Consider the following 57,671-nt stretch of genomic DNA (forward strand, 5'->3'; position numbering starts at 1 on the left):
ACCGAAGCTGGCCCCGACATTGAAGTTGTGCTGGGCACTCGACATGGTTGTCTGGTACATAGGGGTGAACTCGTCACTGGCATTGCCTATGATATTGTAGCGTCCGTAAGAATAGTTACCGTTCAGTCTGAAGTAGTTCCACCAACTCCTTTTTTCCAGGCGATATTGGTTCTTGACTTGCTCTACTTGGGACTGTGCTCTTTTTACTGACGCATTCTCTGTCACTGCATCAAGAAAGACCGATAGAGGAGGAAGCTCTAATTTTTCAATTTCTATAGATGCCTTCGGACTGATTAATCCTAATGTGTTGACTTCTATTTTTTTATCCTCCATCTTGAGTTGCTCCAATATCTTGATGCGCTCCTCCCGTGTCAACTCCTGCTGCGCAGCCACAGACAAAGGTACCCCCAACAATCCTAGGAGGATTACACTGTAAATGATGGACTTGATATATCTTTTTATCATCTCTAAAGCCATATAATTCCTGTTATCTTTATTTTTATACATTCTCTTTCTGCACAAACGCTGTCAGCGTCTTGCACAGTATCTTCATGTCCAGCCAGAATGAAAATTCTTTGGCGTACTTAATGTCCAGTTGCTTGCGCTCTTCGGCCGACATCTTCCCGGCACCGCCTCGTTTCTCCACTTGCCACAGTCCCGTCAGTCCGGCGGGGGCCATGAAGCGCTCGATATATGCGTCGCTGGTCAGCAGCTCGGCCTCGTAGAGGGGGAGCGGGCGATTGCCCACGATGCTCATGTCTCCTTTGAGGACGTTGAACAGCTGCGGCAGTTCGTCAATGCTGTACTTGCGGATGAAACGGCCTACGCGGGTGACGCGGGGATCGTTCTCTATCTTGACGAACGTATTCTGTTTTTCTTGGGCCTTCTTTTTGAGGAAATCTTCTTCGGAGATGACGAAATCGTCCGAAATCAGCAGGGTAGCCTCCTCTTCGGAAGTGCCGGTCAGGTCGTCGAAGCGAATATCAGGCTGCTCGTCCGTAAGCTCTTCTTCCATCTTGTATTGGTTGAGTGCATTCAGCTCCTTCAGGCGCTTGTCTGCATTGGTGTACATGGAGCGGAACTTCAGGAAGTTGAATATCTGGTAGTTGCTGCCTACGCGCTGGGACTTGTAAATCACTTTTCCCTTGCTTTCCATGCGGATGGCTATGGCTGTCACAATGAATATCGGAGACAGTGCAATCAGTACGGCAACGGCAAAAAGGATGTCGAAGATACGCTTCCACACAGGCAGGTGGAAGGTGTTGAATATCTTACGGTGTGACTGGCTGAATTCCTGCAACTTATGCTCCTTGCGCAGTTGGAGGAATTTTGTCATTTGTTGCAGATTCCCCTCATGGGTCGTAGGGGAGAGGGTGTTATTGACACCTGCCTGCAGATAGAGCTTGCGGTTTTCCTTCTGCAGCTCCTCGGTGACAAGGATGATGTAGACGCGTGGGAAACGCTTGTGCAGGAAAGTGATGTTTTCACAGTCTTTTTGAGGGTCGCTTTGTTCGTAAAGGATAGATGTGTTATATCGTTCGCGGATGCCGTCGATGACTTTCGTTGCCTTGTTGCAGGATGAAACAGCCATGAACATGCCTCCCGTAACTTTACTTAAGTGGTCGATAGTGGTGCGGTTGCTGCCTATGTAGATATAATATAACATATCCATTGATTTTGTTGTTTAGAGGAATTTCTTGATGCGGGCTTTCAGTTCCATAGGATTGAAAGGTTTCAGTATGAAATCCTCGGCTCCGGCTTCGAGCAGGTTGATGCGCTCGGTGGTACTTTCCTCACTGGAAAGCATCACAACCGGAATGTCCTTGAAAAGTGAATTGCCTTTCAGATATGCCAGGAATTCACTGCCGGTCATCTTGGGCATGCGTATGTCCGAAATGATGAGAGCGGGCTCGTTCCCTTCATTCAGCCATTCTATGGCCCTGACGGGATCTTCGAAATAAACCAGCTCATTCTCTTTCCCTAAATAGACCGAGAGTACCTTGCCTATGGCAGGTTTGTCATCTACAAATAATATTTGTTTCATTGTTTATGATAGTTGTTTGCTATATTTATCTATATACATTTTCTTCTACCGGGTGTTCGTACCATTCCGTATACTGGGTTCTGTCTTGGGCCCAATAGATGAATTCCGGATATGCGCTTGCCTCGGGGATATCAGTACGTGACACATTGATTGTTTCTTTGGGATAGCGGAAGCCATACGGCACGCAGATTGCCCACGTGTTGTTGCCTGCCAAGTCAAGATTCTCTTGCTGTATGGTTCCGGCGGCAGTGGCGCCATATCCCCAAAATTCGTAAAGATGGACTTCCATGCGTTGTTCCATGCTTTTATATTGATAACAGATGAAGAAGTCCAGATTGTCTTTTGAGAATGGGGGCTCTGTCCGGGTTTGGTCTGCCAGTTCAATAATGACTTCATAAGTGTACTTTTTGGCGGTTACTCCAATGCCGGTATTTACCATCTCACCCGGTTCAACTCCGAATACATTGTGCACCTCGCCTGCGATGGGGATTACGACACTCGGATCGGAATCTTCCATGTAAGTAACGTTGTTATACCTGAATTTGTTGTACGAGCTGTTGAATGACTCCTGGAAACGCGAATCGTCGCCTCCGGTCTTGATTTCTTTGATAGCTGATTTATTGATTCCGACAATCCGTAGCCCTACGCCCAATGCTTTGGTTGCTCCTGCCGCAGCAAGGGTCACGTCGAGCTGTATGCGCTTGATGTGGTTCGTCTTTTTCTCGCGGTGATAGTAGGTCTCCACGTCCAAGACCACGTCGTTGAAGTCATAGTCGCCTACCAACGGGAAGTTGTCTTCGAATACGTACGTATAGGAGACCGGGTCTGTAGGGGTTTCTGAGCCGGACTCGTCCGGAGTATTGCCTTCGCCCGTACAGTCTCCGGCAGGAATGGTGATGGGGGATTCTCCCCATTTGGATATGGTTCCTTCGGTGTTCTTGATGGCATCAAGGAATTTGGCTTCCCACCAGATATCCTCGGTGATATCATCGTCAATTTCTTTCACTTCATAATGAATGTTTCCCTGACTGGAGAAATTTCCTATATCTTCAATTTTATTGATTTTTACCAGTGCATATTCATTGTTTGGACCCATAAATTGTGCTTGTGACAATTCTGCTTCATCAAGTACGGTTATCATGGAGTTGTCACCCATCGTGATTTGGGTGTTGTAATTGTTGCTATGGTCCCCGAAATCCTCTATCTCTGCAGAAGAGGTGTCTCCCATGTTCAGTGTGCCGACAAATTCTTCTACATATAAGTAGCATCCGTTGTCTATAGTGATGCTGCTATTGGTTTTCTCGATATAGGCTTTGCCTTGGTTGATGAATTTGCATCCGCTGTCGAAATCCATTTCATCCACACGCACGGTACCGCAATTATAGAATGCCCCTTCCTGGTTGACATGGAAATCGTCTATTTCCATAGTGCCGGCATTGTAGTTGTAGCTGCCTCCGGATGCGTTGGTCAATTCGATGTCGTTCCCTTTGATGGTTCCACCCGCGTAGACGATAAACCGGCTGGATTGCACTAAAGTGAAGGTGTGCTCGTCCGGTATCACGATTTCCCCTCCGTCAATCACATAGAATTCGAAGCCTCGTTCAACGGTCATGTTGTTTCCATTGGGTTCCCAGCTGCCTTCAATGATGATGATGGCCGGATTGTCACTTCCCATGCCGTCCTTGCTGATTTTATTCCTATATATATTGTCTTTGGAGATTTTGTAGGCTTTTCCGTTTTGAAAATCGGTATTCGGCCTTATTTCTTCGGCACTTGATAGCATTGCGGTGATTTCCGCCTCGGACTTTTCCGGTGAATAGGTCTCGATGCTGACACTGCGTGTCCATGCGGCACGTGTAGTTGCAGGGGAACTGCCGAAAGCGGCGTGGAGCTGACCGTTTTGGATGGATACGTATTTTACTATGTTGCGGCTGTGTGCATCGGTGCGGCACACAAAAGCGCTCGTCAGCACAGAAGGGCAGTCCATGACGGTAGTAAATACAGTTGCATTATTGGTGGTGCCTTCTGCCAGCAGTTTGGCAGATGACCGGCTGATTAAGGGGTTCTTGTCGTAAATACGTATGGTGTAGTCGATGCCGGTATCTTCGGATACAGAAACATTGACCCGGACCTGCTGAGTCATTTTCCAATCCATAGCCGGGTCTATGTTCTTGACCGGAAACCTGTCCTGATAGGCTGCTTTCACTTTCTCGGGGTTAAAAACATCGTCTTTACAACCCTGCAGCAGTATGCCTACTGTAAGAATAACAAGCGGCAGAAAGCGTTTGTATAGGGTATTTTCTCCCATATTTTACATTTGTTTTGCTTGATTGTAAGCAAAAGTACGTTTATTTAAACTAATAAGCTTTATTAATGGGGGATAAAAGCGTGTTGGTTAACGCTTTTTAACGATTTTGTATGGATAGATAATGCAAGTTTGTCTTGAAAATTATCAATATTACTAAATGCCCTCTGTATTGTCGCTTTACTGAATCTTGGTGATTTCTCCTGCCAGGTCGGAATTCATGCGGTGGCGGATTTCGGCTTGGTCCAGTCCATGCCCCAGGAGGAACATGAGTTTGGTGACGGCACATTCGGGGGTACTGTCATAGCCGCTGATGACACCTGCCTGGAGAAGTTGCAGACCGGTTTCGTAACGTCCCATCTCGACGGCGCCACTTTGGCATTGGGTGATGTTGACGATGACAATGCCACGTTCGCTGGCTTCTTTCAGCTGGCGGATGAACCATTCTTTCTGGGGGGCATTGCCGGAACCGAAAGTCTTGAGGACAACGGCTTTCAGGCCGGGAACATGAAGCACGGAGTTGATAATGCTTTCCTGGATGCCGGGAAAGAGGGTGAGCACTACGACATTGGTGTCGAAAAGGTAGTGCGGCTTCATGGGGCGCGACGGGTCGGGGCGTCGGATGAGGTGCTCGTTATAGCGGATATGGATGCCTGCCTTTGCCAGTGGGGGATAGTTGAAGGAGCGGAAAGCGTTGAAATTCTCGGCATTGATTTTGGTGGTACGGTTGCCCCGCATCAGCTCGTTCTCGAAGAAGATGCACACTTCGGGGACGATAGGGGTACCGTCCGGATGCTTGGCGGCGGCTATTTCAATGGCGGTGATGAGGTTCTCTTTCCCGTCGGTGCGCAGGGTGCCGATGGGAAGCTGGGAACCGGTGAGGATGACCGGCTTGGAAAGGTTCTCGAGCATGAAACTGAGGGCGGAGGCTGTATAGGCCATCGTATCGGTACCGTGCAGGATGACGAAGCCGTCGAAATTGTCGTAGTTGTAGTTGATGATTTTTACAATCTTTGCCCAGAGGGAAGGCTCCATGTCGGAAGAGTCGATCGGTGGGTCGAACTGATAGGAAGAGATGTGGTAGTTGAAGCGCTTCAGCTCGGGGACATGCTGCAGCAGTTGGTCGAAGTTGAAGTTCTCAAGCGCACCGGTCTCGGGATTTTCTATCATTCCGATAGTTCCGCCAGTGTAAATCAATAGTACGGAAGGGCAATCGACTTTCATGATATTCGTATTAGAGCTTTTTTCGGGCACAAAGATAGTGAAATATGAGATGGGGAGAAAATAAAAGAGACAAGTCTTTGCAGATTTTGTCTCTTTTATTTTTTCATTGCGAAAAATATATTGTATGAAATTTGAATAAGCTCACTGTTTCAAATCTTCCTTCAACTGCCTGATAGCCTTTTCCGCATCTCCTTCCTTCTCGTTGAGCAGCGTGACGAAGCGGCTGCCGATGATGGCACCGGATGAGTGGGCGCAAGCGGCATCGAATGTCTGCTTGTTGCTGATGCCGAAGCCTACCATGCGTGGATTGCGCAGGTTCATATCCTCTATCTTCTTGAAGTAGGCTTGCTTCCGGGTGTCGAAGTCTTTCTGGGCACCGGTGGTAGCGGCACTGGACACCAGATAGATGAAGCCGTCGGTGTGGGCGTCTATTTCGCGGACGCGGGCTTCGCTGGTTTCGGGGGTGATGAGCATGATGACACGGATGTCATACTTCGAGGCGATGGCTTTGTAACTCTCTTCGTAATCGCGGAAAGGGAGGTCGGGAATGATGACGCCATCGATGCCGCATTCCACGCACTTCTGGCAGAAGGCTTCGAAGCCGAACTGCATGATGGGATTGAGGTATCCCATAAGGACAAGCGGGATGCGGACATCGCGACGGATGTCGCGCAATTGTTCGAAAAGCAGACGGAGGGACATGCCGTTGTGCAGGGAGCGGGTGGCGGCATTCTGGATGACAATGCCGTCGGCCATGGGGTCACTGAACGGAATTCCGATTTCAATCATGCTGACTCCGTTTCTTTCGAGGGCACGGATAACGTCGGCAGTACCGTCGAGGTTGGGACAGCCTGCACAAAAGTAAATGGACAGCAGATTCTTGGGGCTGTCCTGGAAAAGTTGGTTAATGCGGTTCAACATACTATTTTTATTTACTATTTTACAATTTACTATTTACTATTTGGCTGCGCAATAACGCTGCATGGTACTATTTACTATTTGACAATTTACTATTTACTATTTACCATGTACAATGTACAATTTGCCATGCGGCGTATATTGCGCAGCCAAATAGTAAATAGTAAATCGTCAAATCATACCTCCCTTCAGTTCTTTCAGGAAGTTTGAGATGCGTTCCACATCCTTTATTCCCGGTGCCGTTTCGAAACGGCTGTTGATGTCGATACCTGCGAAATAGGGATGGCGAAACTCCCGGAGGGCTTTTACGCTGTAGGGGTTGATGCCACCGCTAAGCAGGAACGGGGTGGGACCGTTGTAGCGGTGCAGGAGGTTCCAGTCGAACTGGTTGCCGGAACCGCCGTACTGCGGGGTCTTGGTGTCGAAGAGGTAGTAGTCGCACAGACCATTGTAGGCAGATACGGCAAGCAGGTCCTTGGGCAGCAAGATAGAGAAAGCCTTGATGAGGTGCAGGCCTGCATTGCGCAGGGAACGGCAGTATTCGGGAGCTTCATGGCCATGCAGCTGGATGTAGTCAAGGCCGAAACGGTCGGTATACATTAGGATGTTTTCCTTACTTTCGTTGACAAAGACGCCGACGCGCTTGGCGCAGGCTGGCAGATACCCGGGCATCTGGCACAGACAACGGGGAGATTTGGGGTAGAAGATGAAACCAATCATATCTACACCTTGCAGTTCTACATTGCGGATGTTTTCTGCTTCGGTCATTCCGCATACTTTGATGAGAGGAGACATTTTATTTACGATTTACAATTTGGCTGCGCGATATAACGCTGTATGAGAGACTTTTGTATTTACAATTATCAACTTTCAATTATCAACTTTCAACTTTTAATTATCAATTAAGAGACTGTCTTGGATGAACTCTTTCAGGGTTTCGCCCGGGTTGGCTGTTTTCATGAAGGTTTCGCCGATGAGGAAACCGCGGAAGCCGGCGGCACGCAGGCGGCAGATGGTTTCGGGGTCGGAGATGCCGCTTTCGGAGACAAGGAGCGGGGATGCCGGTCCGTGGGTGGCTTCGCGCAGTTGCCGGGCTATCCGGAAGGAGTTTTCTACATCGGTGACGAAGGAGCCGAGGTTGCGGTTGTTGACACCCACCATGTCGACCTCCTTATTTATATAGGAGAGTTCCGAAGGGCTGTGGATTTCGAGCAATACCTCCAGCCCGAGTTCGTGGGCTTGGGCGGTGAGGGTGCTACACTGCTCCGGACTGAGGCAGGCGGCAATGAGCAATACGGCGTCGGCACCTACAATGCAGGCTTGCAGAAGCTGGTACTCGTCGATGATGAAGTCTTTGCGCAGGATGGGGATGCGGACGAGCGGACGGGCCGTGCGGATGTCGCGCAGCGTACCGCCGAAGAACCTCTCATCCGTCAGGATGGAGAGGGCGGCGGCGCCGGCGGCTTCGTAGGAGGCGGGTATTTCCTCTGCCCGGGCAGCCTCGTTTATCCAGCCTTTGGAGGGTGAACGGCGTTTGAACTCGGAGATGATTCCTGTAGAAGAAGCGGCAAGGGCCTGCTTCATGCTGCGGCGGTGGGCTGCATTCTCCCGGATGATGATTCCGGCTTGCTCCTGCAACTGTTCCAGAGAGACGGTTTGCTTTTGCAGTTCAATCTCTGTTTGCTTATGGGCGATGATTTCGGACAGTATATCTTTCATTGCTTCATTTATTAATCTCGATAAATTTTTTCAGTGTCGCCAGCGCCCGTCCGCTATCCAGCGATTCGCGTGCGATGGCGATGCACTCTTCAATCTCTTTCTGCGGCTCCATCACCTGGATGGCAAAGGCGGCGTTGACAATGACGCATTGCGTTTGTGCAGGTGTGGCATGCCCCGTAAGGATATTGTCGAAGATGCGGGCGGCATCTTCCTTGCATGCGCCGCCGAAGAGTTCTTCGGGACGGGCATCCTTGAAGCCGAGAGCCTGCGGACGGTAGATGCGCTCGTAGTTGCGGGTCATCACCTTGAACTCGTCCGTCAGGGAGATTTCGTCGTAGCTGTCGAGGCTGTTGACCACGGCAAAGTCAATGCCGAGTTTATAGAATACGTTGGTGTATAGGCGCATCTGCGAGAGGTCTGCCACACCGAGCAGCTGGTATGCCGGACAGCATGGATTCACCAACGGGCCGAGCAGATTGAACAAGGTGCGTACTCCCAGCGTCTTGCGTACGGGACCGACAAACTTCATCGCCGGATTGAAAAGCTGGGCATGAAGGTAGGCGATGTTGCACTCCTCCATGCTGCGTTTCAGTGTGTCGGGGTTGTTGGTGAAGCGTACGCCGTGCTGCTCGATGACATTGCTGGCTCCGCTCACGGAAGTGGCTCCGTAGTTGCCGTGCTTGGCAACCTTGTAGCCGGCTCCCGCCACCACGAAGCAAGCGCAGGTGGAGATGTTGAAGGTGTTCTTTCCGTCGCCTCCCGTACCCACAATGTCGATGGGGCGATAGGGGGCGAAGTCGATGGGAAGGCGTGTCTCCATCAGTGCTTCGCGGAAACCGATAAGCTCGTCCACAGTGATGCTTCGCATCTGGAAGGCAGTGAGCAAGGCTGCTATCTGCGCCTCAGGATACATTTCCTTGGTGATGTTGAGGAGGATTTGTTTGGTCTCCTCCGACGTGAGCTCTTCGTGGTTGAAGAGACGGGTGAGTATTGCTTTCATCTTTTTATTTACGATTTGACGATTTACGATTTGACGATTGAATTTACTCTTTTTCTGAAGTGCCTCATTTGAAAAGCCAGTTTTTTACGATTGTTTTTCCGTCGGGTGTCAGTACCGATTCAGGATGGAACTGGATGCCGTGTATGTCATACTCCCGATGTTTCAGCGCCATGATTTGTCCTTCGGGGCTGATGGCGGTAATGGCCAGCGCTTCGGGAAAGTCCTCCGTATCGACCACCCAGGAGTGGTATCGTCCGACGGGAATCCTATCGGGTAAACCGCAGAAGATATAGTCTTCTTCGAGAGAAATACCTTCATAATCCTTCCCCCCTAATCCTTCATCCCTAATCCTTAATCCTTCCCCCTTCATCCTTATCTCCGTCTGTACCCCATGGAACACCTCTTCCAGATTGACCAGCTTTCCGCCGAACGCTTGTCCGATGGCTTGTTCGCCCAGACAGACACCGAGTATGGGTTTCCGTCCGGCATAGGTGCGGATGACATCCAGCAGCAGTCCGGCTTCCTCGGGGACACCGGGACCGGGTGAGAGGATGATTTTATCGTATGGCTCCAATTCTTCGAGCCGGAATTTATCGTTGCGCAGCACATCCACTTCTGCGCCAAGCTCTTTCACCAGATGGGCAAGGTTGTAGGTGAAGGAGTCGTAATTGTCTATGATAACTGTTTTCATCTTTTGTATTTACAATCTATTTTATTTACTATTTGACGATTTACGATGTACGATTGAAGTTACTTTATTTACGATGTACGATTTGGCTGCGCAATGTACGCCGCATGGCAAATCGTACATCGTAAATCGTCAAATCGTACATAAACTCACATTTTTTCTGCCATCTCAATCGCTTTTTTCAGTGCGCCGAGCTTGTTGTTCACCTCTTGCAGTTCGTATTCGTCGTTGCTCTTGGCTACGATGCCGCCGCCTGCCTGGAACCAGAGGACACCGTTGCGGCTGACAAAAGTACGAATCGTAATCGCCTGGTTCAGCGAGCCGTTCAGTCCGATGAAACCGATGCAGCCGCCGTAGGCTCCACGGTTGTGCGGTTCCAGCTGGCTGATGAGTTGCATGGCGCGTACCTTGGGGGCACCGCTCAGGGTACCGGCAGGGAAGGTGTCGATGAAGGCCTTGACGGGGTCGGCCTCTTCGCGGAGCGTTCCGCTGACACGGCTGACGAGGTGGATGACATGGCTGTAATACTGCATCTCCTTATAGAAGTCCACCTTTACATCGTGGCAGTTGCGGGAGAGGTCGTTGCGGGCAAGGTCCACAAGCATCACGTGTTCGGCGTTCTCTTTGGGGTCGTCGTGCAGGTACCGGGCATTGAGGGCGTCCTGCTCTGCATCGCCGGTGCGCTTCGTGGTTCCGGCAATGGGGTCGATATAGGCATGGCGGCCTTCGATGCGGCAATGGGTTTCGGGAGACGAGCCGAAAATGCGGAAGCCCCCGAAGTCGAAATAGAACAGATAGGGAGAAGGGTTGATGCTGCGCAGGGCACGGTAGAGCTTGAAGTCATCGCCCGTGAAACGCTGCTCGAACCGGCGGGAGAGGACTATCTGGAAAACGTCGCCGCGCAGACAGTGGGCGATGCCCCGGCGGATATTCGCCTTGTGCTCCTCGTCCGTAAGCGGGGAGGTGGTGGGGCCGATGGCGCGGAAATCGTAGGCGGTGTAGTTGCGGTTATGGATGGCCTTCTGTACCTGGTCCAGTCCGCTGGTCTCGCCGGGCGCCAGCATCTCGAGGAGCAGCATCTCATTCTTGAAGTCGTTGAAGACGATGAGGTACTTATATAATATGTACAGCATGTCCGGCGCATCGTTGGTAGCTTCGCGGCTGTCCTTCACGGGGATATTCTCGAAGTAGCGGACAGCATTGAAGGAGGTGTATCCGTAGAGTCCGCAGTAATTGCTGTATTCGCCCTCCACGCGGAAGCGGCAGAGGAAATCGTTCAGTGCGTTTTCCACCCGGTATTTTTCGGTTATGGGATGCTCTTCGCGGCTGTCGTCCGGCAGACGGAAGATAGCCGTGCCGTGGTCTATGCTGACACTTGCCAGCGGACACAGAGCGATGAACGAGCGGTTGTTCTCACTGCCATGATAGTCGGAACTCTCCATAAGTGCGCTCTGCGGAAAGATGTCGCGCACCTTCAGATACGTGCTCACCGGCGTATGCAAGTCACCGAGCATGGTGCGGCTGATTGTTTTATAATCATATTGTTTCATTGTATCTTGTATTTTATTTCATTGCATCTCGTATTTTCAAATAGCTCATCACTTATCACTTATAACTCATCACTCAAATACGTCTCTATATCCTTATCCCCCCGTCCCGACACCGTCAGCACCACCACGTCCGTCGGCTTGAACCTCATCTTCTCCAGCGCACCCAGTGCGTGGGCACTTTCCAATGCGGGGATGATGCCCTCGAGCCGGGTCAGTTCGTAGGCGGCGCGGATGGCTTCGTCGTCGTTGACGGCGAGGACGATGGCACGCTTCTGCTTGGCAAGGTTGGCGTGCATGGGGCCGATGCCCGGATAGTCCAGTCCGGCAGAGATGGAATAGGGCTCTTCTATCTGTCCGTCCTCGTTCTGGATGACGTAGGTGCGCGAGCCGTGGATGATGCCCATCTTGCCGAGGGCGATGGTGGCGGCTGTCATTCCCGTTTCAATGCCTTTTCCTCCGGCTTCGGCGAGGACGATTTGCACGTGCGGGTCGTTGACGTAGTGATAGATGGTGCCGGCTGCATTGCTTCCTCCGCCTACGCAGGCGATGAGGTAGTCGGGGCATTCGCGTCCCTCGTGTTCAAGGAGCTGCTTCCTTATTTCTTCGCTGATGACGGACTGCAGGCGTGCCACCATGTCGGGGTACGGATGCGGGCCGACGGTGGAACCTATCACGTAGTAGGTGTCCGAGGGATGACAGCACCAGTCGCGGATGGCTTCGTTGGTGGCGTCCTTCAACGTCATATTGCCACTGGTGACGGGAACGACGGTGGCGCCGAGCATCTTCATCTTCTCCACATTGACGCGCTGGCGCTCTACGTCGGTCTTACCCATGTAGACGATGCATTCCATGTTCATCAAGGCGCAGACGGTGGCTGTGGCCACCCCGTGCTGCCCGGCTCCGGTTTCGGCGATGATGCGGCGCTTGCCCATGCGGCGTGCCAGCAATACCTGCCCGATGCTGTTGTTGATTTTGTGGGCACCGGTGTGGTTCAGGTCTTCACGCTTGAGGTAAATCCGGCAACCGTACTTCTCGGACAAGCGGTGTGCCAAGTAGAGTGGGGAAGGGCGTCCCACGTAGTCGCGCAGCAACTGGTCGTATTCACGCTTGAAGTCCTCACTTTGCAGCACTTTGAGGTAGGTGTTCTGCAACTCTTCTACACATTTGTGGAGGATTTCGGGAACGTATGCCCCGCCGAACTCTCCGTAATAACCTTCTTTGTCAACTAAGAAATTCATCATGTTATTTACTATTTGACGATTTACTATTTACTATTTCAGAAATCAAAACGCATTATTGCTTAAACGAAAAGAGCCCCGTCGCTTGGTGCGACAGGGCTCTTTTTGTTTTTTACTATATATTACATATATACATACGAGCGCTGCTCCCTTACGACTGTCGGAGTTGTAACGGGTGCCACCACCAATATGTATTTACTAACATTGTTTTCATTGACTTTTTTTGTTTTATTAGGGGCAAAGACAGTGCAAACCGAATGTATAATAAAATGAACTTGTTCATTTTTTATGCTGAGGTGCAGCCTGTCTTCGTTTTCGCGACAAATATAAGCACTTTGTTTTAACTGCCAAAATAAATATGACTTTTTTTCTGGATAAGAACATTTTTCTTGAAATATTGTTCTTATAAGTGTAGTAAAAACGAATATTCATTCAAAAAAAGAAAGGAACAAACTATGAATAGAAAACATTTAGTTGCCATAGGCGTAGTTATTGCTGTACTATTGTTATTATACTGGCTCTTTGTGGCCGAAGATATGAATGCCTGGCTGAATGTAAACTGATTTTTCGGGATTTTCGTGTGGAGTTATTCGGATAAAGATGTATCTTCGCAAAAAAACATAGACTCATGAAAGGATTAAGTTACTCATTTTTGCGTGCGATATGTGCGCTGGTTATCGGTTTGGTGCTGGTGATGTTTCCCGACCAGGCCGGTGATTACTTTGTGATTACGATAGGTGTCATTTTCCTGGTGCCTTCGCTTGTCAGCATCATAGGCTACTTTGCACAGAGCACGGAGATGCGCAGCCGTTTCCCTGTCGAGGGGGTGGGCAGCCTGCTGTTTGGCTTGTGGCTGATTATCATGCCCGGTTTCTTTGCCGATTTGCTGACATTTGTATTGGGATTTATCCTGGTGATGGGAGGAGTGCAACAGATTGCCTCGCTTTCCGCTGCCCGTCGCTGGATGCCGGTACCGGGAGGTTTTTATGTGGTTCCGGTATTGATTCTGCTTGCCGGCTTGGTTGCGCTGTTCAATCCTACGGGAGTACGCTCCACGGCATTTATCATTATCGGTATCAGCAGTCTGGTCTATGCGGCTTCGGAACTGCTGAACTGGTTCAAGTTTACGCGTCGCCGCCCGAAGACACCGGATGCTTCAGTAAAGGCAGTGGACGATATTGAGGATGCACAAATTATAGAATAAAAAAACAGACCATCTGTTGAGGTTGAACAGATGGTCTGTCAGGAGTAAACGGATGGTCTGTTCATGCCACACGGACCATCCGTTTTTATTGTTTCAACCATTCATTTATCAGCTCCATCACTTGCTTCTTTTCCTCTTCGGGCAGTGTGCCGATGCGTGCCCGATGGCTTCCGCCGGGCTCTACGAATACATGGATGTTCTTCTTCCCTTTCAGCCAGGTCACTCCGGCAGCCGTCCACGGGTCGTTCTGTCCGTAGATGAATATCATTTTCGGGTCATTCTCTTTCAGGAACTTCGTGATTTTCTTGCTTAGGGTCTTGTCGAAGGGCATGTCTTTCAGCTCTTCGGGAAGCATCAGGCGATGCAGGTAACCCTTGCTCGATTGGATGGAAAGATACTTCTTGAAAGGCTTCGTATCGTAGCCGTAATAGCCCAGTTCGCGGGCGGCCTGCACGAAGAATGAGGCTGTGGGACTGTCGGCAATGAAGTAGTCGGGATTACTGATGTCGAGCAGATGGGCAAATATCTCATCGTCCGAGGCCGTGGTGGCAGGAATGCTGCTGACGGGAGTTCCCCACTGCCAAAGGGCAAAAGAATACTCCAGCACGCAATAGTCGTATATCTCTTCAACGGGCGCACGGAACTTGAGTCCTTTTTCATCGCAATATTTCTCAAAGCGGGGGAGCAGTGCGGCTTTCCGTTTCAACACTTCCAACTGGAAGTCCTCAATCCGTTTGCGGTCCTCCGGAGTAGACACTTTCCTGAGGAAAGGCTCGTGGCGTCCGTCTTCCACCCCGTAGCAGAGCGGAGCTACATAAGGCACGGAAATATCCACGTCGTCCGGATAGAACGTGCGGTAGAGCAGGGTAGTCTGTCCGCCCTTGCTGATGCCGGTCGCAATCCATTTGCCGGGATAGATGCTTTTAAAGGCGTTGCGGACGGCGTGCAGGTCGTCGGCAGAATTCTCGGCGGTGAGGTATTGCCAGTCTTTAGGCTCAGGGGTGGATTCCAGGAAATAACGGTATTCCACAAAAATCATGTTGGCATCGAGCAGCTCGGAAAGTTCCTCGCGATATTTGGGATTGAGGGCATAGGCGGCTCCATAGCCTTCGGTTACAATCACCGTGGGACGGTCGAAGCCGACGTGGGAGACAATCACACGCTGGCGGAAACTGCCCTTTTCGGGACGACGGTGGTCCAACGGCTGGGTAAAATAGGTTACATACTTCTCGGAGAACCGAGTGGACTCCAACGGACGGGTTTCCGTAATGGCGGAAATCCGACCCAGTTTTTGCTGCAAACCGGTTTGTGCCGGGGCAGCAGCCGAAACGAACAGCAAGGCAAACAGCAGGAACGCTGCATAGCAGTTACGTAAATTCTTCATGATGACAGGATTGTTTTATCTGACGGGCAAAGATAGGTTATTTCCCGCTTACCGCCAACAGTTGGCATGGACGAAAAAAAGAGAGAGAACTGCCTCGCGGCACCTCTCCCCCCTGCAAACTTAAAACAACCAACAAAAGAATGAGATAGGGATTAAGGATTCATCCTTCATCCTTCATTTTTCATCTTATAAACAGTAACTCGCGATATTTGGGCAACGTCCACATCTGATTGTCGACGATGAGTTCCAGCTTGTCGATGTGGTAACGGATTTCCTCCATCATCGGTACGATGTTGTCGTGGTAGGCGATGGCTTTTTCACGTTCACTCTCAATTTTGTTGGCCACTTTGCGCGCCTCGATCATGGCATCCACATGCTCCTTGATGAAGGCGGTACGGTCGGCAATCTCTTCGATGAGTTCCAGATTCTTGGCAGACAGTTTTGCAGCCTTCTCTGCGGGGAACAGGTCTTTCATCTTGTAGACGTTGTCAATCAAATCCGACTGATACTGTGTAGCTACGGGGATAATGTGGTTCATGGCCAAATCTCCGAGCACACGGGCTTCAATCTGTATTTTCTTGGTGTACATTTCCCATTTCACCTCGTTGCGGGCTTCCAGTTCCTTCTTCGTCATGACGCCGATGGACTCGAACATCCGGATGCTCTCCGGTTTCAGGTAGTTGTCGAAGATGACGGGAACACTTGTCTCGCAGTCCAGACCGCGGCGGGCTGCTTCGGCTTTCCATTCGTCGCTGTAACCGTTGCCGTCAAAGTGGATGGGTTTGCAGACTTTGATGTACCGGCGGATGACTTCGAGGATGGCGGAGATTTTCGGTTCACCCTTTTCAATCAGTTCGTCCACATCTTTCTTGAATTCCGTTAACTGCTCGGCAAGGGCGGAGTTCAGCGCAATCATGGCACTGGCGCAGTTGGCCTCGGAACCCACGGCGCGGAACTCGAAGCGGTTGCCGGTGAAGGCGAACGGGCTGGTGCGGTTGCGGTCGGTATTGTCTATCATCAGTTCCGGAATCTGCGGGATGTCCAGCTTCATGCCTTGCTTGCCGCTGAGGCTGACGAGATCGTCCTTGGTGCTCTCTTCGATGTGTTCCAGCACCTGGCTCAACTGCTTGCCCAGGAAGGAAGAGATGATGGCCGGAGGCGCTTCGTTGGCACCCAGCCGGTGGGCGTTCGTCGCACTGGAGATGGAGGCTTTCAGCAATCCGTTGTGACGGTATACGGCCATCAGCGTATTCACTACGAAGGTGATGAAACGCAGGTTCTCTTCGGGCAGTTTGCCGGGTGCGTGGAGCAGGATGCCGGTGTCCGTACCCAGCGACCAGTTATTATGCTTGCCGCTACCGTTGACACCCTTGAAGGGCTTTTCGTGCAACAGTACGCGGAAACCGTGGTTACGTGCCACTTTACGCATCAAGGCCATGATGAGCATGTTGTGGTCTACCGCCAGGTTGCATTCCTCGAAGACGGGAGCCAGCTCGAACTGGTTGGGAGCCACTTCGTTGTGACGGGTCTTGACGGGGATGCCGAGTTTCAGCGCTTCGATTTCCAGTTCCTTCATGAAAGCGGCCACACGGCTGGGGATGGCCCCGAAGTAGTGGTCTTCCAACTGCTGGTTTTTGGCGCTGTCATGGCCCATCAGCGTGCGTCCGGTCATCAGCAGGTCGGGGCGTGCGGCGTACAACCCTTCGTCAACCAGAAAATATTCCTGCTCCCAGCCCAGATAGGCAACCACTTTCTTTACTTCCGGATTGAAATAGTGGCATACGTCGACGGCAGCCTTGTCTACGGCACGCAGGGCTTTCAGCAACGGTGCCTTGTAGTCCAGAGACTCACCGGTATAGGCGATGAAAATAGTCGGGATGCAGAGCGTGTCGTCTACGATGAATGCCGGGGAGGAGGGGTCCCATGCCGAGTAGCCACGTGCCTCGAACGTATTGCGGATACCGCCGTTCGGGAAACTGGAAGCGTCCGGTTCCTGCTGCACGAGCAGTTTGCCGGTGAATTCCTCCATCACGCCGCCTTTGCCGTCGTGTTCCACAAAAGCGTCGTGCTTTTCGGCAGTACCTTCGGTCAGCGGATGAAACCAGTGCGTATAGTGGGTCGCCCCCATTTCAACCGCCCATTTCTTCATACCTGCGGCAACCTCGTCGGCTATGCTGCGGTCCAGCGGAGCTCCGTTGTCAATCACATCCGTCAGCTTGGCATACACCTTGCTCGGCAGATAGCGGAACATCTTCTCCTTGTTGAATACATACTTGGCAAAATACTCTGACGGACGTTCCGCCGGGACTGCCACTGCAACGGGTTTCTTCTTGAACGCCGTCTCTACTACTCTGAATCTCAATTTTGACATAATACCTTAGAGTTGTAATTGTTGGTTTAATAAAATATAAAATCATTATGCACCGTAGGCAGACTCGCCGTGTTCGTAAATGTCGAGTCCTTCTTCCTCCACACGTTTGGAAACGCGGAGGCCGTGGATTTTGTCGAGTCCTTTGAAGATGATGAATCCCATGCCTGCTGCCCATGCGCCTACTACGAGTGCACCGAATACCTGCGCTCCGAGAAAGCTCCAGCCTGCACCGTAAAACAGTCCCTCACTGGTGGAAAACAGTCCGGTGAGGATGGTTCCCGTGAAACCGCAGACGCCGTGTACGGAACTGGCCCCTACGGGGTCGTCAATTTTCAGTGTCCGGTCGATGAATTCCACCGAATAAATCATCAGGATGCCGCAGATGGTGCCGATGATTACCGCCCCGAAGGGAGAAACCATGTCACAACCGGCCGTGATGCCTACCAATCCGGCCAGAATGCCATTCAGTGTCAGAGACAAGGAGGGTTTGCCATATTTCATCCAGCTTACCGCCAATGCAAAGAAACCGCCTGCGCAGGCTGCCAGATTGGTGGTGAGGAATACATGCGAGATGGCCCTTGCATCGTCCGTAGTGGCTGCTGCCAACTGTGAACCGGGGTTGAAGCCGAACCATCCGAACCAAAGGATGAATACACCCAGTGCCGCAATCGTGAGGTTATGTCCCGGAATGGCTCTTGACTTGCCGTCTTTGCCGTATTTCCCGATGCGCGGGCCGAGGATGGCCGCACCTACCAGGGCAATCCAGCCGCCTACGGAGTGGACGATGGTGGAACCTGCGAAGTCATGGAAAGTTGTTCCGAATGTTTCCATCATGAAGGAACCTGCCTCACCGTTCATCAGCCAGCCGCCGCCCCAAGTCCAGTGACCGGAAACGGGATAAATCAGCACACTGATGAAGATGGTGTAAACCAGGTACATGGAGAATTTGGTACGTTCTGCCATAGCGCCGGACACGATGGTGGCAGCCGTTGCGCAGAATACAGTCTGGAATACCAGGAAACCTTCTGTGGGAAGCCCGCCTCCGTCGTAGAACGAGAGGTCGAAGAAATGGGGCATTCCTATGAATCCGCCTGCACCGAACATCAGTCCGAAACCGATGAACCAGTAGAGCAGACTGCCAAACATGAAGTCAACGAAGTTCTTCATCAGGATATTGGCCGTATTTTTTACTCTGGTGAAACCGGCTTCGACCAGTGCAAAGCCCGGCTGCATGAAGAATACCAGCATGGCTGCAAGCAGCATCCATACAGTGTTCAGTCCGTTGGTCAGTTCACTTAAAATAAGTTTATCCATAATTTCTTGTTGCTTTTAGTTGTATTGTATTTTCTTGGTTGTGGTTTGTAGCTGCCCGTTATCTTTCTTGTTCGGCATTGTAGAGTGCGATGTCGCCTCTCTCTGCAGTACGTATGCGTATGGCATCCTCAATGGGGATGACGAAGATACGTCCGTCGCCGATTTCACCGGTTTGTGCAGATTTGATGATGGCTTGTACGGTCTTTTCCGCATTCTTGTCGCGCACCACGATGGAGATAAGGATGCGCTCGATGGAACTGGTGTCGTACATGACACCACGGTAGATACGGGCTTGTCTGGATTTCCCGATGCCCCGTACATCATAATAGGAGAACCATTCGATGTCCGCTTCGAGCAGCGCGTCCTTCACGTCCTCGAACTTGGTCTTTCGGATAATAGCTTCAATCTTTTTCATACCTTAAATAATTTACGATTAGACAATTTACGATTTACCGTTCGGTGTGTGTAAATCATAGGTTTTTCATCTTAGAAACTTAGTCCGACTACGAAATAGGCACCTTCAGACCTTGGATTCCAGGTTGCTTTGGCAAACAACGGGAGGGAGAAGGAATCGGTGATTTTGATGTCTTTTGATACTCCCAGGCTGACGTCGCATACGGCAAATCCGTTGGCTCCATAGAAGTCCGTGGCCCAAGGGGTAGCGCCTATCTCGGCCGTCCAGTCCAGACCGCCCAGTGTGAAGGGGGCTGCCACGGAGATGTAGGATGAATAAGCACGGTCACCGTCTTTGTCAACACCGTCGTCGCCTGCAAAGTTGGTGTACCAGTTTATGGCTACGGGGCCGAAATCATAGCCGATTTGCGCTTCGAACAGATGTGAGTTGGCAGCATTGTGTGCACCGTACTGGAAGTATTTGGCTGTCACCCCATCTCCGGTCACATTGTACCAGTAGTCCGTCACCGATACGCTGAAGCCTCCGGTTGAATATCCCAGTATGAGGTCGAACTCTTTCGTGTCCGAACTCTCGATGCCTACGGAGCCCCAAGCTCCCAGAGAGAAACCTTTGTAGGCGATGGATGCGCTCGGCTGGAGGCTTACCCCTCCCAAATCCTGGCCACGCCACACGTAACCGCTTACGAGGTCGACGCCTGCCGACGCTTCCACTTTATCCTGAGCCTTTGCCGTGAAAGGCATTGCCATTGATAACAGCGCCATTGCCATTATTCCCCATTTTACACTTTTTGTTTTCATACCTTTTTACCTTTAAGTTTAGAAAAATTCCGGATGATCAGTCCGACTCGATTATAGCAAGTACCTCGCTAATTCAATTGTTTTTTTATTTCAGCCACTTCCGGATGCGCTTCATGGCTTCCACGCAGTCTTCGTGCTTGCCGAAGGCCGTCAGCCGGATATATCCTTCACCGCTGGGGCCGAAACCTACACCCGGTGTGCCCACTACATTGGCTTCGTACAGCATCTGTTCGAAGAACCGCCAGGAACTTGTTCCGTCGGGTGTTTTCAGCCAGATGTAAGGAGCGTTCACACCGCCGTAGACTTTCAGCCCGGCCGCTTCAAGGCCCTGCTTCATGGTCCGGGCATTGTCCATATAATAATCTATCGTTTCCTTTATCTGCCGCTGTCCCTCCGGTGTGTAGATGGCTTCCGCCGCCCGCTGGGTGATGTAGCTGGTGCCGTTGAACTTGGTAGATTGGCGGCGGTTCCAGAGCTTGTTCAGCGGGATGCGTTCGCCTTCCAGCGTGGCGGCAGTGAGTTCTTTCGGCACAACGGTGTAGCCGCAGCGTACTCCCGTGAATCCGGCAGTTTTCGAGAAGCTGCGGAACTCGATGGCGCATTTCTTTGCTCCCTTTATCTCATAGATGGAGTGGGGCACGTCGTTTTCGCGGATGAAGGCTTCGTAGGCAGCATCGAACAGAATCAGCGTGTCGTTGGCGAGCGCATAATCTACCCATTTCTTCAATTCGGACTTGGTCAGAGTGGTTCCCGTCGGGTTGTTGGGATAGCAGAGGTAGACAATGTCGATTCGTTTGTCCGGAATCTCCGGGATGAAGTCGTTCTCGGCGGTACAAGGCATGTAGGTAACGTTGCTCCACTGGCCGTTTCCTTCCAATACTCCGGCACGTCCGCACATCACGTTGCTGTCTATATAGACCGGATAAATAGGGTCGGTCACGCCTACACTGTTGTCGTGGCGGAGAATGTCACCGATGTTTCCCGTGTCGCTCTTTGCTCCGTCGTTCACGAAGATTTCCGTAGGACCGAAGTGGATGCCGCGTGGAAGGTAATCGTGCTTGATGATGGCTTCTATCAAGAAGTCGTATCCTTGCTCGGGACCATATCCACGGAATGTCCGTGCGTCAGCCATCTCCTCCACTGCCTTGTGCATCGCTTCGATGCAGACTGGTGGCAGTGGCCGGGTAACGTCTCCGATACCCAGACGGATGACCTCTTGCTTGGGATGTGTTATCCTGAAAGTATTTACCTTCTTGGCTATGTCTGAAAACAGATAACTGCCCGGTAGCTTTAAAAAATGTTCGTTTACTAATGCCATAATCTTTTCTTGGTTGATAGTTGGTGGTTAGTCAATTAATTCAATTTTGCCGTCGAATACTTTGGTGGCTTCTCCCGTCATCAGTACATGCTTGGTGGCGATGTCCCATCGGATGTTGAGTGAGCCTCCGTCCATGATGATGATGGATTCCCTTCCTGCGCGTCCGGTGAGGAAGGCTGCCACGGCAGTGGCACAAGCTCCGGTTCCGCAGGCTTGGGTGATGCCCGAGCCTCGTTCCCAGACACGCATCCTTATTTTTCCTTCTCCCAATATCTGGGCAAATTCTACATTGATGCGTCCGGGGAAGAGAGGGTGATTCTCCAGTTTGGGACCGATGACTGTAAGGTCGATGGCTTCAATATCATTGACAAAGATTACCAGATGCGGGTTTCCCATGGATACGGTGGTCCCTACATATCGTTCTCCGTCCACTTCGATGGGCTGTTCTTTCATCGGTTTGGCTCCTTTGCCGTCGTAATCTGCCGGTTCGTCGGCAGGTATGCCCATGTCTACGGTTACAGAGTTGACCTTTCCGTCTGCCAAGTGCAGGTTTAGCATCCTTATACCTGACAGTGTATCGAGTGTGATTTCTGTTTTGGAGGTCAGTCCGTAGTCAAAAAGATATTTTCCGATGCAGCGGCTTGCGTTGCCGCACATCCGGGCTTCCGAGCCGTCGGCATTGAATATCCGCATGCTGAAATCGGCCTTGTCCGAAGAACCGATAAGTACCAGACCGTCACTTCCAATTCCCGTATGCGGTGCACTCCATGCCCTCGCAAGTTCTTCCGGATGGCTGATAGGATATTGGGTCGTATCTACATAAATGTAGTCGTTTCCGGCACCGTGCATCTTGGTGAATTTTATAGCTCTTGTCATTTTGTCCTTTATCAGTTGGTTAATATATCCTTTTGTTTTATTTCGATGCAAATATACGACGTTTTGTTTTATAATTAACTGTAAAGCATATCTATTTTCTATTATTTTTTAGCGAAACTTTCATTCAATGAGAATATCTACTGTCAGGCTTTCAATTTAAAAGCATATGGCTTTGTTTTTATATAAATTGTAATCCATGTGAAAGTTTAGTTTGATTCAAAATAAGAAAAAAGATTTTTTATAAGACTAATTGCTATCTTTTTGAAAACAATAAACCGCTCCATTGCGAACATAATGAAGCGGTTTGTTTGGTTTTTGTTTCTAAATGTATAAGGAACGGCTATTTTTTCTTTAAAATTTCTTCCAGCACTACCGGTTCATTGGTTGTGATGAAATCTACTCCTTGGCTGATAAGCCATTCCATGTCTTTGGCTTCGTTTACAGTCCAGGCGTTCACTTTCATGCCGAGGTCGTGACATTCCTTTATCCATTCGGGATGTTTTTGGAAGACACTGAAGTGATAGTCGGGACCGGCACAACCCCATGCTTTCAGCTCCTTGGGGGTAAGGTCACCGGTCAAGTAGTAGACGGGGGTGCCTTTGGGTGCCAGACGGATAAACTCCTTGGTGGCATGTTGGGAGAAGGTGATATATTCCGTACGGTCCTCCAGCCCTTTGTCCTTTATCATTTTTACGATGCCCTCTACGGCTCGTGTTTCCTGTTCGGGGGTCTTGTGGGCTTTCAGTTCGAGGATAAGGCGGGTTTTCAGGCTTTTTGCCTTGTCCAGATACTGTTGCAGGGTAGGGAGTTGTTCGCCGTTGTCCAGTTGTACGGCGGTGCATACCTTGGCTGTGGCATCTTGCATAGTCACGCCTTTAAAGGTGGCGTCATGATTGACAACCAGCTGATTGTCTGTGGTGAGCCAAACGTCGAACTCGGAACCGTAGCAGTGGATAGAATCAGCCTTTACAAGTGCGGCAAGGGAGTTTTGGGCCGAGCCGTCCGTAGTCCAGAAACCACGGTGGGCAATGACTTCCTGGGCCTGGATAGTGCCGCATGCAGCAAAGAGCAGGGCGGAAGCAAAAAATAGTTTTTTCAGATTCATAATGATTAGGGTGTTTTGTTATGGACACAAAGATAAGTATTATATTTCTTTTATTAAATCTAACCTCTGAGTAATTTCAGTATGTACTTTCCAGGCATCACGATACGGGCTTTCAGTTGGGGTGAGCTGTTCAACTCGTATAGGATTTTCCAGATTTTCCCTCCCAGTTTTCCAAAATCCGTCAGTCTCAGGATGGCATTCAAATCGTGTATGTCGGTTACTTTCTGCCTTGCCAGTTCTTCCATTAGGCCTTGGTAATTATGCGTCTGTCTGTTGAGCGTGTACTCCGGTGGAGTCAGAAGAATCTCCTCCTTCCTTCTTCCCGTCTCCCCTTGGGGAGATAGAGAGGGGTTTTCTTTATTCTCTTTATTTAGTTTATTTGCTAAAGCGCTGCTTGTCTTGGCATCCCTGATTCTCTGCTGGTTAACCAGTCCACCGCGACGTCCGGCTTCCTTTTTAGCTTCTTGTTGGGCGTCCCATGGCTCCATGCGGCGGCTTAGTCCGGGGGATGAGAAGCTTGTCTCGTTCACCTCGAACAGCGCATAGTCATAGATGATTCGCTTCAGTGTGGCAGTTGTCACCCTTGCTTTTTGTGCCAGTATGGGAATCACTTTCAGGCTGGCTTTATATTCGTTCTGCAATCTGAGGAATTCGAGCACTGTCCAGTAAATGCCATATCCTTTCATACCTTCTTCTTGTATCATAATCATTAATTTTAGGTTGCTGCCGGCATTGGCATCATGTAGTAAATAAGCCTCCATAGCTTTTGATATTGGTGTTTTTTTGTTAGTTTACTATCGGTCTCCATTCCATAAAGTTCTCAATCAGAAAAGTCCGCCAGCCTTGTTGTTCCGCGTCCCAATAGGCTACGTGAGCTTTAATGCTTGTCATGTCATGTTTCTTTTTGAAGTCGCTTTCGTAGGAAACAAGGGTTCCTCTTCCCATGTAGAAGCTGCCGTCCTGCTTTCGGTAGGCTATCAATGCATATCCGTATCGCATGTATTCCAATAGGGAATTTATGCGTTGTGCCATCCATTGTACAGACTCCATGCTCAATGTCGTGTTTTCCGTAATCCGTTTTTCCCATAGCTTTTTTGCTTTTTCTGTTTTGGATACAAATTTCTCCTCAAATTCAGTTTTTTCTTTTCCCATTTTTTATGTTTTTAGGGTTAGTAAATGTATGATAATCAGCAATGAAAAAGGGCTACTCCTTTCAGTACGGATGGCTACGCCCTTGCCTTGTTGAGGCTACACCATCCGACGAGAAAGGTGTAGCCCTTCTGTCCGGTTGCTGACGGCGGCAAAATTACTGCCTTTCCAGGTACTGAACTATCAGTGATTTATCCTTACATCATATCCGTATGGGTCAATCAGTGTGGTATCTTCCCGTTTTATGATGGCCCATACCTTCTCCAATTCGGTGATTATGGTGCTGTAAGTCAAAGGCTTTTGCTCTCCTCTGGCTCTCTTTGTGAAGTTTTCGGATGCTACGAGCAACTTGGCTATATCCGTTATTTTTCTAATTTTTGTGCCTTCAAAATAGCCTGATTTAAAGGCTCTTAAGTAACCTACATAAACATGGGTCTGGTCTCCGTAGTAAACCCGTTCTGACAATAGCTTTTCATCCACTATGGAACTGTGTTCTTTTACTTTTGTTGCTCTTAGTTTCTGTGTATCAGATTGATACGACATGCTTCTCTGTTCGTTACTGTTGAGATGCTTCTTTTTTTGAGTTCTTTCATTTGTGTAATTCTTCGTTCGTTTAACTGTTTTTTATTCTGGTTAAAAAATGCGAAAGTATAAAAAGTGAGGGAGAAATAAGGGAATTTTGGAGGGAAATGTGAAGGGCGAGTTGTAAATGGTTGATATATAAGATGATATGCTGTTTAAAAAACGTACGTTTAATGAACGCAAAGATAGAGACGTTTTTTGTAATGGCAAAATGTTTGATAGAAAAATGTTCCTAATAATAAATAATGATAAGTATATTACATTGAATTTCAGCAGTATATGCAATATATGTAATCAGTTAAAATCTTCTTATTTTTAGCTCTTTGAGTATGTCTTGTATAAGTTCGAAATAGGTGTTTTTTTAACGTACGATTAAAAAACGCTTTTTTGTTTCTAATACGTTCGTTTATAGTCTCTTACCAAAAGGTAATGAACAACCGCAGAGAATCTGTTGACAAGAAGGGCATAGTGCTTGTCAAACTTCCCATAAAATGCTCGCAAGTGATTGAACTACAGTTCTGTAATAGTAGTTCAAAGCCCCCAAGGAATACCTTTTTCTAAGTAAAATTAGCAAGAATAGAAATGGATAAAGAGACCGAAGTTTGGTTTGCTATGCGTGCCACATACCGCAGGGAGCTTGAAGCTATGCATCTTCTCGAAAAGGCAAATATTGGCTGTTTCATTCCCATGCAATATAAGATAAGTATCTGTAGGGGCAGGAAAGTCCGTGCTTTGGTTCCCGTCATCCGTAATCTGGTTTTTGTCCACGCACGTCCTTCCGAAGTGCAGCGATTTAAGTCTCAAATTACTTATTTGCAATATATTACTGATACCCGTAGCGGTCAGAAAATAATCATTCCCGACCATGATATGCAGCGTTTCATAGCCGTCGCCGGTACCTACAATGACCATCTTCTCTATTTCCAACCCGAAGAACTGAATCTCTCCAAAGGTACGAAAGTCCGTATCACCGGTGGCGACTTCGAGGGCCAAGAAGGTGTTTTTCTAAAAGTAAAAGGTGCCCGTGATCGTCGTGTAGTAATTGCTATACAAGGTATCATTGCCGTTGCTATGGCGACCATCCATCCGGATCTCATCGAAGTAATCCGCTAGTCTTTAATTGTTAATTTATAATTTTTAATTAATCATGTCTCTTTTAGAAGAAGCACTCCTCCTTCAGCGTGCTGCGCACGATCTGATGTATTTGGGTATGGACGGGAGTCCTATCTATAGTGATGACTTGTCCCGTCGTAACAGCGAAGTCTATCGCTTGACCACAACTTTGTATAATTCCAGTATCTGGGGCACTACGGTGGAGGAGCAGGCAAATGTCTGTCTTGCTCTCTTGAAAGGGTATAGTGCCTCGTTCATTGACCATGGTGAAAAACAGCAGCATGTGCAGGAGGTATTGAGGCGTTGCTGGGATACCCTTGATACCCTTCCTTCCTCTTTGTTGAAACTCCGTTTGCTTACGGCTTGTTATGGAGAGGTTTTCGATGAGCCTTTGGCCGACGAGGGCCGTTCTATCATTGCTTCCTGGAATTCCGCATCGCTCACGGCAGAACAGCAAGAAGCGGTTAACGAGTTTTGGAATGTGGTGGATAATCCTTATCCGTGGGAAGAACTGGAGGAGTGAAAGCATAAGGTTGAAGAAAGACAGAAATATGAGAAACTTTGAAGATTTGCAAATAGCAGTTGCTGGTACCGGTTATGTAGGTTTGAGCATTGCTACTTTGTTGTCACAGCATCACAAGGTGACAGCCGTTGATGTAATACCTGAAAAGGTGGAAAAGATTAACAATCGTATATCTCCAATTCAGGATGAATATATAGAGAAGTATTTTGCGGAGAAGGAACTGAACCTCACTGCAACTCTTGATGGGGCATCTGCTTATAAGGATGCAGACTTTGTGGTTATTGCAGCTCCTACAAACTACGATTCGGCTAAGAACTTCTTCGATACACATCATATAGAAGACGTTATTGACCTTGTACTATCAGTGAATCCTGAAGCAACAATGGTTATCAAGTCAACCATTCCAGTTGGTTACTGTCGTTCCCTCTATGTGAAGTATGCTCAGAAGTTTGCTCAGATGGTACCATTACCAGATGGAAAACGTCGTAAGTTCCACCTTTTGTTCTCTCCTGAGTTCCTTCGTGAATCGAAAGCTCTTGAAGACAATCTCTATCCTTCACGTATTATCGTGGGTTATCCAAAGATGATGTCTGTTGAATGGGAGGAGGAGAACGAAGCAATCCGCAAGATTCAAGGTAATCACATGAAAGAGTCTGCTGAGATATTCGCTAAGCTTCTTCAGGAAGGTGCCATTAAAGAAAACATTGATACTCTCTTTATGGGACTGAAAGAAGCCGAAGCAGTCAAACTCTTTGCCAATACTTATCTTGCCCTTCGTGTAAGTTACTTCAATGAGCTTGATACCTATGCTGAAGTAAAAGGTTTGGATTCAGCTGCCATCATTCAGGGAATTGGTCTCGATCCTCGTATTGGCACTCACTACAATAACCCATCATTTGGTTATGGTGGTTACTGTTTACCAAAAGATACTAAGCAACTCCTTGCAAATTATGAGAGTGTACCCCAAAATATGATGACAGCGATTGTAGAGTCAAATCGCACTCGTAAGGATTATATAGCAGATGCTGTTCTTCGCAAGGCTGGCTACTACAATGAGAATGCCGTATGGGATGCGAACAAAGAGCATGAGTGTGTAGTAGGTGTTTATCGCCTAACTATGAAGTCAAATTCAGATAATTTTCGTCAATCTGCGATTCAGGGCATCATGAAACGTATCAAGGCAAAAGGTGCAGAGGTGATTGTTTACGAGCCTACTCTTGAGAACGGCACCAGTTTCTTCGGCAGTCAGGTAGTCAACAACCTCGATGAGTTCAAACAAAAATCGAAAGCTATCATTGCCAACCGTTATGACTCTTGCCTCGATGATGTGGTAGGGAAAGTATATACTCGCGACATTTTTAAGCGCGATTAATCTATGGTAACATATAATGTAAATTTGGAGGGCAAAACAGTCCTCGTGACAGGTGCTGCCGGTTTTATAGGTTCTAATCTTGTGAAGCGCCTTTTTAAGGATATAAATAGCATCAAAGTAATCGGCATTGATAGCATTACCGATTATTACGATGTGAATATCAAGTATGAACGCCTAAAAGAGATTGAGGCTTTAGGTTGCGACTGGCAGTTCTATCAGACTTCGATTGCTGATAGAACGTCATTAGAGAATATTTTTACGGAGAACAAGATATCCGTTGTTGTAAATCTCGCGGCTCAGGCAGGTGTGCGTTCTTCAGGAGGAGTTGATTCGCGTGGGTGTGCTACTTGCGGATTATGATTTCGAAACACATAAAGAATTGGTACCCATGCAGGCAGGTGATGTACCTGTGACATTTGCAGATACTACTCCGCTAGAGGAGGATTTTGGGTTTAGGCCATCGCCCTCGCTTCGTGACGGTCTTAGAGTTTTCGCTGAGTGGTATGCGAAGTACTATTAGATTTGTGATAAATAAATATACAAAAGAAAACCTCGCAAGAGGAATATTTAAGATAATAATTATAAATCCTTAAAAGTTTAAGTTATGGAAAAATTTAAAAACTGTTAGGATTTGCCAGCACAAAGTTGCTAGGCAGATCCCGTAGCGAAATCTACGTTAACAACTATTGAGAATGTGACTGGTGGATGCTCTATTGCATTGAGTTTACTTAACAAGCTGAATCCATGTGCTGATGCTTTTGCTGTAGTCAGTTATGGCTTGCACATTAGAAGCTTAATCGTTGATTAGAGTTTGAGGCCGAAAACAATGATTGATTGGGTGATAGAAATATTACTGCTGTTATTGGTTATCATAAGTTTGATATCTCTGATATTTTGGCTTATATCTTGTGGATTCGTTCTGCCACTTAAGATAGCATAGACTGCAACAATTCTCTCGTTTACGCTATTTTCTGCTGCTTGGTAGCCTACGCTACTTTGGTAATTTTTATCTATGGCGGTTCATAGTGGAGGTGAAACATCTCTTCCCATTCCGAACAGAGTCATTAAGCCCTCTAACGCCGATGGTACTGCAAAAGCGGGAGAGTAGGTAGCCGCCTCTTTTTCTTATCTTTCTAATTCAAAAACAACTTTTGGGATAACTGAAGAAAAGTAAGCAGTCAAAAAATGGCTATTAATTGAAAGGAATAACTTCGCTGCCAACTAAATTTATAGAATTATGTATAGCAGTGAAGATCTTGAAAAGTTTTACTTTTAGTACCAGACGGAGGCTTTGTCTCATGGCTGTTTTATCTGGACTTCATCGGAACTTTTTTCAAAAATATCTTTAACGGGGCAGGGATTATGTTAACATGCTTCCTAACAAAATCACTTTGGCTACCAGCCAATGTTAAATTTAAACTGATTAATTAACAAACTCGTTTTAGGGCACTGAAAAGTGCCCTTTCAAAGGGGGATGCCCTAATTGAGTACTTATCTCCAAAGTTTATTTGTTTGATTTATATCATAATGGGTGCTGTAGAACGCTTACCAGACAGTAGCCTTGTTATACTCATTCGTAAAATAGATAAAATATATGGATATATTTAAGGATAAAGTCCTGTTGATAACAGGTGGTACAGGCAGCTTCGGAAATGCTGTCCTTCGTCGCTTTTTGGATAGCGATATTGAGGAAATTAGAATCCTTAGCAGAGATGAGAAGAAGCAGGATGATATGCGCCATTTCCTGCAGGCTAACCGTTCGGATGTAGCGCACAAGGTAAAGTTCTATATCGGTAATGTGCGCAATCGCGAGGCGGTTGACTTTGCTATGGCTGGAGTGGATTATGTGTTCTCTGCAGCAGCATTGAAGCAGGTACCCTCTTGTGAGTTCTTTCCGATGGAGGCTGTGCGTACCAATGTGGAGGGGACGAACAACGTGCTTCTTTCAGCCATCGCCCACGAAGTGAAGAATGTGGTGGTTCTTTCGACAGACAAGGCGGCATATCCGATTAATGCTATGGGCATCTCCAAAGCCATGATGGAAAAAGTGGCAATCGCTCAGGGGCGTGCTCTTGGAGCAAATGCCAAGACAACCATCTGCTGCACACGTTATGGCAATGTGATGGCAAGCCGTGGTTCGGTTATTCCTCTCTGGGTAGAGCAGATGATGGAGGGCAAGCCCATCACCATTACCGATCCGAATATGACTCGCTATATGATGACTCTCGATGACGCTGTTGACCTGGTTATCTATGCATTCATCTATGGTCAGAACGGTGACCTTTTTGTTCAGAAGGCTCCTGCGGCAACACTCGACGTACTAGCCCAAGCATTGAAAGAAGTATATAGCGAGGTGGATTCGAAGTATGGTGAGACGGAAGTGAAAGTTATCGGAACGCGTCATGGCGAGAAACTGTATGAGACACTCGTAACCCGCGAGGAGATGCTCCGTTCGGAAGATATGGGCAACTATTTCCGTATTCCTTGCGATTCTCGCGACCTCAACTACGACAAGTACTTCACAGAGGGAGATGATGCCATTAGTCGCATAGATGACTATCACAGCCACAATACCCACCGTCTTGACGTGGGGGGAATGAAGGAACTCTTGCTGAAGCTCAACTTCATTCGTGAAGATCTGGGATTACAGCCTAAAGCAAAGTCACGCGATTATCGTTCGGAATAATATGAGGATACTTGTAACAGGAGCCAAGGGGTTTGTAGGAAGAAACCTTTGTTCCCAACTCAATAATATCAAGAGCGGCAAGGCCAAATGGTATGCCGGGGTTGAGATAGATGAAGTGTATGAATGTGACATCGACTCAACGTCAGAGCAACTTGACGAATGGTGTGGAAAGTGTGACTTTGTGTTCAATCTTGCCGGAGTAAACCGTCCGGAAAATAAGGAAGAGTTTATGCAGGGCAATTTGGGTTTTGTAAGTACACTTCTTGATGCTTTGAAGAAACATGTGAATACGTGTCCGGTCATGCTATCCAGCTCTATCCAAGCCACTCTTGCAGGTCGTTTCGGCACATCCGAATATGGCAAAAGCAAGAAGGCCGGTGAGGGACTGTTTTTCGACTATTCCAAGGAAACAGGAGCCAAAGTGCTCGTTTATCGCTTCCCGAACCTATTTGGAAAGTGGTGTCGTCCCAACTACAATAGTGCTATTGCCACATTCTGCAACAACATTGCCCATGACCTGCCTATACAGGTCAATGACCGTAGTGTAGAAATGGAACTTCTCTATATCGACGATCTCGTTGATGAGATGATAGGAGCGCTTTTAGGCAAGGAGCATCGTTGTGAGTTTAATGGGGTGGAGGCTGTTCCGGCTGAAAGCGGTAAATATTGCTATGTCCCTATAACGCATAAGATAACACTTGGAGAGATTGTCGATATCATCAATGACTGCGCCAATGCAGCGTCTAATGTCGCTGGAATTAATATGGTAGAAATACCACATGGCAGTCTGAAATACAAGCTTATGACAACATATCTTTCCTATCTTCCGAAAGGAAAGGCTATATATGACCTGAAGATGAAAGTTGATGAGAGAGGTTCTTTCACAGAGCTTATGCATACTCTCAATTGTGGGCAGGTGAGTATCAACATCAGCAAACCGGGAGTCACAAAAGGCGAGCACTGGCATCACAGCAAGTGGGAAACTTTCATAGTAGTCAGTGGTCATGGTCTTATCCGGATGAGGAAGGAAGGCACCGGCGAAGTATGGAACTATGAAGTTAGCGGTGACAAGATACAAGCCGTATACATGCTTCCAGGCTATACCCATAACATCATTAATCTGAGTAATCGGGAGAATCTTGTGACAGTGATGTACTGCAATGAGATTTTCAACCCCGATTGTCCTGATACCTATTTTGATCCAGTAGAAAAGTAAAACGATGAAATTAGATTATTCAGATATAAAATTCAAAGACAACGGCAGACTCAAGCTCATCATTGTCGTTGGCACAAGACCGGAGATTATCCGCCTTGCAGCAGTAATCAACAAGTGTCGCAAGTATTTTGATGTGATTCTTGCCCATACGGGCCAGAACTATGACTATAACCTCAACGGAGTGTTTTTCAAAGATTTGAAACTCTTAGAACCGGAGGTATATATGGATGCGGTAGGCGATGATCTCGGTGCAACATGCGGAAATATCCTTAATTGTTCATATAAACTTTTTGCAGCTGCCAAGCCAGACGGAGTGCTTGTTCTTGGTGATACCAATTCCTGCTTGAGTGTTATTGGAGCCAAACGTCTTCATATTCCTGTCTTCCACATGGAGGCCGGTAACCGGTGCAAGGACGAGTGTCTGCCGGAGGAAACTAACCGCCGCATTGTGGATATCATCTCGGATGTGAACATGGCATACTCGGAACACGCAAGGCGTTATCTTGCAGATTGTGGATTGCCCAAGGAACGTACATACGTCACAGGCTCACCAATGGCAGAGGTGCTCCACCAAAACCTTACGGAAATCGAGGCAAGCGATGTGCATCAACGTCTTGGGTTGGAGAAAGGCAAGTATATCCTTTTATCTGCCCATAGAGAAGAGAATATAGACATAGAGAAGAATTTTCTGTCTTTGTTCAATGCTATTAATAAGATGGCAGCGAAGTACGACATGCCTATATTGTACAGCTGTCACCCTCGTAGCCGCAATCGTCTTGCTGTGAGCGGATTTAAACTTGATGAAAGAGTTATCCGGCATGTACCCCTCGGCTTTCACGATTACAATAGTTTGCAAATGAATGCCTTTGCCGTAGTCAGTGACAGCGGCACTCTTCCCGAAGAAAGCAGTTTCTTTACAAGTGTCGGCCATCCTTTCCCGGCCATCTGCATCCGTACTTCTACAGAACGTCCGGAGGCAATAGATAAAGGGGATTTTATTATTGCAGGTATTGATGAGAAATCATTGCTTCAGGCAGTAGATACTGCCGTTGAACTTTGCAAGGACAATCAGCACGGTATCCCAGTACCAGACTATGTAGATGAGAATGTTAGCACCAAGGTAGTCAAGATTATCCAGAGTTATGTCGGAATTGTGAATAAGATGGTGTGGAGAAAATAAGATGGTTCCCACTTTCGTGTCGGGTGTCAAGAGCTATGTTGTCCACAGAATAATTGTAATTGAATAATGATTAATAGTAAGAAAAGTTATTATGAGTTCTTATTTCAAGACTCGCTGAATTATCAAATCATATCTGGGAAATTGGGGATAAAAAATGGTTTCTAAACAGGCTGTTAAGCACTCCGATAAGTAATCAATTATATATATGGAAATATATACAAACTCTTAGAAGATGCGAGTGTTATCACAATACAAGAAAGTGCAGATGAGGGGGGATTTTTGTTATATTTAACTGTTAACGGAAATTCAAGAATTGAAGAAAATTGTACAATTAGACCTGATGTTGTGATAGGGTATAAGGATAGAAATGGAGTTGCTCCGATTATAGGAAATAATGTCACGATAAATAGTGGTAGTCGCATTATAGGGAATGGAATTGTAATTGGTGATAATGTCATAATTGCACCGGGAGCTGTAGTAACAAAAAGTATTCCATCAAGTTCCGTTGTGGCTGGAGTGCCGGCGAAAATAATAAAAGTCAACCGGGTAATAAAATAAGAAGTAAAGTTTATCATGAGTAATTCAGTAATAAGTCATTTGTCAGAATATATATACGGTAGTCTGATAAAAAACAGAGAGGCTGTTTTTGGATTTTCAATTTTATATATACTTCTCTATCATAGTGGTTTTACACCTTTATTTGGTAGAGGTTATATTGGGGTTGACTTATTCCTTTTCCTAAGTGCATTTGGATGTAGTTTCTCTTTAAAGAAGTATACGCTGTTGCAGTTTTATTTAAGGCGTCTGAATAGGGTCTATCCGCTTTTCGTTATTTCTAACTTGTTGAAATGGTGTATAGGAAGATACAATGGGGAAAGATTAGGTGTATGGGATTCCGTTTGTGATATTAGCGGACTGACATTTTGGGGTATGGGAGGCAGACATCTGCTTTGGTTTATACCATCGCTGATATTGTTGTATATTTTTACCCCCCCCCTATATCGCATGTTTAATAAATTTGGCAATAAGTCGTTTTGTGTTGTAGCAATATTATCGTTCCTTGTGATGATGCTTTTTCGAAATATGGACTGGCATTATGCGTGTTTAGTATCAAGGATACCTGTTTTTTCATTAGGATTGCTATATTTCATTCACAAAGGAAATATTCAAAAACTATCATTCCCACTTCTGTTATGTGTCGGATTGCAGGAATTGACTGTTGCCAATGGGTTAAAATTTGCTACTGCCACATTTTATGCGCCGGTGCTACTGCTTTCACTTTGCTTTATATTGGATAACCTTTTACAACCAAGGATAGTGAAATTCTTATGTTGGTTCGGAAGCAAATCGTTAGAATGTTTCATAGGAAATGGAATGGTGACAACCCTGGTGTTTACTGCTTCCCCTTTTCAAAGAGGAGCATACTATATATTGGCAAATATAGTTTGGATATTCGTTTTTGTGTGGATTAATAAAATACTGCCAGCAAACAAGAAAGCAATATAACAATGATTGCAAATAGTACGGCCAATAATAAGCGAATTGCAAAGAATACATCATATCTTTACTTTAGAATGCTTTTCACTACAGTATTGTCTTTATATACGGCAAGGGTAGTTCTAAAAGTATTAGGTGTTGAGGACTTCGGCATTTATAATGTTGTTGGCGGTGTTGTAAATTTTATGGGTTTTCTGACTGCAACATTATCTTCTGCAACTCAACGTTATCTAACGTATTATTTAGGAAAAGAAGATGGGGTGAAATACCAACAGATGTTTAGCTTGCTGATAAATGTTTATTTGATTTTCTGTGTGGTAGCCGTAATAATTCTTGAAGTAGCAGGTCCGCTTTACATAAGTAGATTCATGACTATTCCACCCGAAAGGATAAAAGCAGCTCAATGTGTTTTTCATTTTTCACTTATCACTTTTTTAGTAAATACTTTTTCTGTACCATATAGGTCTTCACTTATAGCGTATGAGAAAATGGGAGCTTACGCATATATAGGAATTGCTGAAGCTGTACTTTATCTTGGAATTGCTATAGCCATATCATATACTCATATAGACCATCTTATCATTTATGCACTTTTAATGAGCATCGTAAGCATTACTGTATTAGTTGCAATGTGTATATACTGTAGAAAAAAATTGGAATATTGTAGATATGTTAAATGCTGGAATTGGGACAGTATTAAAGAATTGATTTCTTATTCTGGTTGGAATCTATTTGGTTCATTGACCGGAGTAATGAACCTTCAAGGTCAGGCAATGGTCCTTAACTACTTCTTCGGTCCGCTGGTAAATGCGGCAAAAGCCGTGGCAGATAAGGTGTATGGAATAATTAACCAGTTCTCTCAAAACTTTTATATGGCTGTAACTCCGCAAATTATTAAAACTTATGCAGCAGGGGATATTGACCAAATGCGTTCTTTAGTTTTGAATAGTTCCCGTTATTCTTTTTTTATGCTTTTGGTTATATCAGCACCCCTTATAGTAGTGATAGAGCCTTTACTTGAATTTTGGTTAGGAGAAGAACAAATTTCTAAGGAAATGTTGAAATTTTGTCAATATATGATTGTTTATTCACTGGTGAATGTTCTGGAACAACCGATAACAATGGCGGTAAGGGCCACCGGCAATATAAAAAAATACCAGGTTGTTGTTGGATTGATAACACTCACTTTTATTCCTTTATGTATATTCATATTTATGTTGGGGGCACCGGCATATACTTCAATACTATTAATGTCCTTGATATTTTTTATTGCACTGATTTTTAGAATATATATTGTATCCTCAATATTGCAGATAAATATGAGCCTGTATTTTTATAAAGTTATTTTGCCGATATTATTCGTATTGGCAGTTGCATGTACTATTACCGTGTTAGTTGTAAAAGTATTCGTACTTTGTAATGAAATGTGGCTTTTTGAGGCAATAGTTTCATTTTTAATTACTTTACTCAGTTGCCTGCTTTGTGGGTTAAACAAGAGAGAAAAAGAACTCATGATAGGTTTTGTCTGTGGTAAAATTAAAAATAATAAATGATATGAGAATAGGTATAGTAGGACCATTCAATCCTGCATCTATTGCAGATTATTTAGAAGAAGTTGAAGTACCGTTTATCAATGGAGCTGCAACAGCTGTAAATACTATGGCTTATGAATTCCTAAGTCAGGGGCATAAATTGAAAATTTTTACATTAACAACCTCAAATTCGTATGAAGTCATTAAAGGCCGCAATGTGAAAGTGTTTCTAATACCATCTGGTATTTTCCCAAAGTTGATAGGTAGCAGACAATTGACAATAGGTCAATTTTATCAGCCTCAAAGAATAGCTGAAGTTATTAAAAAAGAGATATGCGATATTGACATTTTACATGCCCACTGGACATATGAATATGGTAGAGCTGCATCATATTTTTCAGAGAATATACTAGTGTATGATACTGTGCGTGATTGGTGCCCATACCAGATGACAGTGCAGAAGAGTGTACGGAATTTTTTTGATTGGAAACTTAAGCATATCAACTTCAGAAAAGTTATGGCTCACAAAGATATAACCTTTATCGCAAATTCAAATTACACATTCTCCATGATAAAAGGTTCATATCCGGAAAAAAATGTGCCAGTTATACCGAATCCTATTGATAAACGATGGATATTGGAATGTAAGAAATATCAGACAAAGCACCGGATAATTTCTATTGCTACAGGTTTGTTTAGCCCTCGTAAAAATATAAGAAGGTTGTTGGATGCCTTTGCTATGTATCGTCAAAAGTATACGGATGCTACCCTGCATTTGGTAGGTAATTATGATGAAGAAAGCGCAGTTTATAAGACATGGGAACAAAATGGATTGCTTAGTGGTGTCGTTATGCACGGAGTAGTATCTCATAGTAAATTGATGGAATTGCTTGACCAAATGTCGTGTTTGGTTCATCCGGCATTGGAAGAAACATTTGGAAATATATTATTGGAGGCCATGTCGCGATGTATACCATGTGTGGGTGGCAATGATTCAGGAGCCGTTCCCGAAGTTTTAGGACATGGAAAATATGGATTATTATGTGACATTACGAATCCTGTTTCCATATATGAGGCTATGTTGAAGTTAGATGACCAGGAATTGTCAAGTTTAATCCAAGCCCAATCTACAGAGATGTTGAAAAAAACGTGCTCATCTGATATTGTTGTAAAAAAACATATAGAATTGTTCGAAAATAACTTGTAAAATTTTTGAGCGATGAGAATCTCTGGTTATTTTGAAAATAACATTGAAGTGTTGTTTCTTGCATTAGTGATATGCATCAATTGTATTCGTGTAGTGTTAAGTTTGGGAGAAACGACAGCTATTTTATATGGGCTGTATTTGTTGTGCCTGATATTTCTTATTGCAAAATATAAAAATAGTTTTCAACGAGTGTTGAATACGGATGGGACAGTTAGGAAATTCATGCTCTTTATAATTCTTATTCTCATATATGCTTCATTCTCATTGTTGTGGATACCATCAGATGCAGTTTTTTCAATCTATTTGAAATTCGTCTTATCTTTTGGCATTAGTATTTGGACAGTTGCAATGCCTATAGAAAAAATAAAGCGAACGCTTAATAGCATAATTGTGATTAATGTAGTTTATGCTTTGATATTGATACTTTTTCCAAATATTGCGGATAAGGCCTTGGGTAGTGGATTGAACTATCTGAATGCTACGCTTCCGTTAGGACTGGCTCTGACGATGACCCTTATTAAGAGCTTGAATGCAATCAGTAAGAAAGGAGGGAGGGTGATTATGAGTGTATTATGGATTGCAATATCAGCATTGTATTTTGTGGCATTGGTCGGATTTATGGCAAGAGGTGTGTTGTTGTTTCCTCCTATAATCTCCTTGTTGATATTTCTTTTTATGAAGAATGGACGTAGATATGTCACTTGGTTGCTGGTTCCTCTGTTTTTAGGAGTTTTATATTTGTTTTTTATCTACTACTTGGAGAATGCCCATGATTATGCTACAAGCAGAATGCTTAACTTGTTAGAATCAACAGAAGAAGAAGATAGATGGGAATTATGGTCAAAGGCACTTTCCGAAATTAAAAACCGGTTATGGTTTATAGTCGGTGGTGGTATTGAAGCTTTCCGTTATGATAGTGCTATTCACTTTTATCCTCATAATATTTTTATTCAGATAATAGGAGAGTATGGATTGCTGGGAATCATCATATCGGCTATGACACTATGGCATGTTTCGAAGGGATTCATCCAATCTAGGATATTGGCTAATCAGATGCATGAAAGTGATGTGTTCTATTGTGTAACTGGAGCTTTTGCGTACTATACGTTGACATTTTGCAAGTCATTTTCGCTGTATGATGGGCTCCCGTTATTTATAATGATAGCTTTCTGTCTGTCAGTCTTTGGCAAGTTTCGTAAGTTGAATAGAATGCTTCCAACTGATTCCAAATTTTTTAATACATAAATATGAAATTTCTTATATTAGCCGATAATTATCATCCTTTACCCCTTGCAAACAGCGTCTGCTTGCGAAGTCTGGTTGATAGGTTTCAAACTGCGGGGCATCAGTGCATCGTCATAAATCGAGTGGACGATGGAGTTAAAGTTAAAGATATCGAAGGCGTTCGGAGTTTTAATTGCTCTAAAAGTCCAAAATTAGGATTCCTAATCCAAAAGTTATATAAAATAAAGCAATTGTTTGTATATCCTCATGTGTATAAACGGCTTGTAAACTGTTATTATGAGCAAATAAAGCAGGTCGATTTATCAGAGATTGATGTTTTCTTATCTATTTGCAATCCTATTGAAGGGGTATTGGCTGCACTCAAATTTAGTGATATTCATCCACAAATCCGTCATCTGGTTTATAATATAGATACTTTATCGGATTTTAGAATCAGGTGGATAGAAGGTTTATGTTGCCCATTTTGGCGGTACAAGGCATATAAGATGGAACAAATGATATTTGAGAAAGTGGATTTGGTGGTTTTTCTCAGTTCTCATAAGTGTTTTTATTCCGTTTTGAAATATTCTGTTTATAGTCATAAGTTTTTGTTTCAGGAAGTACCTTTATTACAAGTAAGTGAAGAGGAAAATATTGAGAACAATGGACGATGTTTGTACGCAGGTCGGTTCTATAAAGATTTTAGGGAACCTGGGATTCTGCTTAATCTCTTCAAGAATACCTCTTTGGGTCTTGATGTGTTTACTACCTCGAATTATTGCAAAATCATAAAAGATGGTGGTGTATCCGGTAATATTACTGTAAGGGAATACATTCCGGAGGAAGAACTGAATACAGTAATGAAAGCATCGAAAGTGTTGGTCAGTATTGGAAATAAGTCTTCTAATATGTTTCCTTCTAAAACGGTTTCTTATGTTGCGATGTGTAAACCTATCATTCATATTTTTCATGATGACATGGATCCTGTGGTAAATTATCTGAAAGACTATCCGGATGTGCTATTTGTCGATTTGCGTAGCTCTCTTGTAAAGAACAGGTCTTTGGTGGCAGAGTTCTGTTTGCGGGAACATCATCCGATTAGTATTTCGGAAATCCAAGCATACTACAGAAGCAGTACGCCAGAATACTGTTCTGATGAAATTTTAAATAGGGTTAAATGTTTGTGATATGAACATACTTGATTATAAGAGTAGAATAAAAGAGTTTTCGAGATACAATAGGGTTTTCAACAAAGTTGTGAAACTGGCTACTCGTCTATACGCTCTGGGGGGAGTGAAAATAACAAAAAGTTCATTAATTACATTGAATATTTATAATCTTGGAAAGGGGAATGTTTTCGTGACAGGAAAGAATTGCATGGTTGAAAAATTGAGGCTTGAATTCAGAGGAAATAATAACATGGTGATTCTTGGTGATAATGTATCGATGAAGAATGATTGCCGTATAATGATAACTGGTAACAACTGTACTATTGAAATAGGTGACAATACATCATTTACCCATCACTGCCAACTTGAGGCTCAAGAAGAGGCGACGCATATAATCATAGGCGAAGATTGCATGTTCAGTAATAATGTTCTCATAAGGACTAATGATAGCCACTATATTTATGATTTGGAAACAGGAAAACGGGTTAATATGCCTAGGGATGTACATATAGGTAATCATGTGTGGTTGGCTGCATTCGCAACTATAATGAAGGGGGTAACAATAGGGGAAGGTTGTATTGTTGGTTATAGGAGCATAGTGACCAATGATTTACCATCTTCATGTGTAGCTGTTGGAACTCCTGCGAAAGTTGTCAAAGAGAATGTGGAATGGACTAGAGAGCCCAAATTAATTTATTGAACGAACGGATATATGGTAAGTGTAATAATTCCAACTCATAATAGGTTTAAACTTTTGTTTAGGGCCATTGAAAGTGTAATAAATCAGACTTATAATGACATTGAAATAATTGTTGTCAGTGATGGCAGTACGGATGACACGGATGTTTTTATGCAGCGTTACTTGGATAATTCCCGTGTCAAATATATCAGTTACAGTCCTGCCCGTGGGGGAAACTATGCAAGGAATAGAGGAATAGAAGCAGCAGAGGGCGAATATATTGCATTTCTTGATGATGATGATGAGTGGTTGCCAATAAAAGTCGAAAGGCAAGTAGCGATGATGGAAGAAAATCATGAAATAGGGTTGGTTTATACAGGTATAAACTGTATCTATGTAAATGAAGGAATAAGTTATATTTTTAAGCCAACTTCCAAAGGAGATTTGAGTAAAAAAATACTATTTCAGAATTGTATAGGTAGTACATCGTCTGTAATGCTGAGGCGGAGCCTCTGCCGGGCTTGCAGGTTCGATGAGAACCTGCAAGCCCGGCAGGACTTTGACCTCTGGATTAATGTCCTGCAGGCCTGTAAAGCTGGTGTCGTAACAGAACCGATGGTCAATTATTATAACTATCGCAATCAGACTCAGATTTCATCATCTACAGCCAGATATATCCAGGCAACTGATTATATCAATAATAAATATTCTGACTTGCTTGGAAAACTGTCATCTCGGGAATATAAGCAAAAGCGTTTTTGTGATATTATGTTACTGGGTAATAAAGCTATGCGGAATAATTCCCCCCAAGAAGCTCGCGGTTTTTTCCTGAAGGCATTTCGTTTAAGCTATTCTATTTCACCAATGGCATACTGGGTGCTTTCATTCTTTGGTTACAAAAATATGCTTCGACTTAAAAGTAAGTTTAGCTGAATGAATGTTTTGTTTTTATGCAATAGAATGAAATAGTATAGTTAAATATGGATTTTGAACAGAAAATAAATTATCAGCTGAATAAGTATCCGGCAGTAAAAAGAATGGTCAAACGTATGTATCAGTTAGGAATGTATACTATATCCCCAAAGACAAAATCGGAAGGTGAAATTGTCAGGATGTCACCCAATGAATAGGCTGAATTTTTCTTTGGATATTATGATAAATGCCGTGGAACATCACTATATGTTATGCATGAAGACAAAAGATACATGGAGTGATGTTTCCCCTAAAGATAAACTGGAAATATTATTACTTGATACTTTGGCTAATACAGCGGTTGTTGTAGCAGAAAGTAATAGTTGGAATGTACAAACAAGGGTGTATGGCTCCTTTTGGAAAAATGATGATAAAATTTTGGCATTTGAGAATAAACATAGCAGTGGTCCGGGTTATTATTTAATGTGAGATAAGACAAAAGAATATACTCATCTTTGGACAGAGATAAGTGGTGACGGACATCCCAGCTATTCTTCTAATGGCTTGGTTGTAACTGATAGTTATCCGGATAGGGTAAGAATAGCTTCTCTTAAAGTAATGAAAGGAGATGAAATAGAAGTCGTGGCAAAAGTTTTTGCTCCATTCAAGTATGATAACGATACGCGATGCGATTTACATCCTCGTTGGAGTAGAGATGGAAAGATGATTTGTTCTGATTCAGTTTTTGAAGGTCATCGTGGCCTTTATATGTAGTTAAATTGTAATGAGGCGGTTAATAAATGATATACGAATGATTGTCTTGATATCAATATATAAGAATGACAATGCCAGTCATTTACGTTTGTCAATAGACAGTATCTTGCATCAGACTTACAGTGATTTCCGGATACTCATAGGTGTGGATGGTTATGTTGATGCTCTTTTGGCTGAAACATTAAAATCTTACGAGCAGGATAATCGTATTAAGGTCTTTTGGTTTAAAGAAAACCGTGGTTTGACTGCGGTTCTTAATGAACTTCTTGAAGAAGGAAAGAAGTTGAATCCTTCCTATATAGCCCGTATGGATGCTGACGATATATCTAGACCGAATCGTTTTGAAAAACAAGTCCGATATTTGGAAGAACATCCGGATTTGGATGTATTGGGCGGTGCTATTGAAGAAATGGATTATGACGGTAAGTTGAATGGTAAAGTGATTCATTATCCATTGAATCATCAACAATGTTTTGATTTTTTTGCCACACGCAATCCTTTAGCTCATCCGGCAGTAATGTTCAGGACTTCCTTTTTTGATAGAGTAAGTTCGTATAATGCTTTATACAAAAAAAATCAAGATACGGAATTGTGGTATCGGGCATTCAAGGCTGGATGTAAGTTTGGTAATATCAGTGATGTTGTGCTTACGTTCCGTGTATCTAAGGATATGTATAAACGTAGAGGGGGGACAAGGTTTGCTCTTGAAGTGCTGAAACTTCGCAAAGAAATAAATAAGAATTTAGGGTATGGTATGAAAGCTAAGCTGTTTGCTTATGCTTATTATGTGATGGCTGTTTCTCCAGGATGGGTAAAAAAGTTTGCTTATAAAACTTTTAGATAATATGTTTCTTAAATCTTTTTTTGACCGAGTAGTTTCTCTGTTCGGCCTGCTCTTTTTATTTCCTGCTTTATTGGTTATAGCTCTTCTGATTCGCATCAAGATGCCGGGTGGTCCTGTTATTTTCAAGCAGAAAAGAGTGGGGCAGCACGGAAAATTGTTTACCATGTATAAATTCCGTTCGATGATTGTCAGCCATTCCGGAAGTTCCGTATCGGTAAAAGGCGAGAGCCGTATCACTCTTTTGGGAGCCAAGTTGCGGAAATACAAGTTGGATGAATTGCCGGAGTTGTGGAATGTGTTGATAGGCGACATGAGTTTTGTAGGTCCCCGTCCGGATGTTCCGGGGTATGCAGATAAGCTACAGGGGGCTGACAGGAGGATGCTTCTTTTGAAACCGGGGATTACAGGCCCTGCCAGTTTGAAGTACCGGAATGAAGAGGAACTGTTGGCAGAGCAGGAAGACCCTCAAAAGTACAATGATGAAGTGTTGTTTCCGGATAAAGTGAAAATCAATATAGAGTATTTGGATAATTGGTCTTTCTGGTATGACATTAAAATCATCATTTATACAGTGCTTGGGAAGGATTTGTAAGGTTTTTTTCTTTCTTTTTCTCCCTCACTATGTGAGGAAAGTGAATCATTTAGAATAATCATATATATTTTATGGACAAGCAAATTTATCTCTGCCTCGCTCAGATGAGCAAAGCCGGATTGGAACAGAAATATGTGAAGGAGGCATTTGATACCAATTGGGTTGTGCCTTTGGGACCTAACGTAAATGCCTTCGAGGAGGATTTGAAACAGTTTACGGGTGGCACACATGAAGTGGTTGCATTGAGCGCAGGTACGGCAGCGGTGCACTTGGCATTGATAGCCTGCGGTGTCGGTCCGGGAGATGAAGTGCTGGTACAGAGCTTTACTTTCTGTGCCTCCTCGCATCCTATCGCTTATCTGGGTGCCGAGCCTGTATTTGTGGGTTCTGAGCCGGAAACTTGGAATATGGACCCTGTGCTGCTGGAGGAGGCGATAAAAGACCGTATCGCCAAGATAGGAAAGAAGCCAAAGGCGATTGTTCCGGTGGCTCTCTACGGTATGCCTTACGATTGCAAACGGATTATGGAAATTGCCGACCGTTACGATATTCCGGTAGTGGAGGATGCTGCCGAGGGCTTTGGCTCTAAGTTTGACGGACGGATATTGGGCACTTTCGGTAAGTTCGGTGTGTTGAGTTTCAACGGGAACAAGATGATTACGACTTCGGGTGGTGGCGCCTTGGTTTGTCAGAGCGTGGAGGACAAGAATACCGTCATGTGGTATGCCACGCAGGCGCGTGATGCTTATCCTTACTATCAGCATACGGCCATTGGCTACAACTATCGTATGAGTAATATTTGTGCAGGTATCGGTCGCGGACAGATGACGGTGGTACAGGAACATATCGACCATCACAAGCATGTGCAGGCTCTTTATGAGGAACTGTTGAGAGAGGTAAAAGGCGTGCATATTCATCGGCAACCTGCCGATTCGCGTTATGACTCTAATTTCTGGCTCTGTACGGCTACGTTGGATGCTGATGTGAAGGTGCAAGGTCAGGAGAATGCCTACAAGGAGGTGATAAGAACAGCCGTAGGCGGTGCTGCCGGTGTAATCAAGGCTGTAGAGAGTGCCACGACAGATTGTCAGCCCAATGACAACGTGGAGGCGTTGCGTGTGTTTATGGCAGCAAACCGGATTGAAACTCGTCCGGTGTGGAAGCCCATGCACAAGCAGCCTGTGTATGCGGATGCTCCGGTTTACACAAACGGAGTGGAGGAGGAGATATTCAAGGTCGGCTTCTGTCTGCCGGCAGGTCCGTGGGTGACGGATGCGGATGTGGAATACATCGTTGAAAAGATAAAGGAAGCGATTCTTTCAATGTAATTGCGCGAAACACATTAATCCATCAATCATAAACATGAACGTATTAGTAACTGGAGCTGCCGGTTTTATCGGCAGCAATCTCTGTATGCGCCTGCTGGAGGAGCAGCCCGATACCCTTGTAGTGGGTTTGGACAATTTGAATACCTATTATGATGTGAACATCAAGCAATGGCGGTTGGAGCAATTGACGAAGTTTGGAAACAGATTTGTCTTTGTCAAAGGAAACATTGCCGATAAATCGCTTGTCGATAAGCTGTTTGATGAGTATCAGCCGCAAATCGTCGTGAATCTGGCAGCACAGGCGGGTGTGCGCTATAGTATCACCAATCCGGATGCCTATATTGAAAGCAATCTGATAGGTTTTTATAATATATTGGAAGCTTGTCGCCATTCGTATGATGAGGGCAGGGAGGGGGTAAAACATCTGGTCTACGCTTCTTCATCGAGCGTGTATGGTTCGAACAAAAAGGTGCCTTATTCTACCGATGACAAGGTGGATAATCCCGTGAGCCTCTATGCTGCTACAAAGAAGAGTAATGAACTGATGGCACATGCTTACTCTAAACTTTATGACATTCCGTCCACAGGTCTCCGTTTCTTTACGGTGTATGGTCCCGCAGGTCGTCCGGATATGGCTTACTTTGGTTTTACTGATAGGTTGCTGAAAGGTGAGAAGATTAAGATATTTAATTATGGAAGCTGTAAGCGCGACTTTACGTATGTGGATGACATCGTAGAAGGCGTGATGCGTGTGATGGCAAAAGCTCCTGAACGTAGGGTGGGTGAAGACAGTCTGCCTGTACCGCCTTATAAAGTTTATAATATCGGCAATAATCATCCTGAAAACCTTCTGGATTTTGTCCGAATATTGCAGGAGGAACTGATAAGGGCAGGTGTATTGCCTACCGACTATGACTTCGAGGCGCATAAGGAATTAGCACCGATGCAACCGGGTGATGTGCCGGTGACTTATGCAGATACCTCTGCTTTGGAACGGGATTTCGGTTTCAAACCGAGTACTCCGCTTCGGGAAGGCCTCAGAAAGTTTGCCGGATGGTATAAGGACTTTTATATGGAATAATCCATTATTGATTTTATGATAACCCAATTGAATTGACATGAAAGATTTTGCGAATTTGCGAATAGCTGTAGCCGGTACCGGATATGTAGGACTGTCTATTGCGACACTGCTGGCACAACATCATAAAGTGATTGCTGTGGATGTGGTACCTGAAAAGGTGGAACTGATTAATAATAAGAAGTCGCCTATTCAAGATGAATATATCGAGAAGTACCTTTCGGAAAAGGAACTCAATCTGACAGCTACGCTGGATGGCAGGTCTGCCTACAAGGAGGCTGACTTTGTGGTAATAGCGGCACCTACCAATTATGATCCTCAGAAAAATTTTTTCGATACGCACCATATAGAAGATGTGATAGACCTTGTCCTTGAGGTGAATCCGGATGCCGCGATGGTGATTAAATCAACCATTCCCGTAGGGTATTGCCGTTCGCTTTACGTGAAGTATGCCCCAATGTTCCAGTATAAGCCGGAATTGAAAGGAAAGAAATTTAACCTGCTTTTCTCTCCGGAATTTCTAAGGGAGAGCAAAGCACTTTATGATAACTTGTATCCTTCGCGTATTATCGTTGGTTATCCGAAGATGATTGATTTGGAAGGCCGGGTGTCAGCGGAAGAGAATGCGGCAGTTCGTGCCATCGGAAATCCTGAAGCAGAAGAACTTGCACGTATATTTGCCCGGCTGCTGCATGAGGGTGCATTGAAAGAGAACATCGACACGCTCTTCATGGGCATGAAAGAGGCAGAGGCAGTGAAGCTCTTTGCCAACACTTATCTGGCACTGCGTGTGTCGTATTTTAATGAACTGGATACATATGCCGAGATGAAGGGGTTGGATGCGCAAGCCATAATCAATGGTGTAGGTCTGGATCCCCGTATCGGTACACATTATAATAATCCCTCTTTCGGTTATGGTGGGTATTGTCTTCCCAAGGATACCAAACAGTTGCTTGCCAACTATAACGATGTGCCTCAGAATATGATATCGGCAATTGTGGAGAGTAACCGTACGCGTAAGGACTTTATAGCCGATAGGGTGCTGCACATTGCCGGTGCATACGGAAGTAACAGTGTATATGATGCGGAGAAAGAAAAGGAGGTGACCATTGGTGTATTCCGGTTGACCATGAAGTCAAACTCGGATAATTTTCGCCAGAGTTCCATTCAAGGGGTGATGAAACGTATCAAGGCTAAAGGTGCCAAGCTGGTGATTTATGAACCTACATTGGAAGATGGCAGTACTTTCTTCGGTTCGCTTATTGTGAATGACTTGGAGGAGTTTAAACGTATCTCGCAGGCCATTATTGCCAACCGCTATGACGCATGTTTGGATGATGTGGCTGACAAAGTCTATACGAGGGATATTTTTAAACGTGATTAAATAAGGTATCTTATTTATATCTGTTTCATGAAGAGATTCTTTGTTCAGCATCAATTATCTTATAATTAACACTTTATCACTTTTCTCAGAAAAACTACTCCCAAGCACCTTTTTTCTTTGGCTACATAGTTTTTAATCCTCACCTTTGCACCGTTGATCAACGAAACGTGTGAATAGGAAAACGAATTTAAATCTCTAAAGAAAAAAGTATGAGTGTAATTTTCAGGACGGTGGAGAGACCGTCGGACCCCAGGGTTGAAAACTCTCCCAAGAAGTATTATCCGCAGTTGGTGACATTGGGGCAAAGCGTGGATTTGGCGTTTATTGCACAGAAGATGCAGGACCGCTCTTCTCTGTCTATCGGTGACATCAAGAGTACGATGCAGAACTTTGTGGAAAAGCTGAAAGAGCAGTTGCTGGAAGGAAAGACGGTTAATATAGCCGGGCTGGGTGTCTTTATACTGGCAGCCAAATCGAAAGGTGAGGAAAAGGCTGATGACGTGACAGCCAAGAGTGTGGAGAGCGTCCGTATCTGTTTTCAGGCGAATAGGGAACTGAAGATATCGAAGGCTGCTACCCGTGCTGGAGAAAGGCTGGATTTGGTGAGTTTGGATGATTATCTTAAGGGGAAGACTTCTACAGATGGCGGCTCCGGTTCGGAAGGAGGAGGCTCGGATTCGGATGGAGACCAAGGTGAGAATCCACTGGGATAATAGTAGCTATGAATTATTAATCAGATAATGGATAATCTTTATGAAGAAAACGTGGAATGTGATTTTGAAACTTATTATTGCCGTAGCGAGTGCTGTGGCAGGTGTGATTGGTGGACAGACAATGATGTTTTAGTCCGATAGGATTTGATAAATAAAAAATGAGAAGAGCTGCTGGCAGGAAATCTGTCGGCAGCTCTTTTTTTAATCCTTGTATGCTTCTTCGTGTACCCCCGCTACAGCCCGTCCGCTGGGGTCGTTCTTTCCTTGGAAAGAGACGTCCCATGCCAGCGCTTCGGCGGTGGAGCATGCCACACTGGGTACGCTGGGAACACTCCGGACCGCGCTTTCACTGGGGAAATGCTCTTCGAAGATGGTACGGTAATAATACTCTTCCTTGTTTTGTGGGGTGTGTATCGGGAAACGTTCGGCTGCACGTGCCATCTGTTCGTCGCTGACGGCAGCGGCAGTGACGGCTTTCAGCGTATCAATCCAACTGTAGCCCACACCGTCGGAGAACTGTTCTTTCTGCCGCCAGGCAACGTTCTGAGGGAGCATGTCGGCAAAGGCTTCGCGGACTACTTTCTTTTCTATCTCCTTGCCGGGGCACATCTTGACTGCCGGATTGATGCGCATGGCAATATCCAGGAATTCTTTGTCGAGGAAGGGGACACGTCCTTCCACTCCCCAGGCTGCAAGGCTTTTGTTGGCACGGAGGCAGTCGTACAGATGCAGTTTGGAGAGCTTGCGCACGGTTTCTTCGTGAAAGGCTTGCGGGGTGGGCGCCTTGTGGAAGTAAAGGTAACCGCCGAACACCTCGTCCGCACCTTCGCCGCTGAGTACCATCTTGATGCCCATGCTTTTGATGACACGTGCCAGCAGATACATGGGGGTGGAGGCGCGGACAGTGGTTATGTCGTAAGTCTCAATGAAATAGATGACGTCGCGGACAGCATCGAGGCCTTCCTGAACGGTATAGTTTATCTCGTGATGCACGGTACCGATATGACGGGCCACTTCGCGGGCTTTAATCAAGTCGGGAGCACCCTTCAAGCCGACGGCGAAGGAATGGAGCTGCGGCCACCAGGCATCTGCCTTGTTGTCTGTCTCGATGCGTTTGGCGGCATATTTCTTGGCGATGGCAGAGATGACGGAAGAATCGAGTCCGCCACTGAGCAGGACACCGTAGGGGACGTCGGACATCAACTGGCGCTGTACGGCGGCTTCGAGGGCATCGTGCACGGCAGTGACTTGTGTGCCGTAGGCTGTTCGGCCTATCGAAGCCGGCGCAGCGTTGCGTTCGGCGGCAGGAGTGTAGTTGTCCTTCACAGCGGCATAGTCCATCCAGTCGCGGGTGTACCAGCGGTGCATCTTGCCCTCGCGGCCACGGTAGTAGTGGCCGGGAAGGAAAGGCTCATACTCGTCGCAGAAACCCTCAAGGGCTTTCAGCTCACTGCCGAAGTAGATGTGTCCATCCTTGTCGCGTCCTATATAAAGGGGGATTACGCCGATGGGGTCGCGGGCGATGAGGTAATCGTCCGTTTCTTCATCATAGAGGGCGAAGGCGAAGATGCCGTTCAGCTCTTCGAGGAAGCGGACGCCTTTGTCTTTGTAAAGGGCAAGGATGACTTCGCAGTCGGAACCGGTCTGGAAGGCGTATTTTCCGGCATAGCGGGCACGGATGTCGCGATGGTTGTAAATCTCGCCATTGACGGCAAGCACCTGTTTGCGGTCGGGTGAATACAAGGGTTGTCCACCGGATTCCGGGTCGACAATGGAGAGGCGTTCGTGGGCGAGGATGGCGGAGCCGCCTACGTAGATACCACTCCAGTCCGGTCCGCGATGACGGATTTTCTGCGCCATCCGTAGCGCTTTGTTTCTCAATTCAGGAGTTTGCGACTGTATGTTGAAGATTCCTGCTATTCCACACATGAGAATTAAAAATTAAAGGTTAAAAATTAAAGAAAGGGAAATCATTTCTTGTTTTCTTTTAGAGGTTCGAGGTAACGGTCTATCTCTGTTGCCACTCGTCGTCCGTCGGCCAAGGCACGTACTACGAGGCTGGCGCCGTGGGCGGCATCGCCTGCCACGAATACGTTCTCTGCAAACTTCGGTTGCTCGGGCTTGAGGAAACCCATGGCAAGAAGCACCATATCGGCTTCGATGACCTCTTTCTTACCCGTAGATTTCATGGTAGGGCGGTTACCGTCTGTTGCCGGAAGCCACTCCACTTCTTCCACTTCCACACCGCATACCTTGCCATTCTTCCCGATGAACCGGGTAGAGGCGAGGGACCATCGACGGGTACAGCCTTCTTCGTGGCTGCTGGTGGTTTTCAGTACGACGGGCCATTGCGGCCAGGGAGTATCCGGGTTGTGTCCTATGGGCGGTTGGGGCATAATTTCAATCTGGGTTACGCTGACGGCTCCCTGGCGAATGCTGGTGCCTATACAGTCAGACCCGGTATCGCCGCCGCCGATGACGAGTACCCGTTTGCCGCGGGCGTTGACGAGCTGGTCTTTCGGGAAGGTATCTCCATCCAGAATATGGTTCTGCTGTGCCAGCATGTCGAGGGCAAAGTAGATGCCTTTCAGCTCCCTGCCCGGAATGGAGAGGTCGCGGGCGGTGGGCGTACCGGTACAAATGGCGTAGGCATCGAATCCGACGGGCAGTTTCTGCACATCGACATGGACTCCCATCTTGAACAAGATACCTTCGGCCTCGAGGATTTTCATGCGGCGGTCGATGACGGCTTTGTCCAGCTTGAAGTTGGGGATGCCATAGCGCAGCAGTCCTCCCGGCATCGGTTTGCTGTCGAATAGGGTAACTTCGTAACCTTTGGCGTTCAGCCGTACGGCAACGCTCAATCCGGCAGGGCCGGCGCCGATGACGGCTACTTTCTTTCCGTTGCGTTCGGGCTGGAGGGGGGTGATGTAGCCCTCGCGAAAAGCAGCCTCGGCAATGGCGGCTTCATTCTCGCGGATAGTGACCGGTTCGTTGCACGAGAGTTTCAGTACGCACGACTTCTCGCAAAGGGCAGGGCAGATGCGTCCCGTAAATTCCGGAAAATCATTCGTACTGTTCAGTATTTGATAGGCTTCGCGCCATTTGCCCCGGTAGAGCGCGTCTTGGAATTCCGGGTCTTTATTGCCCAGCGGACATGCCCAGTGGCAGAAGGGTACACCGCAGTCCATACAGCGCGAGGCCTGGAGCTTGCGGTCGTGGCTGTTCAGTGTCTGTTCCACTTGGCTGAAGTCTGTGATACGTTCGTGTATCGGACGGTAACCCGCCTCTTGGCGGGGGATATTGAGGAATGCTTTTGGATCTCCCATGATGAACAAATTAAAAAGTTAAAGAATTAAAGAATGAAAGGGGAATTTCCTCAGTCTTTCATTATTTCATTATTAATTCGCGATTCAATAATCGCGTTGCATTTCTGCAATCTTCTGTTGCAATTTCTGCATCTGCTCCTCTTGCAGCACTTTTTTGTATTCGATAGGGACTACCTGAATGAACTGGTCGGCATAGCGTGGCCAGTCATCGAGCATGGTGCGTGCCAGTTTGGAACCGGTGTACAGGTAGTGCTGGCGGATGAGCTCGTGCAGTTCCTTGCGGTAGGAGGCCTCTTCGATGAGACTCAGTTCTACCATTTCCATGTTGCAGAAATAGTCGAAGTTGCCGTCCCGGTTCCATACGTAGGCCACACCGCCGGACATGCCTGCGGCAAAGTTGCGTCCCGTCTGTCCGAGTACTACCACGCGCCCGCCGGTCATATACTCGCAGCAGTGGTCGCCTACACCCTCCACTACGGCTGTGGCACCGGAGTTGCGGACGGCAAAGCGCTCGCCTGCACGGCCGTTGATGTAAACTTCACCGCTTGTGGCGCCATAAAGCAGGGTGTTGCCTGCAATCGTGTTTTTCTCCGCCTCGAAGTTGCTCCGTACTGGGGGCAGGACTGCGATGCGTCCGCCACTCAGACCTTTGCCCAGATAATCGTTGGCCTCGCCTTCCAGCTTGAAGTTGACACCCGGGACAAGGAATGCCCCGAAACTCTGCCCGGCGGAGCCTTTGAACTTCACGTTCAGCGTATGTTCGGGCAACCCTTTTTCTCCGTATTTTGCGGCAATGACACCAGAGAGCATGGCGCCGCAGGCACGGTCGGTATTGGCGATGGTGTACTCCAGCGAGATTTCCTTCTGGTTCTCTACGGCTTCGGCGGCGGCATGTAGCATCTCTACATCTTTCACATGGTCGATGCCATGCTGTTGGTCGGTGACGTGGTGGATGGCGGCTTCGTTGTCTACGCGTGCCAGTAGTTTGTCGAAGCTTATCAACTGATGTTTCCTGATTCCGTCATCCGGCTTGCGGACGATAAGGTCTGTGCGTCCAATGATGTCATCCAGGCGTTCCACACCGATTTCCGCCAGGTATTCGCGTACTTCCTGCGCCAGGAACGTGAAGAAGTTCACCAGATACTCGCTGCGTCCGCGGAAGCGTTTGCGCAGTTCTCCGTTCTGTGTCGCCACCCCTACGGGGCAGGTGTTCTGGTGACATTTGCGCATCATTACGCAACCCAGTACAATCAGGGCACTGGTGGCGAAACCGAATTCTTCGGCTCCGAGCATTGCCATCAGTATGATGTCGCGGCCTGTTTTGAGCTGTCCGTCCACTTGCAGCATCACTTGTCCGCGCAGGCCGTTCAGCACCAGTGTCTGCTGCGTTTCGCTCAAGCCGAGTTCGGGCGAGATGCCGGCATAGCGGATGGATGATGCAGGAGAGGCTCCCGTACCGCCCTCTGCACCCGAGATGACTATCAAATCGGCCTTTGCCTTTGCCACACCGGCGGCAATGGTGCCCACACCGCTTTCTGCCACCAGCTTCACGCTGATTTTTGCCCGTGGGTTCACGTTCTTTAGGTCGAAGATGAGCTGTGCCAGGTCTTCGATGGAGTAAATGTCGTGGTGGGGTGGGGGGGAAATCAGCGAGATGCCCGGAATGGAGTGGCGTGTCTTGGCAATCACTTCATCCACTTTGAAGCCCGGCAGCTGCCCACCTTCGCCCGGCTTGGCGCCTTGGGCAATCTTTATCTGTATTTCGTCCGCATTCACCAGATATTCTGCGGTGACACCGAAACGTCCTGAGGCCACCTGCTTGATGGCGCTGCGCAGACTGGTGCCGTCTTCGCGCGGCATGAAGCGTGCCCGGTCTTCGCCTCCTTCGCCCGTATTGCTCCGGCCATGCAGCTTGTTCATGGCAATAGCCATGGCTTCGTGGGCTTCGCGGCTGATGGAGCCGTAGGACATGGCGCCGGTGACAAAGCGCTGTACGATGTTCTCTACCGGTTCCACCCGGTCTATGCTGATAGGAGCGCGGCGGAAGTCGAGGAAATCGCGCAGGAAGATGGGAGATTCCTTGCTGTCTACCATGGCAGTGAACTCCTTGAATTTCTTATAGCTTCCCAGGCGTGTGGCAAGTTGCAGTGTGCTGATGGTTTCCGGGTTCCAGGCGTGCTTCTCACCATCCTTGCGGAAGGCATACAGTCCGCGGTTCGGCAATAGCTCCGCTTCCCCCTTCTTTTTAAGAACCTCCATCCCTTCCTTGTGGAAGGCGATGGCGTCGCGTGCCACTTCATCCAGGCGTATGCCTCCGATGCGTGAACTCAGTCCGCCAAAGTAGGCATTGCTCAACTCCTCGCTCAGTCCTACGGCCTCGAAAATTTTCGCGCCCCGGTAAGAACGGATGGTGCTGATGCCCATCTTGCTCATAATCTTGAACAAGCCTTTGCAGACGGACTTGATATATTTCTTTTCGGCAGTGGCGTAGTCGAGCTGTATTTCCTTTTCGTTCACCAGTTTGTCGATGACGGCAAAAGCCATATACGGATTCAGTGCGCTGGCTCCGAAGCCCAGCAGCAGTGCGGCGTGCATCACTTCGCGGATTTCGCCGCTTTCTACAATCAGTGCCGTCTGCACCCGTTTGCCCACGGAGATAAGATGGTGGTGTACCGCCGACACGGCAAGCAGTGACGGAATGGCGGCATGGGCGGCGTCTACGTCGCGGTCGGAAAGCACGATGTAGTTCACTCCTTCGTTGACGGATTCTTCTGCCTGCTTGCAGAGGGTTGCCAATGCTTCCTGCAATCCCTGGCACCCTTTTGTCACTTCGAAGAGCAGGGGCAGTTTCACGGTCTTGAAGCCTTTGTACCGGATGTTGCAGAGAATATCCAGCTGGGCGTTGTTCAGGATGGGATGGTTCAACCTCACCATCTTGCAATGGTTTTCGCTGGGTGTCAGTATGTTCATGCCTACGGCTCCGATGTATTCGGTCAGCGACATTACCAGTTCTTCGCGTATCGGGTCGATAGGAGGGTTGGTGACTTGGGCAAACTGCTGGCGGAAATAGTTGTACAGTAGTTGCGGCTTGTCCGAGAGTACTGCCAGCGGGGTGTCATTGCCCATGGAGTTGATGGGTTCGGCACCGGTGGTACACATCGGGACAATCAGCCGTTCCACGTCTTCTTTGGAGTAGCCGAAGATGCGCAGCATGCTGTCGTAGTTCTCCACGCTATGGGAGACTTTGCGACCGCTTTTCAGTTCGTCCAGCTCGATGCGGTTGCCGGCCAGCCAAGTGCGGTATGGTTTGGCTTCGGCAAGTTGTTTCTTCAGTTCGCCGTCATAATATATTTCGCCTTTCTCGGTGTCTATAAGCAGTATCTTGCCCGGTTGCAGGCGTCCTTTTTCCTTGATGTCTCCCGGCTCGAAATCCATCACGCCGACTTCGCTGGCCACTACCATCATGCCGCCCTGCGTAATCAGGTAGCGTGCAGGGCGCAGTCCGTTCCTGTCGAGCATGCCGCCTGCATAGCGCCCGTCGCTGAAAAGCAGTGCCGCCGGTCCGTCCCACGGCTCCATCAGGATGGAGTGGTATTCATAGAAAGCTTTCAAATCTTCGCTGATGGGATTCTTTTCGTTGAAGGATTCCGGTACGAGCATGGCCATGGCGTGCGGCAGGCTCAGGCCCGACATGATGAGAAACTCGAGCACATTGTCCAGTGAGGCACTGTCGCTCATGCCCGGTTGCACGATGGGGCGTATCTCCCGGATGTCTCCCAGGGCGGGAGAGGAGAGTACACTCTCACGGGCTTCCATCCAGCCGCGGTTGCCGCGGATGGTATTGATTTCGCCGTTGTGTGCCAGCAGGCGGAAAGGCTGTGCCAGTCCCCAGGTGGGGAAAGTGTTGGTGCTGAAACGGGAGTGCACCAATGCCAGCCCGCTGGTGAAGTAGCTGTTGGTGAGGTCGGGGAAGTAGTTGCGCAACTGCAAAGAAGAGAGCATGCCCTTGTAGACGATGTTCTTCGTAGAGAGCGAGACGATGTAGAAATCCTCGCGGGTGGGGATGTCCGACTTGCGTATTCTGTTCTCTATCCTTTTCCTTATTATATAGAGTTTGCGGTCGGCGGTTTCGCTTTCCGTAAATCCGGTGATGAAAATTTGCTTGATGTCCGGTTCGTTGGCAAGAGCCGCTTCTCCCAATATTTCGGGGCAAGTGGGCACGTTGCGCAGATGCATCAGGGTCAATCCCTCCTTTTCAATCTCTTCGATAATGACGCTCAAGATGACAGCCTGGTCTTTTCCGTCTTTGGGAAGGAAAAGCAGGCCGGTGCCGTATTTTCCCTTCTCGGGAACGGGAATGCCCTGCAACAGAATGAATTCGTGCGGTATCTGCAGCATGATGCCGGCACCGTCTCCGGTTTTGTTGTCCGCCCCTTCCGCTCCACGGTGGCGCATGTTTTCCAGTACCTTCAATGCCGATTCTACCAGTTCATGTGATTTTCCTCCCTGGATATTGACCAGCATGCCTACTCCGCAGGCATCGTGCTCATGGGATGCCTCATACAAGCCCAACTGTTTGGGCTGTCGCTGGTAATCCTCTGCTTTTGTTTTGTTGTTAAAAAGTTCTTGTTTCATGATTATAAGCTTTCTTTATTGCTGTATAATATTGTTTGTGGTTTCAAAATGTTCGGCAAATATATGGTATTAATTGCAAAATGCTAATATGTATTCCTGCCTTCTTTCTTGCAAAATTCCTGCGATAGAAGATGAAGTTATGAATTGATAGAAAACACCCTCTGTTTTCTTTTAATCCTAAATCAAAATCAGACGGTTTGATTTGGATTTATAAATTAAGCCTTTTGCTTTTAAAATAATACTTTCTTTAACTTTTTGATGTAAAAACAACTTTTTTCTATTCTTTTGATAAATAAATAGTGAAAAGATTAACTTTATGTTCTTAAGAATATGTATATTTGCAGCGCAAAATCAAATACTGATACATTATGTGTGGAATAGTAGGCTATATAGGTCAAAGGAAAGCCTACCCCATTCTTATCAAAGGTCTGAAGCGGTTGGAGTACCGTGGATATGATAGTGCAGGGGTAGCATTAATCAGTGATAACCGACAGTTGAACGTGTACAAAGCGAAAGGTAAGGTTTCGGAACTTGAAACTTTCGTTGCTCAAAAAGATATTTCCGGTAACATTGGTATTGCACATACACGTTGGGCTACTCATGGAGAACCTTGTTCCGTCAATGCCCATCCCCATTATTCCTCTTCCGAACGCCTCGCCCTCATCCATAACGGCATTATTGAAAACTACGCCGTCCTTAAAGAAAAACTTCAAGCCAAAGGTTATGTATTTAAAAGCAGCACTGATACCGAGGTGCTGGTACAGCTCATTGAATACATTCAGGTGACAAACCATATTGACCTGCTGACGGCGGTGCAACTTGCCTTGCAGGAAGTGATTGGGGCGTATGCCATTGCGGTGCTCGACAAGGACAATCCGGATGGGATAATCGCTGCACGCAAGAGCAGTCCGCTGGTGGTGGGCATCGGTGAAGGAGAGTTTTTCCTGGCTTCGGATGCCACGCCGATTGTGGAATACACGGATAAGGTGGTGTATCTGGAAGACGAAGAGATTGCCCTCATCCGTCGGGGAGAGAAGCTGAAGGTTGTTAACCTGAAGAATGTGGAATGTCCGCACGAGGTAAAGACGGTAGCGCTCAATCTCGGCCAGCTGGAGAAGGGCGGTTATCCGCACTTCATGCTGAAGGAAATCTTCGAACAGCCCGGCTGCATTCACGACTGCATGCGCGGGCGTATCAATGTGGAGGGTACGAACGTGGTTCTTTCTGCAGTGATTGATTATAAGGAACGTCTGCTGGCGGCCAAACGCTTTGTCATCGTGGCATGCGGTACGTCATGGCATGCCGCCCTCATCGGCAAGCATTTGATTGAAAGCTTCTGCCGTATTCCGGTGGAGGTGGAGTATGCCAGTGAGTTCCGTTACCGCGACCCGGTGATTGACAGCAACGATGTGGTGATTGCCATCTCGCAAAGCGGTGAAACGGCCGATACGCTGGCTGCCGTGGAGCTTGCCAGAAACCGTGG

At 46.7% G+C, this 57,671-nt stretch carries 49 protein-coding genes, 1 rRNA gene and 1 pseudogene (2 of these 51 only partly in view); 25 read left to right on the forward strand and 26 right to left on the reverse strand.

Going from position 1 to position 57,671, the window contains the following annotated elements:
- From DWZ03_RS02945 to trpB, 12 genes are all read right to left on the reverse strand, one after another.
- Nucleotides 1–465, reverse strand: partial view of a TolC family protein gene (locus DWZ03_RS02945; protein ID WP_165859849.1) — the 5' portion only. It extends 372 nt beyond the left edge of the window; the window shows 465 of its 837 coding nt (coding positions 1–465); the start codon lies at nt 463–465; its stop codon lies beyond the left edge, outside the window.
- Between the two features lie 34 nt (nt 466–499).
- On the reverse strand, nt 500–1,666 hold the full coding sequence (locus tag DWZ03_RS02950) for a sugar transferase (RefSeq protein WP_117749761.1): 1,167 nt from the start codon (nt 1,664–1,666) through the stop codon (nt 500–502).
- Between the two features lie 18 nt (nt 1,667–1,684).
- Complete coding sequence (locus tag DWZ03_RS02955; RefSeq protein WP_005837322.1) at nt 1,685–2,044, reverse strand: PleD family two-component system response regulator; 360 nt, start codon at nt 2,042–2,044, stop codon at nt 1,685–1,687.
- A gap of 25 nt (nt 2,045–2,069) precedes the next feature.
- Nucleotides 2,070–4,352: an LruC domain-containing protein gene (locus tag DWZ03_RS02960; RefSeq protein WP_117749745.1), complete on the reverse strand. Its 2,283-nt coding sequence runs from the start codon at nt 4,350–4,352 to the stop codon at nt 2,070–2,072.
- Between the two features lie 177 nt (nt 4,353–4,529).
- Nucleotides 4,530–5,573 carry an asparaginase gene (ansA, locus tag DWZ03_RS02965; RefSeq protein WP_117749744.1) on the reverse strand — a complete coding sequence of 348 codons (1,044 nt, stop codon included), beginning with the start codon at nt 5,571–5,573 and terminating at the stop codon, nt 4,530–4,532.
- A 141-nt stretch (nt 5,574–5,714) separates the two neighbouring features.
- A complete protein-coding gene (gene trpA, locus DWZ03_RS02970; protein WP_117713707.1) occupies nt 5,715–6,494 on the reverse strand; it encodes a tryptophan synthase subunit alpha in 780 nt (259 codons plus the stop codon).
- Nucleotides 6,495–6,662: 168 nt separating this feature from the next.
- Nucleotides 6,663–7,286, reverse strand: coding sequence for a phosphoribosylanthranilate isomerase (locus tag DWZ03_RS02975; protein WP_057280998.1), 624 nt, complete (start codon nt 7,284–7,286; stop codon nt 6,663–6,665).
- A 96-nt stretch (nt 7,287–7,382) separates the two neighbouring features.
- Nucleotides 7,383–8,210: an indole-3-glycerol phosphate synthase TrpC gene (trpC, locus tag DWZ03_RS02980; protein WP_117588553.1), complete on the reverse strand. Its 828-nt coding sequence runs from the start codon at nt 8,208–8,210 to the stop codon at nt 7,383–7,385.
- Nucleotides 8,211–8,214: 4 nt separating this feature from the next.
- A complete protein-coding gene (gene trpD / locus DWZ03_RS02985; RefSeq protein ID WP_005837316.1) occupies nt 8,215–9,210 on the reverse strand; it encodes an anthranilate phosphoribosyltransferase in 996 nt (331 codons plus the stop codon).
- A 64-nt stretch (nt 9,211–9,274) separates the two neighbouring features.
- Entirely contained in the window at nt 9,275–9,901 is a 627-nt protein-coding gene (locus tag DWZ03_RS02990; protein WP_120128764.1) for an anthranilate synthase component II, read from the reverse strand.
- Nucleotides 9,902–10,047: 146 nt separating this feature from the next.
- Nucleotides 10,048–11,448, reverse strand: a complete 1,401-nt coding sequence (locus tag DWZ03_RS02995) for an anthranilate synthase component I family protein (RefSeq protein ID WP_035448685.1) — start codon at nt 11,446–11,448, stop codon at nt 10,048–10,050.
- A 59-nt stretch (nt 11,449–11,507) separates the two neighbouring features.
- A complete protein-coding gene (trpB, locus tag DWZ03_RS03000) occupies nt 11,508–12,686 on the reverse strand; it encodes a tryptophan synthase subunit beta (protein WP_171029006.1) in 1,179 nt (392 codons plus the stop codon).
- 628 nt (nt 12,687–13,314) lie between these two features.
- On the opposite strand from trpB, the gene DWZ03_RS03005 reads away from it, so the two are divergent.
- Nucleotides 13,315–13,890 (forward strand): HdeD family acid-resistance protein, encoded by a 576-nt coding sequence (locus tag DWZ03_RS03005; protein WP_005837311.1) that lies wholly within the window; start codon nt 13,315–13,317, stop codon nt 13,888–13,890.
- Nucleotides 13,891–13,975: 85 nt separating this feature from the next.
- Here DWZ03_RS03005 and DWZ03_RS03010 read toward each other — a convergent pair whose 3' ends face one another.
- From DWZ03_RS03010 to DWZ03_RS03060, 11 genes are all read right to left on the reverse strand, one after another.
- The gene (locus DWZ03_RS03010; protein ID WP_120128767.1) at nt 13,976–15,274 is read right to left on the reverse strand and encodes a S28 family serine protease; all 1,299 of its coding nucleotides are present in this window, start codon (nt 15,272–15,274) and stop codon (nt 13,976–13,978) included.
- Nucleotides 15,275–15,455: 181 nt separating this feature from the next.
- On the reverse strand, nt 15,456–17,645 hold the full coding sequence (locus tag DWZ03_RS03015; RefSeq protein WP_005827544.1) for a glutamine synthetase III: 2,190 nt from the start codon (nt 17,643–17,645) through the stop codon (nt 15,456–15,458).
- 45 nt (nt 17,646–17,690) lie between these two features.
- Nucleotides 17,691–18,959 carry an ammonium transporter gene (locus DWZ03_RS03020; protein WP_005837308.1) on the reverse strand — a complete coding sequence of 423 codons (1,269 nt, stop codon included), beginning with the start codon at nt 18,957–18,959 and terminating at the stop codon, nt 17,691–17,693.
- 58 nt (nt 18,960–19,017) lie between these two features.
- Entirely contained in the window at nt 19,018–19,374 is a 357-nt protein-coding gene (locus tag DWZ03_RS03025) for a P-II family nitrogen regulator (protein WP_005827548.1), read from the reverse strand.
- Nucleotides 19,375–19,445: 71 nt separating this feature from the next.
- Nucleotides 19,446–20,171, reverse strand: coding sequence for a hypothetical protein (locus DWZ03_RS03030; protein ID WP_044467880.1), 726 nt, complete (start codon nt 20,169–20,171; stop codon nt 19,446–19,448).
- A gap of 85 nt (nt 20,172–20,256) precedes the next feature.
- Nucleotides 20,257–21,489, reverse strand: a complete 1,233-nt coding sequence (locus DWZ03_RS03035; protein WP_120128770.1) for an LL-diaminopimelate aminotransferase — start codon at nt 21,487–21,489, stop codon at nt 20,257–20,259.
- A gap of 27 nt (nt 21,490–21,516) precedes the next feature.
- Entirely contained in the window at nt 21,517–22,365 is an 849-nt protein-coding gene (gene dapF, locus DWZ03_RS03040) for a diaminopimelate epimerase (RefSeq protein ID WP_120128772.1), read from the reverse strand.
- A gap of 340 nt (nt 22,366–22,705) precedes the next feature.
- Nucleotides 22,706–23,470: a glycerophosphodiester phosphodiesterase family protein gene (locus DWZ03_RS03045; RefSeq protein ID WP_005837303.1), complete on the reverse strand. Its 765-nt coding sequence runs from the start codon at nt 23,468–23,470 to the stop codon at nt 22,706–22,708.
- Between the two features lie 59 nt (nt 23,471–23,529).
- On the reverse strand, nt 23,530–24,231 hold the full coding sequence (locus tag DWZ03_RS03050) for a Lin1244/Lin1753 domain-containing protein (protein ID WP_005827562.1): 702 nt from the start codon (nt 24,229–24,231) through the stop codon (nt 23,530–23,532).
- A gap of 25 nt (nt 24,232–24,256) precedes the next feature.
- The gene (locus DWZ03_RS03055; RefSeq protein WP_008664384.1) at nt 24,257–24,622 is read right to left on the reverse strand and encodes an SH3 beta-barrel fold-containing protein; all 366 of its coding nucleotides are present in this window, start codon (nt 24,620–24,622) and stop codon (nt 24,257–24,259) included.
- 180 nt (nt 24,623–24,802) lie between these two features.
- Nucleotides 24,803–25,162, reverse strand: coding sequence for a hypothetical protein (locus tag DWZ03_RS03060; RefSeq protein WP_034529745.1), 360 nt, complete (start codon nt 25,160–25,162; stop codon nt 24,803–24,805).
- 615 nt (nt 25,163–25,777) lie between these two features.
- On the opposite strand from DWZ03_RS03060, the gene DWZ03_RS03065 reads away from it, so the two are divergent.
- The 23 genes and pseudogenes from DWZ03_RS03065 to DWZ03_RS19915 all read left to right on the forward strand — a co-directional run bounded on the left by DWZ03_RS03065 (nt 25,778) and on the right by DWZ03_RS19915 (nt 48,357).
- Complete coding sequence (locus tag DWZ03_RS03065; protein ID WP_034523189.1) at nt 25,778–26,314, forward strand: UpxY family transcription antiterminator; 537 nt, start codon at nt 25,778–25,780, stop codon at nt 26,312–26,314.
- 34 nt (nt 26,315–26,348) lie between these two features.
- On the forward strand, nt 26,349–26,837 hold the full coding sequence (locus DWZ03_RS03070; RefSeq protein WP_057281003.1) for a UpxZ family transcription anti-terminator antagonist: 489 nt from the start codon (nt 26,349–26,351) through the stop codon (nt 26,835–26,837).
- A gap of 28 nt (nt 26,838–26,865) precedes the next feature.
- Complete coding sequence (locus DWZ03_RS03075; RefSeq protein WP_120128775.1) at nt 26,866–28,209, forward strand: nucleotide sugar dehydrogenase; 1,344 nt, start codon at nt 26,866–26,868, stop codon at nt 28,207–28,209.
- Nucleotides 28,210–28,212: 3 nt separating this feature from the next.
- A pseudogene (locus tag DWZ03_RS03080) lies at nt 28,213–28,729 on the forward strand (GDP-mannose 4,6-dehydratase).
- Between the two features lie 492 nt (nt 28,730–29,221).
- Nucleotides 29,222–29,329: ribosomal RNA gene (gene rrf, locus DWZ03_RS03085) — 5S ribosomal RNA — on the forward strand.
- A 474-nt stretch (nt 29,330–29,803) separates the two neighbouring features.
- Nucleotides 29,804–30,895 carry a polysaccharide biosynthesis protein gene (locus DWZ03_RS03090; protein WP_057281005.1) on the forward strand — a complete coding sequence of 364 codons (1,092 nt, stop codon included), beginning with the start codon at nt 29,804–29,806 and terminating at the stop codon, nt 30,893–30,895.
- A gap of 1 nt (nt 30,896) precedes the next feature.
- Nucleotides 30,897–32,111 (forward strand): NAD-dependent epimerase/dehydratase family protein, encoded by a 1,215-nt coding sequence (locus tag DWZ03_RS03095; RefSeq protein ID WP_057281006.1) that lies wholly within the window; start codon nt 30,897–30,899, stop codon nt 32,109–32,111.
- 4 nt (nt 32,112–32,115) lie between these two features.
- Complete coding sequence (gene wecB, locus DWZ03_RS03100; protein WP_057281007.1) at nt 32,116–33,291, forward strand: non-hydrolyzing UDP-N-acetylglucosamine 2-epimerase; 1,176 nt, start codon at nt 32,116–32,118, stop codon at nt 33,289–33,291.
- Nucleotides 33,292–33,864: 573 nt separating this feature from the next.
- Entirely contained in the window at nt 33,865–34,797 is a 933-nt protein-coding gene (locus tag DWZ03_RS03110) for an acyltransferase family protein (protein ID WP_057281009.1), read from the forward strand.
- A 2-nt stretch (nt 34,798–34,799) separates the two neighbouring features.
- Nucleotides 34,800–36,341, forward strand: a complete 1,542-nt coding sequence (locus DWZ03_RS03115) for a lipopolysaccharide biosynthesis protein (RefSeq protein ID WP_057281010.1) — start codon at nt 34,800–34,802, stop codon at nt 36,339–36,341.
- Nucleotide 36,342: 1 nt separating this feature from the next.
- Nucleotides 36,343–37,527, forward strand: coding sequence for a glycosyltransferase family 4 protein (locus tag DWZ03_RS03120; RefSeq protein WP_057281011.1), 1,185 nt, complete (start codon nt 36,343–36,345; stop codon nt 37,525–37,527).
- Between the two features lie 12 nt (nt 37,528–37,539).
- The gene (locus tag DWZ03_RS03125) at nt 37,540–38,772 is read left to right on the forward strand and encodes an O-antigen ligase family protein (RefSeq protein ID WP_057281012.1); all 1,233 of its coding nucleotides are present in this window, start codon (nt 37,540–37,542) and stop codon (nt 38,770–38,772) included.
- A gap of 2 nt (nt 38,773–38,774) precedes the next feature.
- Nucleotides 38,775–39,938 (forward strand): hypothetical protein, encoded by a 1,164-nt coding sequence (locus tag DWZ03_RS03130; RefSeq protein WP_057281013.1) that lies wholly within the window; start codon nt 38,775–38,777, stop codon nt 39,936–39,938.
- Between the two features lies 1 nt (nt 39,939).
- The gene (locus tag DWZ03_RS03135) at nt 39,940–40,620 is read left to right on the forward strand and encodes an acyltransferase (RefSeq protein WP_057281014.1); all 681 of its coding nucleotides are present in this window, start codon (nt 39,940–39,942) and stop codon (nt 40,618–40,620) included.
- 12 nt (nt 40,621–40,632) lie between these two features.
- Complete coding sequence (locus tag DWZ03_RS03140) at nt 40,633–41,532, forward strand: glycosyltransferase family 2 protein (protein WP_120128780.1); 900 nt, start codon at nt 40,633–40,635, stop codon at nt 41,530–41,532.
- A 255-nt stretch (nt 41,533–41,787) separates the two neighbouring features.
- Nucleotides 41,788–42,000, forward strand: a complete 213-nt coding sequence (locus DWZ03_RS20100; protein ID WP_207805200.1) for a hypothetical protein — start codon at nt 41,788–41,790, stop codon at nt 41,998–42,000.
- Between the two features lie 322 nt (nt 42,001–42,322).
- The gene (locus DWZ03_RS03150) at nt 42,323–43,129 is read left to right on the forward strand and encodes a glycosyltransferase (protein WP_243634940.1); all 807 of its coding nucleotides are present in this window, start codon (nt 42,323–42,325) and stop codon (nt 43,127–43,129) included.
- A 1-nt stretch (nt 43,130) separates the two neighbouring features.
- Complete coding sequence (locus DWZ03_RS03155) at nt 43,131–43,721, forward strand: sugar transferase (protein WP_057281017.1); 591 nt, start codon at nt 43,131–43,133, stop codon at nt 43,719–43,721.
- Between the two features lie 71 nt (nt 43,722–43,792).
- Nucleotides 43,793–45,049, forward strand: a complete 1,257-nt coding sequence (locus DWZ03_RS03160) for a DegT/DnrJ/EryC1/StrS family aminotransferase (protein WP_120128782.1) — start codon at nt 43,793–43,795, stop codon at nt 45,047–45,049.
- Nucleotides 45,050–45,083: 34 nt separating this feature from the next.
- The gene (locus tag DWZ03_RS03165; protein ID WP_133303137.1) at nt 45,084–46,130 is read left to right on the forward strand and encodes an NAD-dependent epimerase/dehydratase family protein; all 1,047 of its coding nucleotides are present in this window, start codon (nt 45,084–45,086) and stop codon (nt 46,128–46,130) included.
- Between the two features lie 37 nt (nt 46,131–46,167).
- On the forward strand, nt 46,168–47,511 hold the full coding sequence (locus DWZ03_RS03170) for a nucleotide sugar dehydrogenase (RefSeq protein WP_117867038.1): 1,344 nt from the start codon (nt 46,168–46,170) through the stop codon (nt 47,509–47,511).
- Nucleotides 47,512–47,720: 209 nt separating this feature from the next.
- Nucleotides 47,721–48,224, forward strand: coding sequence for an HU family DNA-binding protein (locus DWZ03_RS03175; protein WP_005827604.1), 504 nt, complete (start codon nt 47,721–47,723; stop codon nt 48,222–48,224).
- A 40-nt stretch (nt 48,225–48,264) separates the two neighbouring features.
- Nucleotides 48,265–48,357 (forward strand): smalltalk protein, encoded by a 93-nt coding sequence (locus DWZ03_RS19915; protein ID WP_005837261.1) that lies wholly within the window; start codon nt 48,265–48,267, stop codon nt 48,355–48,357.
- A 68-nt stretch (nt 48,358–48,425) separates the two neighbouring features.
- Here DWZ03_RS19915 and asnB read toward each other — a convergent pair whose 3' ends face one another.
- The 3 genes from asnB to gltB form a co-directional block, all read right to left on the reverse strand.
- Complete coding sequence (asnB, locus tag DWZ03_RS03180) at nt 48,426–50,153, reverse strand: asparagine synthase B (RefSeq protein ID WP_120128785.1); 1,728 nt, start codon at nt 50,151–50,153, stop codon at nt 48,426–48,428.
- Between the two features lie 41 nt (nt 50,154–50,194).
- A complete protein-coding gene (locus DWZ03_RS03185; protein WP_009038340.1) occupies nt 50,195–51,553 on the reverse strand; it encodes a glutamate synthase subunit beta in 1,359 nt (452 codons plus the stop codon).
- 84 nt (nt 51,554–51,637) lie between these two features.
- Nucleotides 51,638–56,191: a glutamate synthase large subunit gene (gltB, locus tag DWZ03_RS03190; RefSeq protein ID WP_394801232.1), complete on the reverse strand. Its 4,554-nt coding sequence runs from the start codon at nt 56,189–56,191 to the stop codon at nt 51,638–51,640.
- A 365-nt stretch (nt 56,192–56,556) separates the two neighbouring features.
- Between gltB and glmS the strand changes: the two genes are divergently transcribed.
- Nucleotides 56,557–57,671 carry the 5' portion of a glutamine--fructose-6-phosphate transaminase (isomerizing) gene (glmS, locus tag DWZ03_RS03195; protein WP_120128789.1) on the forward strand. It continues 730 nt past the right edge of the window, so 1,115 of the gene's 1,845 nt are visible here — the first part of the coding sequence; the start codon lies at nt 56,557–56,559; its stop codon lies off the right edge, out of view.

The organism is Bacteroides sp. AF29-11, from assembly GCF_003602895.1.
Taxonomy (GTDB): Bacteria; Bacteroidota; Bacteroidia; order Bacteroidales; family Bacteroidaceae; genus Bacteroides; species Bacteroides uniformis.

Excerpts from the sequence above, each read along its gene's own strand:
- DWZ03_RS02950 (WP_117749761.1), bottom strand. The coding sequence starts at position 1,666 with ATGTTATATTATATCTACATAGGCAGCAACCGCACCACTATCGACCAC.
- DWZ03_RS02955 (WP_005837322.1), bottom strand. The coding sequence starts at position 2,044 with ATGAAACAAATATTATTTGTAGATGACAAACCTGCCATAGGCAAGGTA.
- DWZ03_RS02960 (WP_117749745.1), bottom strand. The coding sequence starts at position 4,352 with ATGGGAGAAAATACCCTATACAAACGCTTTCTGCCGCTTGTTATTCTT.
- ansA (WP_117749744.1), bottom strand. The coding sequence starts at position 5,573 with ATGAAAGTCGATTGCCCTTCCGTACTATTGATTTACACTGGCGGAACT.
- trpA (WP_117713707.1), bottom strand. The coding sequence starts at position 6,494 with ATGTTGAACCGCATTAACCAACTTTTCCAGGACAGCCCCAAGAATCTG.
- DWZ03_RS02975 (WP_057280998.1), bottom strand. The coding sequence starts at position 7,286 with ATGTCTCCTCTCATCAAAGTATGCGGAATGACCGAAGCAGAAAACATC.
- trpC (WP_117588553.1), bottom strand. The coding sequence starts at position 8,210 with ATGAAAGATATACTGTCCGAAATCATCGCCCATAAGCAAACAGAGATT.
- trpD (WP_005837316.1), bottom strand. The coding sequence starts at position 9,210 with ATGAAAGCAATACTCACCCGTCTCTTCAACCACGAAGAGCTCACGTCG.
- DWZ03_RS02990 (WP_120128764.1), bottom strand. The coding sequence starts at position 9,901 with ATGAAAACAGTTATCATAGACAATTACGACTCCTTCACCTACAACCTT.
- DWZ03_RS02995 (WP_035448685.1), bottom strand. The coding sequence starts at position 11,448 with ATGAAACAATATGATTATAAAACAATCAGCCGCACCATGCTCGGTGAC.
- trpB (WP_171029006.1), bottom strand. The coding sequence starts at position 12,686 with ATGAATTTCTTAGTTGACAAAGAAGGTTATTACGGAGAGTTCGGCGGG.
- DWZ03_RS03005 (WP_005837311.1), top strand. The coding sequence starts at position 13,315 with ATGAAAGGATTAAGTTACTCATTTTTGCGTGCGATATGTGCGCTGGTT.
- DWZ03_RS03010 (WP_120128767.1), bottom strand. The coding sequence starts at position 15,274 with ATGAAGAATTTACGTAACTGCTATGCAGCGTTCCTGCTGTTTGCCTTG.
- DWZ03_RS03015 (WP_005827544.1), bottom strand. The coding sequence starts at position 17,645 with ATGTCAAAATTGAGATTCAGAGTAGTAGAGACGGCGTTCAAGAAGAAA.
- DWZ03_RS03020 (WP_005837308.1), bottom strand. The coding sequence starts at position 18,959 with ATGGATAAACTTATTTTAAGTGAACTGACCAACGGACTGAACACTGTA.
- DWZ03_RS03025 (WP_005827548.1), bottom strand. The coding sequence starts at position 19,374 with ATGAAAAAGATTGAAGCTATTATCCGAAAGACCAAGTTCGAGGACGTG.
- DWZ03_RS03030 (WP_044467880.1), bottom strand. The coding sequence starts at position 20,171 with ATGAAAACAAAAAGTGTAAAATGGGGAATAATGGCAATGGCGCTGTTA.
- DWZ03_RS03035 (WP_120128770.1), bottom strand. The coding sequence starts at position 21,489 with ATGGCATTAGTAAACGAACATTTTTTAAAGCTACCGGGCAGTTATCTG.
- dapF (WP_120128772.1), bottom strand. The coding sequence starts at position 22,365 with ATGACAAGAGCTATAAAATTCACCAAGATGCACGGTGCCGGAAACGAC.
- DWZ03_RS03045 (WP_005837303.1), bottom strand. The coding sequence starts at position 23,470 with ATGAATCTGAAAAAACTATTTTTTGCTTCCGCCCTGCTCTTTGCTGCA.
- DWZ03_RS03050 (WP_005827562.1), bottom strand. The coding sequence starts at position 24,231 with ATGGAGGCTTATTTACTACATGATGCCAATGCCGGCAGCAACCTAAAA.
- DWZ03_RS03055 (WP_008664384.1), bottom strand. The coding sequence starts at position 24,622 with ATGGGAAAAGAAAAAACTGAATTTGAGGAGAAATTTGTATCCAAAACA.
- DWZ03_RS03060 (WP_034529745.1), bottom strand. The coding sequence starts at position 25,162 with ATGTCGTATCAATCTGATACACAGAAACTAAGAGCAACAAAAGTAAAA.
- DWZ03_RS03070 (WP_057281003.1), top strand. The coding sequence starts at position 26,349 with ATGTCTCTTTTAGAAGAAGCACTCCTCCTTCAGCGTGCTGCGCACGAT.
- DWZ03_RS03075 (WP_120128775.1), top strand. The coding sequence starts at position 26,866 with ATGAGAAACTTTGAAGATTTGCAAATAGCAGTTGCTGGTACCGGTTAT.
- DWZ03_RS03090 (WP_057281005.1), top strand. The coding sequence starts at position 29,804 with ATGGATATATTTAAGGATAAAGTCCTGTTGATAACAGGTGGTACAGGC.
- DWZ03_RS03095 (WP_057281006.1), top strand. The coding sequence starts at position 30,897 with ATGAGGATACTTGTAACAGGAGCCAAGGGGTTTGTAGGAAGAAACCTT.
- wecB (WP_057281007.1), top strand. The coding sequence starts at position 32,116 with ATGAAATTAGATTATTCAGATATAAAATTCAAAGACAACGGCAGACTC.
- DWZ03_RS03110 (WP_057281009.1), top strand. The coding sequence starts at position 33,865 with ATGAGTAATTCAGTAATAAGTCATTTGTCAGAATATATATACGGTAGT.
- DWZ03_RS03115 (WP_057281010.1), top strand. The coding sequence starts at position 34,800 with ATGATTGCAAATAGTACGGCCAATAATAAGCGAATTGCAAAGAATACA.
- DWZ03_RS03120 (WP_057281011.1), top strand. The coding sequence starts at position 36,343 with ATGAGAATAGGTATAGTAGGACCATTCAATCCTGCATCTATTGCAGAT.
- DWZ03_RS03125 (WP_057281012.1), top strand. The coding sequence starts at position 37,540 with ATGAGAATCTCTGGTTATTTTGAAAATAACATTGAAGTGTTGTTTCTT.
- DWZ03_RS03130 (WP_057281013.1), top strand. The coding sequence starts at position 38,775 with ATGAAATTTCTTATATTAGCCGATAATTATCATCCTTTACCCCTTGCA.
- DWZ03_RS03135 (WP_057281014.1), top strand. The coding sequence starts at position 39,940 with ATGAACATACTTGATTATAAGAGTAGAATAAAAGAGTTTTCGAGATAC.
- DWZ03_RS03140 (WP_120128780.1), top strand. The coding sequence starts at position 40,633 with ATGGTAAGTGTAATAATTCCAACTCATAATAGGTTTAAACTTTTGTTT.
- DWZ03_RS20100 (WP_207805200.1), top strand. The coding sequence starts at position 41,788 with ATGAAGACAAAAGATACATGGAGTGATGTTTCCCCTAAAGATAAACTG.
- DWZ03_RS03150 (WP_243634940.1), top strand. The coding sequence starts at position 42,323 with ATGATTGTCTTGATATCAATATATAAGAATGACAATGCCAGTCATTTA.
- DWZ03_RS03155 (WP_057281017.1), top strand. The coding sequence starts at position 43,131 with ATGTTTCTTAAATCTTTTTTTGACCGAGTAGTTTCTCTGTTCGGCCTG.
- DWZ03_RS03160 (WP_120128782.1), top strand. The coding sequence starts at position 43,793 with ATGGACAAGCAAATTTATCTCTGCCTCGCTCAGATGAGCAAAGCCGGA.
- DWZ03_RS03165 (WP_133303137.1), top strand. The coding sequence starts at position 45,084 with ATGAACGTATTAGTAACTGGAGCTGCCGGTTTTATCGGCAGCAATCTC.
- DWZ03_RS03170 (WP_117867038.1), top strand. The coding sequence starts at position 46,168 with ATGAAAGATTTTGCGAATTTGCGAATAGCTGTAGCCGGTACCGGATAT.
- DWZ03_RS03175 (WP_005827604.1), top strand. The coding sequence starts at position 47,721 with ATGAGTGTAATTTTCAGGACGGTGGAGAGACCGTCGGACCCCAGGGTT.
- DWZ03_RS19915 (WP_005837261.1), top strand. The coding sequence starts at position 48,265 with ATGAAGAAAACGTGGAATGTGATTTTGAAACTTATTATTGCCGTAGCG.
- asnB (WP_120128785.1), bottom strand. The coding sequence starts at position 50,153 with ATGTGTGGAATAGCAGGAATCTTCAACATACAGTCGCAAACTCCTGAA.
- DWZ03_RS03185 (WP_009038340.1), bottom strand. The coding sequence starts at position 51,553 with ATGGGAGATCCAAAAGCATTCCTCAATATCCCCCGCCAAGAGGCGGGT.